The 56223-nt window shown below is 73.5% G+C and carries 53 protein-coding genes, 2 tRNA genes and 1 pseudogene (1 of these 56 only partly in view); 21 read left to right on the forward strand and 35 right to left on the reverse strand.

The genetic code is table 11. From position 1 onward, the window contains the following. The first annotated feature begins 466 nt into the window (after window positions 1-466). Window positions 467-694: a hypothetical protein gene (locus LPU61_RS27640; RefSeq protein WP_043966354.1), complete on the forward strand. Its 228-nt coding sequence runs from the start codon at window positions 467-469 to the stop codon at window positions 692-694. A 17-nt stretch (window positions 695-711) separates the two neighbouring features. Here the strand turns inward: LPU61_RS27640 and LPU61_RS27645 are convergent, their stop codons facing one another. The 6 genes from LPU61_RS27645 to LPU61_RS27670 all read right to left on the reverse strand — a co-directional run bounded on the left by LPU61_RS27645 (window position 712) and on the right by LPU61_RS27670 (window position 6163). After that, window positions 712-1509 carry a carbon-nitrogen hydrolase family protein gene (locus LPU61_RS27645; RefSeq protein ID WP_043966352.1) on the reverse strand — a complete coding sequence of 266 codons (798 nt, stop codon included), beginning with the start codon at window positions 1507-1509 and terminating at the stop codon, window positions 712-714. 88 nt (window positions 1510-1597) lie between these two features. Continuing rightward, window positions 1598-2893 (reverse strand): ATP-dependent Clp protease ATP-binding subunit ClpX, encoded by a 1296-nt coding sequence (gene clpX, locus LPU61_RS27650; RefSeq protein WP_043966350.1) that lies wholly within the window; start codon window positions 2891-2893, stop codon window positions 1598-1600. 208 nt (window positions 2894-3101) lie between these two features. Further along, the gene (locus tag LPU61_RS27655) at window positions 3102-3764 is read right to left on the reverse strand and encodes an ATP-dependent Clp protease proteolytic subunit (RefSeq protein ID WP_043966349.1); all 663 of its coding nucleotides are present in this window, start codon (window positions 3762-3764) and stop codon (window positions 3102-3104) included. Window positions 3765-3778: 14 nt separating this feature from the next. Further along, on the reverse strand, window positions 3779-4420 hold the full coding sequence (locus LPU61_RS27660; protein ID WP_043966346.1) for an ATP-dependent Clp protease proteolytic subunit: 642 nt from the start codon (window positions 4418-4420) through the stop codon (window positions 3779-3781). Between the two features lie 171 nt (window positions 4421-4591). After that, window positions 4592-5944, reverse strand: a complete 1353-nt coding sequence (gene tig, locus LPU61_RS27665) for a trigger factor (RefSeq protein WP_043966344.1) — start codon at window positions 5942-5944, stop codon at window positions 4592-4594. 145 nt (window positions 5945-6089) lie between these two features. Next, window positions 6090-6163, reverse strand: a tRNA-Pro gene (locus LPU61_RS27670). A 255-nt stretch (window positions 6164-6418) separates the two neighbouring features. On the opposite strand from LPU61_RS27670, the gene LPU61_RS27675 reads away from it, so the two are divergent. Next, window positions 6419-6492, forward strand: a tRNA-Gly gene (locus LPU61_RS27675). A gap of 48 nt (window positions 6493-6540) precedes the next feature. On the opposite strand, the gene LPU61_RS27680 is transcribed toward LPU61_RS27675, so the two are convergent. Then, the gene (locus tag LPU61_RS27680; protein WP_229406637.1) at window positions 6541-7197 is read right to left on the reverse strand and encodes an AAA family ATPase; all 657 of its coding nucleotides are present in this window, start codon (window positions 7195-7197) and stop codon (window positions 6541-6543) included. Between the two features lie 47 nt (window positions 7198-7244). Then, on the reverse strand, window positions 7245-8681 hold the full coding sequence (locus LPU61_RS27685; RefSeq protein ID WP_229406638.1) for an RICIN domain-containing protein: 1437 nt from the start codon (window positions 8679-8681) through the stop codon (window positions 7245-7247). A 179-nt stretch (window positions 8682-8860) separates the two neighbouring features. On the opposite strand from LPU61_RS27685, the gene LPU61_RS27690 reads away from it, so the two are divergent. Beyond that, entirely contained in the window at window positions 8861-9298 is a 438-nt protein-coding gene (locus tag LPU61_RS27690; protein ID WP_229406639.1) for a hypothetical protein, read from the forward strand. Window positions 9299-9352: 54 nt separating this feature from the next. Here LPU61_RS27690 and LPU61_RS27695 read toward each other — a convergent pair whose 3' ends face one another. After that, window positions 9353-10102, reverse strand: a complete 750-nt coding sequence (locus LPU61_RS27695) for a cellulose binding domain-containing protein (protein WP_229406640.1) — start codon at window positions 10100-10102, stop codon at window positions 9353-9355. Window positions 10103-10347: 245 nt separating this feature from the next. Next, entirely contained in the window at window positions 10348-10818 is a 471-nt protein-coding gene (locus tag LPU61_RS27700) for a MarR family winged helix-turn-helix transcriptional regulator (RefSeq protein WP_229406641.1), read from the reverse strand. Window positions 10819-10928: 110 nt separating this feature from the next. Here LPU61_RS27700 and LPU61_RS27705 point away from each other — a divergent pair, with 110 nt between their 5' ends. The 3 genes from LPU61_RS27705 to LPU61_RS27715 all read left to right on the forward strand — a co-directional run bounded on the left by LPU61_RS27705 (window position 10929) and on the right by LPU61_RS27715 (window position 15072). After that, window positions 10929-11492, forward strand: coding sequence for a YceI family protein (locus tag LPU61_RS27705; RefSeq protein WP_043966316.1), 564 nt, complete (start codon window positions 10929-10931; stop codon window positions 11490-11492). A gap of 41 nt (window positions 11493-11533) precedes the next feature. Beyond that, window positions 11534-12298 (forward strand): pirin-like bicupin family protein, encoded by a 765-nt coding sequence (locus tag LPU61_RS27710; protein ID WP_043966315.1) that lies wholly within the window; start codon window positions 11534-11536, stop codon window positions 12296-12298. A gap of 89 nt (window positions 12299-12387) precedes the next feature. After that, window positions 12388-15072, forward strand: a complete 2685-nt coding sequence (locus LPU61_RS27715) for an Hsp70 family protein (protein ID WP_229406642.1) — start codon at window positions 12388-12390, stop codon at window positions 15070-15072. A gap of 101 nt (window positions 15073-15173) precedes the next feature. On the opposite strand, the gene LPU61_RS27720 is transcribed toward LPU61_RS27715, so the two are convergent. Both LPU61_RS27720 and LPU61_RS27725 read right to left on the reverse strand, forming a co-directional pair. After that, window positions 15174-17054, reverse strand: coding sequence for a propionyl-CoA synthetase (locus tag LPU61_RS27720; protein WP_229406643.1), 1881 nt, complete (start codon window positions 17052-17054; stop codon window positions 15174-15176). Window positions 17055-17319: 265 nt separating this feature from the next. Beyond that, on the reverse strand, window positions 17320-17883 hold the full coding sequence (locus LPU61_RS27725; RefSeq protein ID WP_229406644.1) for a hypothetical protein: 564 nt from the start codon (window positions 17881-17883) through the stop codon (window positions 17320-17322). Window positions 17884-17992: 109 nt separating this feature from the next. Between LPU61_RS27725 and LPU61_RS27730 the strand changes: the two genes are divergently transcribed. Together LPU61_RS27730 and LPU61_RS27735 are read left to right on the forward strand one after the other, a co-directional pair. Then, complete coding sequence (locus LPU61_RS27730; protein WP_229406645.1) at window positions 17993-19225, forward strand: GNAT family N-acetyltransferase; 1233 nt, start codon at window positions 17993-17995, stop codon at window positions 19223-19225. A 101-nt stretch (window positions 19226-19326) separates the two neighbouring features. After that, window positions 19327-19653 carry a hypothetical protein gene (locus tag LPU61_RS27735; RefSeq protein ID WP_043966308.1) on the forward strand — a complete coding sequence of 109 codons (327 nt, stop codon included), beginning with the start codon at window positions 19327-19329 and terminating at the stop codon, window positions 19651-19653. Between the two features lie 33 nt (window positions 19654-19686). Here the strand turns inward: LPU61_RS27735 and LPU61_RS27740 are convergent, their stop codons facing one another. From LPU61_RS27740 to LPU61_RS27750, 3 genes are all read right to left on the reverse strand, one after another. Beyond that, entirely contained in the window at window positions 19687-20154 is a 468-nt protein-coding gene (locus tag LPU61_RS27740) for a ribose-5-phosphate isomerase (protein ID WP_043966306.1), read from the reverse strand. Window positions 20155-20245: 91 nt separating this feature from the next. Next, window positions 20246-21445, reverse strand: a complete 1200-nt coding sequence (locus tag LPU61_RS27745) for a DUF1015 family protein (protein ID WP_043966305.1) — start codon at window positions 21443-21445, stop codon at window positions 20246-20248. Window positions 21446-21609: 164 nt separating this feature from the next. Continuing rightward, complete coding sequence (locus tag LPU61_RS27750) at window positions 21610-22209, reverse strand: DSBA oxidoreductase (protein WP_043966657.1); 600 nt, start codon at window positions 22207-22209, stop codon at window positions 21610-21612. A gap of 246 nt (window positions 22210-22455) precedes the next feature. On the opposite strand from LPU61_RS27750, the gene pepN reads away from it, so the two are divergent. After that, window positions 22456-25011 carry an aminopeptidase N gene (gene pepN / locus LPU61_RS27755; protein WP_043966302.1) on the forward strand — a complete coding sequence of 852 codons (2556 nt, stop codon included), beginning with the start codon at window positions 22456-22458 and terminating at the stop codon, window positions 25009-25011. A gap of 242 nt (window positions 25012-25253) precedes the next feature. On the opposite strand, the gene LPU61_RS27760 is transcribed toward pepN, so the two are convergent. The 12 genes from LPU61_RS27760 to LPU61_RS27815 form a co-directional block, all read right to left on the reverse strand. Further along, window positions 25254-25661, reverse strand: coding sequence for a DUF5130 family protein (locus LPU61_RS27760; protein WP_043966300.1), 408 nt, complete (start codon window positions 25659-25661; stop codon window positions 25254-25256). Further along, window positions 25648-25932 carry a hypothetical protein gene (locus tag LPU61_RS27765; protein ID WP_043966299.1) on the reverse strand — a complete coding sequence of 95 codons (285 nt, stop codon included), beginning with the start codon at window positions 25930-25932 and terminating at the stop codon, window positions 25648-25650. Before LPU61_RS27765 ends, LPU61_RS27760 begins: the two co-directional genes overlap by 14 nt. A gap of 73 nt (window positions 25933-26005) precedes the next feature. Next, a complete protein-coding gene (locus LPU61_RS27770) occupies window positions 26006-27469 on the reverse strand; it encodes an amidase (protein ID WP_229406646.1) in 1464 nt (487 codons plus the stop codon). A gap of 49 nt (window positions 27470-27518) precedes the next feature. Next, a complete protein-coding gene (locus tag LPU61_RS27775) occupies window positions 27519-28637 on the reverse strand; it encodes an amidohydrolase family protein (RefSeq protein ID WP_229406647.1) in 1119 nt (372 codons plus the stop codon). Beyond that, on the reverse strand, window positions 28637-29161 hold the full coding sequence (locus LPU61_RS27780) for a 3-hydroxyanthranilate 3,4-dioxygenase (protein WP_043966295.1): 525 nt from the start codon (window positions 29159-29161) through the stop codon (window positions 28637-28639). The genes LPU61_RS27775 and LPU61_RS27780 overlap by 1 nt, the downstream gene beginning before the upstream one ends. 36 nt (window positions 29162-29197) lie before the next feature. Beyond that, on the reverse strand, window positions 29198-29626 hold the full coding sequence (locus LPU61_RS27785; RefSeq protein ID WP_043966293.1) for a RidA family protein: 429 nt from the start codon (window positions 29624-29626) through the stop codon (window positions 29198-29200). Continuing rightward, on the reverse strand, window positions 29623-30396 hold the full coding sequence (locus LPU61_RS27790) for a 2-keto-4-pentenoate hydratase (protein WP_229406648.1): 774 nt from the start codon (window positions 30394-30396) through the stop codon (window positions 29623-29625). The genes LPU61_RS27785 and LPU61_RS27790 overlap by 4 nt, the downstream gene beginning before the upstream one ends. Then, complete coding sequence (locus LPU61_RS27795; protein ID WP_229406649.1) at window positions 30393-31187, reverse strand: 2-keto-4-pentenoate hydratase; 795 nt, start codon at window positions 31185-31187, stop codon at window positions 30393-30395. Before LPU61_RS27795 ends, LPU61_RS27790 begins: the two co-directional genes overlap by 4 nt. Further along, window positions 31184-32665 carry a 2-hydroxymuconic semialdehyde dehydrogenase gene (locus tag LPU61_RS27800; protein ID WP_043966653.1) on the reverse strand — a complete coding sequence of 494 codons (1482 nt, stop codon included), beginning with the start codon at window positions 32663-32665 and terminating at the stop codon, window positions 31184-31186. The genes LPU61_RS27795 and LPU61_RS27800 overlap by 4 nt, the downstream gene beginning before the upstream one ends. 23 nt (window positions 32666-32688) lie before the next feature. Then, window positions 32689-34026 carry an NAD(P)/FAD-dependent oxidoreductase gene (locus LPU61_RS27805; protein ID WP_229406650.1) on the reverse strand — a complete coding sequence of 446 codons (1338 nt, stop codon included), beginning with the start codon at window positions 34024-34026 and terminating at the stop codon, window positions 32689-32691. After that, window positions 34023-35303 carry a kynureninase gene (gene kynU / locus LPU61_RS27810; RefSeq protein WP_043966651.1) on the reverse strand — a complete coding sequence of 427 codons (1281 nt, stop codon included), beginning with the start codon at window positions 35301-35303 and terminating at the stop codon, window positions 34023-34025. Before kynU ends, LPU61_RS27805 begins: the two co-directional genes overlap by 4 nt. Window positions 35304-35317: 14 nt before the next feature. Beyond that, window positions 35318-36280 carry a tryptophan 2,3-dioxygenase gene (locus tag LPU61_RS27815; RefSeq protein WP_043966286.1) on the reverse strand — a complete coding sequence of 321 codons (963 nt, stop codon included), beginning with the start codon at window positions 36278-36280 and terminating at the stop codon, window positions 35318-35320. A 145-nt stretch (window positions 36281-36425) separates the two neighbouring features. Between LPU61_RS27815 and LPU61_RS27820 the strand changes: the two genes are divergently transcribed. From LPU61_RS27820 to LPU61_RS27830, 3 genes are all read left to right on the forward strand, one after another. Next, window positions 36426-36860 (forward strand): Lrp/AsnC family transcriptional regulator, encoded by a 435-nt coding sequence (locus tag LPU61_RS27820; protein ID WP_043966285.1) that lies wholly within the window; start codon window positions 36426-36428, stop codon window positions 36858-36860. A 274-nt stretch (window positions 36861-37134) separates the two neighbouring features. Further along, window positions 37135-37635 carry a hypothetical protein gene (locus LPU61_RS27825; RefSeq protein ID WP_043966649.1) on the forward strand — a complete coding sequence of 167 codons (501 nt, stop codon included), beginning with the start codon at window positions 37135-37137 and terminating at the stop codon, window positions 37633-37635. Window positions 37636-37647: 12 nt separating this feature from the next. Next, window positions 37648-38535 carry a class F sortase gene (locus tag LPU61_RS27830; protein ID WP_043966283.1) on the forward strand — a complete coding sequence of 296 codons (888 nt, stop codon included), beginning with the start codon at window positions 37648-37650 and terminating at the stop codon, window positions 38533-38535. 30 nt (window positions 38536-38565) lie between these two features. Here the strand turns inward: LPU61_RS27830 and LPU61_RS27835 are convergent, their stop codons facing one another. After that, window positions 38566-39108, reverse strand: a complete 543-nt coding sequence (locus tag LPU61_RS27835) for an HNH endonuclease (RefSeq protein ID WP_043966647.1) — start codon at window positions 39106-39108, stop codon at window positions 38566-38568. Window positions 39109-39389: 281 nt separating this feature from the next. Between LPU61_RS27835 and LPU61_RS27840 the strand changes: the two are divergent. The 5 genes and pseudogenes from LPU61_RS27840 (at window position 39390) to LPU61_RS27860 (ending at window position 44168) form a co-directional block, all read left to right on the forward strand. After that, window positions 39390-39632: pseudogene (locus LPU61_RS27840) on the forward strand (hypothetical protein). 299 nt (window positions 39633-39931) lie between these two features. After that, the gene (locus tag LPU61_RS27845; RefSeq protein ID WP_229406651.1) at window positions 39932-40696 is read left to right on the forward strand and encodes an aminoglycoside adenylyltransferase domain-containing protein; all 765 of its coding nucleotides are present in this window, start codon (window positions 39932-39934) and stop codon (window positions 40694-40696) included. Between the two features lie 164 nt (window positions 40697-40860). Next, window positions 40861-41928 (forward strand): mechanosensitive ion channel family protein, encoded by a 1068-nt coding sequence (locus LPU61_RS27850; protein ID WP_144420346.1) that lies wholly within the window; start codon window positions 40861-40863, stop codon window positions 41926-41928. A gap of 300 nt (window positions 41929-42228) precedes the next feature. Beyond that, a complete protein-coding gene (locus tag LPU61_RS27855) occupies window positions 42229-43620 on the forward strand; it encodes an MFS transporter (RefSeq protein ID WP_043966278.1) in 1392 nt (463 codons plus the stop codon). A 137-nt stretch (window positions 43621-43757) separates the two neighbouring features. Then, window positions 43758-44168: a globin gene (locus tag LPU61_RS27860; protein ID WP_043966276.1), complete on the forward strand. Its 411-nt coding sequence runs from the start codon at window positions 43758-43760 to the stop codon at window positions 44166-44168. A 49-nt stretch (window positions 44169-44217) separates the two neighbouring features. On the opposite strand, the gene LPU61_RS27865 is transcribed toward LPU61_RS27860, so the two are convergent. From LPU61_RS27865 to ettA, 4 genes are all read right to left on the reverse strand, one after another. Beyond that, window positions 44218-44802 (reverse strand): YbjN domain-containing protein, encoded by a 585-nt coding sequence (locus LPU61_RS27865; RefSeq protein WP_043966274.1) that lies wholly within the window; start codon window positions 44800-44802, stop codon window positions 44218-44220. A 131-nt stretch (window positions 44803-44933) separates the two neighbouring features. Next, window positions 44934-45647: a hypothetical protein gene (locus LPU61_RS27870; RefSeq protein ID WP_229406700.1), complete on the reverse strand. Its 714-nt coding sequence runs from the start codon at window positions 45645-45647 to the stop codon at window positions 44934-44936. Window positions 45648-45718: 71 nt separating this feature from the next. After that, window positions 45719-46174, reverse strand: a complete 456-nt coding sequence (locus LPU61_RS27875; RefSeq protein ID WP_043966271.1) for a thioesterase family protein — start codon at window positions 46172-46174, stop codon at window positions 45719-45721. Window positions 46175-46176: 2 nt separating this feature from the next. Then, window positions 46177-47853: an energy-dependent translational throttle protein EttA gene (gene ettA / locus LPU61_RS27880; RefSeq protein WP_043966269.1), complete on the reverse strand. Its 1677-nt coding sequence runs from the start codon at window positions 47851-47853 to the stop codon at window positions 46177-46179. 214 nt (window positions 47854-48067) lie between these two features. Between ettA and LPU61_RS27885 the strand changes: the two genes are divergently transcribed. The 4 genes from LPU61_RS27885 to otsB all read left to right on the forward strand — a co-directional run bounded on the left by LPU61_RS27885 (window position 48068) and on the right by otsB (window position 52874). Further along, entirely contained in the window at window positions 48068-48346 is a 279-nt protein-coding gene (locus LPU61_RS27885; RefSeq protein ID WP_043966268.1) for a hypothetical protein, read from the forward strand. Beyond that, window positions 48343-48729 carry a hypothetical protein gene (locus tag LPU61_RS27890; RefSeq protein WP_052503876.1) on the forward strand — a complete coding sequence of 129 codons (387 nt, stop codon included), beginning with the start codon at window positions 48343-48345 and terminating at the stop codon, window positions 48727-48729. The genes LPU61_RS27885 and LPU61_RS27890 overlap by 4 nt, the downstream gene beginning before the upstream one ends. 141 nt (window positions 48730-48870) lie before the next feature. After that, a complete protein-coding gene (locus tag LPU61_RS27895) occupies window positions 48871-50271 on the forward strand; it encodes a trehalose-6-phosphate synthase (RefSeq protein ID WP_229406652.1) in 1401 nt (466 codons plus the stop codon). After that, a complete protein-coding gene (otsB, locus tag LPU61_RS27900) occupies window positions 50268-52874 on the forward strand; it encodes a trehalose-phosphatase (protein WP_043966264.1) in 2607 nt (868 codons plus the stop codon). Before LPU61_RS27895 ends, otsB begins: the two co-directional genes overlap by 4 nt. A 120-nt stretch (window positions 52875-52994) precedes the next feature. On the opposite strand, the gene cobA is transcribed toward otsB, so the two are convergent. The 3 genes in view from cobA to cobC are tightly spaced (each overlapping or abutting the next) and all read right to left on the reverse strand, a layout consistent with a single transcriptional unit that may run on beyond the window. Then, on the reverse strand, window positions 52995-54239 hold the full coding sequence (gene cobA, locus LPU61_RS27905) for a uroporphyrinogen-III C-methyltransferase (protein ID WP_229406653.1): 1245 nt from the start codon (window positions 54237-54239) through the stop codon (window positions 52995-52997). Next, window positions 54236-55342, reverse strand: a complete 1107-nt coding sequence (cobT, locus tag LPU61_RS27910; protein ID WP_043966643.1) for a nicotinate-nucleotide--dimethylbenzimidazole phosphoribosyltransferase — start codon at window positions 55340-55342, stop codon at window positions 54236-54238. The genes cobA and cobT overlap by 4 nt, the downstream gene beginning before the upstream one ends. Further along, on the reverse strand, window positions 55342-56223 hold the 3' portion of the coding sequence (cobC, locus tag LPU61_RS27915; RefSeq protein ID WP_043966259.1) for an Rv2231c family pyridoxal phosphate-dependent protein CobC. 282 nt of this gene lie beyond the right edge of the window; 882 of the gene's 1164 nt are visible here — the last part of the coding sequence; its start codon lies beyond the right edge, outside the window; it ends in the stop codon at window positions 55342-55344. The genes cobT and cobC overlap by 1 nt, the downstream gene beginning before the upstream one ends.

Below are 56223 nucleotides of genomic sequence, written 5' to 3' on the forward strand. Positions count from 1 at the left end.
TAGCCCTACACTGTAGGGCCGCCTTCCGGGGCAACCTCTCTAACTTACCCGATCTCATCTTCGCCGTCAACCCTGTTCCCAAGGTTTACGCTCGGATTCGCTCGGACCCACGGCGACGCACGCCGAATAACGGCGGTCGTTTCTGTCGTGGAGAGCCGCAGACCGGCCGATCGCCGCTTCGCGGCCACCCGCCCGGCTCCTGCCGGCCTCAGCACTCTACCCGGTCGGCTTCGCGATCGCAACCCCGTCTCACCGGAGTTGCTCCGCACCGCCCGGACCAGCCTCGCTCGGCGTCTCCGCCGCGAGCCTGTGCCCGCTCTCAGCCGGTTTGTCCGGCCTCCCGCGTGCAGAGAGAAAGTTACGCGTACGGCCCCGGGAAGGCAAATCAACGCCTGTAACTGTCCTGACGGAAAGGGGCCCGCCACCGCACACCGAAATCGCGCCCGCGCATGTCAGAGTGTCTGGCATGGATGACGCCCTCCCCCGCCCGGCGACGCCCCTCGCCGAAGAAGCCCTGCTCGGACTGCTGCTGCCGTTCTGGCAGCTGGTCATCGGCGCCGTGGTGGTGGCCGTCATCCTGCTCTCCGTGGGCCGGCTGGCGCGGCGTGGACGCTCGCGGATGTCCGCCGCGCTGCTCATCACGGCCACCGCCATCGCCGGGCTCACCGTGCTGGGGGTACTCCTGCAGAGCTGACCTGCGGCCCGGACGTTTCAGAGCCGCCGGTTCGCCAGGCTGGGCAGCTCGGTGCGAATGGTCCGGAGGCGGTCCAGGTCCAAGTCGACGACGGTGAGACCGGGACCGTCCGGCACCTGGCCGAGGACCGTCCCCCACGGGTCGACGACCATGCTCCGGCCGAAGCAGGTGCGCCCCGGCTCGTGGTCGCCGGTCTGACCGGCGGCGGCGACGAAGCACTGGTTCTCGATGGCCCGCGCCCGCAACAGGACCTCCCAGTGGTCGCGCCCGGTGTGCACCATGAACGCGGCCGGCACCACCAGCAGCGTGGCACCCCCATCCGTGGCCAGGTGCCGGTACAGCTCCGGGAACCGGAGGTCGTAGCAGATCGACAAGCCGACCCGGACGCCCTCGACGTCGACCACCACCGGCTTGTCCCCCGGCGCCACCGTCGCCGACTCCAGGTATGACACCCGGCCGGGGATCTCCACGTCGTACAGGTGGATCTTGCGGTAGGTCCCGGCGAGCGTGCCCGTGCGGTCGAAGAGCAGGGAGGTGTTCCAGGTGTGGTCCCGGTCCGGGCCCGCCTCGTGGAACGACCCGGCGTGCACCCAGATGCCGAGCCGCCGGGCGACGTCGGCGAAGAACCGACCCACCGTGCCGTCCACCGGCTCGGGCGCCGGCATCCCGGCTGCGGTGCCGAGGTAGTCGACATACTCCGGGAGGACCGCCAGGTCCGCGCCGGCCGCTGCGGCCCGGACCAACAGGGCCTCCGCGGCCGCGAGATTGGCGGCCCGGTCGTCGCGGGAGTTCAGCTGGCAGACGGCGACGCGCATGACCCTCAGCGTACGGCTGGCGGGGCCCCCGCGACAGCCTCCACCGCCGGCGGAGGGGTCGTGGACCCTCCCCGCCGGACGGGGAGGGTCAGGCGGACTTCTCCTCGCGGTCCCGGCGGGCCCGGCGGCCGGTGAACTCGCGCGGCACGATCGTGGGGTTGACGTTCTCCAGGACCACCTCGCGGGTGATCAGCACCCGGGCGGCGTCGGGGTTGCTCGGCACCTCGTACATCACGGAGAGCAGGACCTCCTCCATGATGGCGCGCAGGCCACGGGCGCCCGTGCCGCGCAGCATCGCCTGGTCGGCGATGGCCTCCAGGGCCGGCGGCTCGAACTCCAGCTCCACGCCGTCGAGCTCAAAGAGGCGCTGGTATTGCTTCACGAGGGCATTACGCGGCTCGGTGAGGATCCGCACGAGGGCGGACCGGTCGAGGCTGCGGACATTGGTGATCACCGGAAGCCGGCCGATGAACTCGGGGATCAGGCCGAACTTCAGCATGTCCTCGGGCATGACCTGGCTGAAGATGTCGTCGGTCGACCGCTCGGAGACCGAGCGGAGCCGCGCGCCGAAGCCCGTCCCGCCGTGGCCCGTGCGGGCCTCGATGATCTGGTCGAGGCCGGCGAAGGCGCCACCGCAGATGAACAGCACGTTGGTGGTGTCGATCTGGATGAACTCCTGGTGCGGGTGCTTGCGCCCGCCCTGCGGCGGCACGTTGGCCACCGTGCCTTCGAGCATCTTCAGCAGCGCCTGCTGGACGCCCTCGCCGGAGACGTCCCGCGTAATCGACGGGTTCTCCGACTTGCGGGCGATCTTGTCGACCTCGTCGATGTAGATGATGCCGGTCTCGGCGCGCTTGATGTCGTAGTCCGCGGCCTGGATCAGCTTGAGGAGGATGTTCTCCACGTCCTCGCCCACGTAACCCGCCTCGGTGAGGGCGGTGGCGTCCGCGATCGCGAAGGGGACGTTCAGCATCCGGGCGAGGGTCTGCGCGAGGTGGGTCTTGCCGCACCCGGTCGGCCCGAGCAGCAGGATGTTGGACTTGGCCAGCTCGACGGCGTCGCTGCCGGAACCCGGCGCGCCGGCCGCCTCGGCCTGGATCCGCTTGTAGTGGTTGTAGACGGCGACCGCGAGCGCCTTCTTGGCCTGGTCCTGGCCGACCACGTAGTTGTCGAGGAACTGGCAGATCTCCATCGGCTTGGGAAGCTCTTCCCACTTCACCTCGCCGGACTCGGCCAGCTCCTCCTCGATGATCTCGTTGCAGAGATCGATGCACTCGTCGCAGATGTAGACCCCGGGGCCCGCGATGAGCTTTTTCACCTGCTTCTGCGACTTGCCGCAGAAGGAGCATTTGAGTAGGTCGCCGCCGTCACCGATCCGTGCCACCTACGTTCTCCCTGCACTCATCGGCCGGTGCACCGGCCATGACCTGCGGACGCTGCGCTCCGTCCGTCTCCGTTCGCTCGCCGGACCGTCCCGACGCAGCGGTACGGGCCCGACGTTACCCGCTGGCGGGGGTTTCTCCGACCCCCAAATCGGGCGTGTCAGAGGTCGGCCGGCAAAGCGCCCGGCCGACCTCTGACCCATGCTCGTCTCAGCTGGCCGCGTTGGCGGCGAGCAGCCCCTTCTTGCGGCTGGTGAGGATCGTGTCCACCAGCCCGTACTCCTTGGACTCCTCGGCCGTCATGATCTTGTCACGGTCGATGTCCTTGCGGACCTTCTCCACCGGCTGGTTGCAGTGCCGGGCGAGCATCTCCTCCAGCTGCGTCCGCATCCGCAGGATCTCCCGGGCCTGGATCTCGATGTCCGAGCCCTGCCCGTAGCCGCCCTCCGTGGCCGGCTGGTGGATGATGATCCGCGAGTTCGGCAGCGCCATGCGCTTGCCCGGGGTGCCGGCGGAGAGCAGCACCGCGGCGGCACTGGCCGCCTGGCCCAGGCAGACCGTGGAGATGTCCGGCCGGACGTACTGCATCGTGTCGTAGATCGCCGTCATCGCGGTGAACGAGCCACCCGGCGAGTTGATGTACATGATGATGTCGCGGTCGGGGTCGGTGCCCTCGAGCGTCAGCAGCTGCGCCATCACGTCGTTGGCGGACGCGTCGTCCACCTGGACACCGAGGAAGATGATCCGGTCCTCGAAGAGCTTGTTGTACGGGTTGGACTCCTTCACCCCGTACGACGTGCGCTCGACGAACGACGGCAGGACGTAGCGGTTGTGCACGGCCGCGAACTGGGGCGGCAGGCTCAGGTCGGTCATCGTCAGCTCCTCGGTCAGCTCAGGGTCCCGGCGCCCGCCGGAACCTGCACGGCTCCGGTGATCACCTTGTCGATGAAGCCGTAGTCCGTCGCCTCCTGGGCGGTGAACCAGCGGTCACGGTCCGAGTCCGCCTCGATCTGGGCGAAAGTCTGGCCGGTGTGGAAGGCCACCCGCTCCTGGAACATCCGCTTCGTGTAGAGCATCTGCTCCGCCTGGATGGCGATGTCCGACGCGGTGCCGCCCATGCCGCCGGACGGCTGGTGCATCATGATCCGGGCGTGGGGCAGGGCGTAGCGCTTGCCCTTGGTGCCCGCGCAGAGCAGCAGCTGCCCCATCGAGGCGGCCATGCCCATCGCGACCGTGGAGACGTCGTTGTCGATGTACTGCATCGTGTCGTAGATCGCCATGCCGGAGTAGACCGAGCCACCGGGCGAGTTGATCCAGAGGTAGATGTCCCGGTCCGGGTCCTCCGCCGCGAGCAGCAGCAGCTGCGCGCAGATGCGGTTGGCCACCTGGTCGTTCACCTCGCTGCCCAGGAAGATGATGCGCTCCCTGAGCAACCGGTTGTAGACCGAGTCGTCGAGGTTGCCAATGTTCTCGCCACCGCGGGCATCGATCGCCCGGAGCGGCTTCGCTGGGATGTGCATGTCGGTCATGGCAGCCCTTCGCTCTCCGTACCGTCCTACCCGACACTAACCGCTTGCCCGGGCGGCAGAGTCCCGGTCGGGGCGCTTTTCGCTCTCAGCGCAGCCCCTTCGGGACGCACCCGGAAAAGGGCTTGGGCCGCCGCCCACCGCAACCGGTGGACGACGGCCGCACCCGAGGTGTCAGTGCTCGTGGTCGTGGTCGTGCGCCTCTTCGCCCTCGGCGCGGATGGCGTCGAGGCTCACCTCGTTGCCCGCGGTGTCCTTGATCTTGATGCGCTCCATCACCGAGGCCAGCGCCTTGCCGCGCCGCACGTCGCCGAAGACGGCCGCCGCCGAGCCCGAGCGGACCAGCTGGTCGTAGTACTGCTGCGGGGGCATCCCGGCGCGCTGCGCGCGGTGGACGATCTCGTGGCCGAACTCGTCGTCGGAGACCTGGACCTCCTCGGCGTCGGCCAGGGTGTCCAGCAGCAGCTGGATCTTGACGCCGTCGGTCGCCGCCTCGTTGAGCTCGGCGTCGATCTGCTCCTCGGTCTTCTCCTCGGCCGCGAGGTATTCCTCCAGGGAGGCGCCGATCCGCTCCAGCTGGTCGATCATGGCCTGCTTGCGGCCCTCGACCTCCTCGCGCACGACGCCCTCCGGCGCCGGCACCCCGGCGGCCTCGACGAGCTGCTCCAGGGCCTTGTCGCGGGCGGCGTAGATCTGCTCGACCCGCTTGCCCCGGGTGACCCGCTCGCGCACGTCGGCGCGCAGCTCCTCGATGGTGTCGAACTCGCTCGCCATCTGGGCGAAGTCGTCGTCCAGCTCCGGCAGCTCCTTCTCCTTGACCGTGCGCACGGTCACCGCCACCTCGGCGTCCCGGCCGGCGAAGTCGCCGCCGACGAGCTGGGTGGTGAAGGTGGTGCTCTCGCCGGCGGCGAGGCCGACGAGGGCCTCGTCCAGCCCCGGCAGGAGCTGCTTGCTGCCGACCTCGTGGGAGATGTTGGTCGCCGAGCCGCCCGGGACGTCCTCGCCGTCGACCGTGGCGTTCAGGTCGATCTGCACGTAGTCGCCCTCGGCGGCGGCCCGCTCGACGGTCTTCAGGGTGGCGAACCGCTCGCGCAGGTTCTTCACCTGCTCCTCGATCTCGCTGTCGTCGATCTTGAGCTCGTCGACGGTGACCTCGATCGAGTCGAGCTCCGGCAGGGTGATCTCGGGCCGGACGTCCACCTCGGCGGTGAAGTTGAGGGAGTCGCCGTCGTTGAACTCGGTGATCTCGACCTCGGGGCGACCGAGGGTCTTCAGGTCGTGCTCGCGGACCGCGGCGAGGATGTTCTGCGGGATGGCCTCCTGCACCGCCTCGTTGAGGACGGTGCCCCGGCCCACCCGCTGGTCGATCACGGCGGCCGGCACCTTGCCCCGCCGGAAGCCGGGCACCTGCACCTGCGAACCGATCTCCCGGTACGCCTTCTTGAGGCTCGGCTCGAGCTCGACGAACGGCACCTCGATGGCGAGCCGCACGCGCGTCGGGCTCAGAGTCTCGACGGTGCTCTTCACAGGCGTACTCCTTGACGGATCTCAGTTGAGTCTGGGCGTGATTCAGCCCATCGAGTGTAGGCGAGCCGACGCGGCCCCTCGGCAGCGCCCGGGGCACCAGGTGGGAACCGGCGGCTCCCAGGGGTGCCCCGGCCGCGGACGACAGTCGGGGTGGCGGGATTTGAACCCACGGCCCCTCGCTCCCAAAGCGAGTGCGCTACCAAGCTGCGCCACACCCCGTGGCGACGAGAAGTGTATGCCGTCGAGGCGCGGCAGGGGTGCCGGGGCCGGACGCGCCGCGTCCGCGCGTTGCGCGGGTCGGCGCCGGGCAGGACGCGGGCCGGCGCCACCATGTCGGCGACATGGCGGTATCCCAGGGGTGCGGATACCGCCACCTCCCCGGCATGACGTGGATCATGGGCACGCGCGGACAGGATGCGCGCCGAACCGGGGCACCGGGTAGGCTGTCGGCGCACCCCGTGCACCGGGGCGCACGCGGGCGTAGCTCAATGGCAGAGCTTCAGTCTTCCAAACTGACGGTGCGGGTTCGATTCCCGTCGCCCGCTCCACACCCTCCGGCCCCGATTCAGGAGTGGTTCTCCCTGAACCCGGGCCGGTCACTGTTCCCTCGTTACGGGCTCCGGGTCCCGGTTCGTTGCCGGCCCGGTCGGCGGACCGCTGCCCGTTCGCGGTGGCCCGAGCAGGGCGACGACCGCTGCTACGACCCTCTCGATGGCCGGAGCCGCGTCGTCCGACGTGTCGACTTCGACGACGGCGTCGACGCCCTCCGGCGGCGCGAAGATCGACCGCCTCATTTCGCCCCGCTGGAACAGGGAGAGAAGTTGCTGGTCGATTGCCCCGCCCCCGGCCGCCCGAGCAACTAGCCGCCGGCCGATGACCGCCTCCCGGGCGACGACGTGCACGGCCAGCACGCGGCTGCCACCCGCGAGCAGCGCGCGCAGCAGGTCGTGGGACAGCACCGAGGACTCGACGACGAGGCTCACCCCGGAGGCGGCAAGCAGCCGGGCCGCGCCGACCATCACGGCTTCGGCCCGGAGGCTGACGGGACCACCGGCGACGTGGAAGTCCCCGGCGAGCCGTACCCGACCGTCCTCGGCGACGGAGGCGGAGGACAGGCCGAGACCGGTCTTGATCTCGTCGCGGGTCAGGAACGGGATACCGAGGTGACCGGCCGTCGCGGAGGCGACGGTCGTCTTCCCGGCGCCCGGGCACCCGCATACCGCGATCACCACCGGCCGTTCCCGCACTGGCATCCGCCGATGCTGACAGACCACGGCGTTCCCGGCTGCCGGGGTCGTCGTCAGGACTCCGTACGCGACCACTGCTGGTTGGTGCCGCCGTTGCAGGCGTACTGCTGGATGTCCACGCTGTCGCCGGTGCCGGCGTTGACCACGTCGAGGCACTTGCCGCTGTGCCGGGCCCGGAGCTGGAAGTAGTCGCCGGTCGCTGCCCACTGCCACTGCTGGTTGGTGCCGCTGCCACAGGTGTACTGGATGATGTTGGCGCCGTCGGCGGTGGACGCGTTGGCGACGTCGAGGCACTTGCCGCTGTTGGCGTTGACGATGCGGAAGTAGCCGCCGCCGGCGTCCTGGAACTCCCACCTCTGGTTGCCGCCGCCGTTCCAGGTGTACTGCTTGACCTCGGCGTTGTTGGCCGTGGAGTAGCCCACCACGTCCATCACCTTGCCGCTGTGCCGGGCGGTGACGCGGTAAAAGGCGGGCGAGTTGCCGGTGACCGTCCCGGTGGCCGTGTCGATGGTGACGGACGGGTACCACGTCAGGCTCATGCTGGTGCTGGACGGGAAGGTGATCGGCAGCCAGACGTACTGCGAGTCGCCGACGGGGCCGCCCCAGGCGCCCGCCCAGCGGTCGCCCAGGTACAGGTAGCTGGTGGTGGAGGCGCCCTGGATGGGCAGCACGTAGGCCGGCTGGGAGCTGAACGTGTTGCTGTTGCCCACGTCGGTCCAGCCGCTCCACGGCCCGGAGATGCTCGGCGCGGTGGCGTACTTCGCCTGGTTGGGGCTCCAGCCCGTCGCTCCGGAGGTCAGCAGGAAGTACGTGCTGCCCCGCTTGAACATGGCGGGCGCCTCACGGTGGGCGCCGTCCCAGAAGTTGCCCACGAGGGTGGACACGTTGAGGTAGTCCGAGGTGAGCCGGTAGATGTTCAGGTCGTAGTTGTCGTCGGCGGCCGAGATCATGTACGCCGTACCGTTGTCGTTGTAGAGCGTGATGTCGCGGGACATGTGCTGTCCGAGCGGCCGGAAGCTGCCGTGGTAGGTGTAGTTGCCGTCCACGGTGGCCGACGAGGCGACGGCGGCCCGCGCCTCGTTGTAGTCGGAGCCGTTCTCCTTGTGCATCCACATCACGTACCGGCCGGTGCTGGCGTTGTAGATGACCTTCGGTCGCTCGATGTTGGCGCGCTGCAGTTCGGTGGCCGACGACTGGGTCAGCACGTTGTTGCGGAACTCCCAGGTGCGCAGGTCGGTGGAGCGGTAGACGGAGACCGCCCGGAAGGTGTTGTCGGGGTTGCGGTTCTCGCCGAACCAGTAGTAGTAGTCGCCGACCTTGAGGACACCGCCGCCGTGGGCGTGCACCACCGCGCCGCCGGTGTCGGTGAACTGGGTGCCGTTGGTGACGGTCACCGGGGCCGCCTGGGCGGCCGTGCCCGGCCCGACCAGCGTCGCCAGCGTCACGATGAGCGCCAACCCCAGCGACAGGAGGCGTCCGCTTCTTCTCATCCGATCGTCCTTCCACCCTCAGGACGGCCGCGCCGACCTCGACATCCGCCGCAGGGCCCCGGCGGCGCGACGCCGCCGGGGCTGAGCTGCACCTGCATTAACCCATCGATGGTCACCCATGCGCAACAGCCGCGTAACCGGACTGTGGGATGCGCGCCGCCGGGGCTAGCCTCGTCCACATGCGAAAGCGGCTGCGCGTCGTCCTCGGACTGGTCACGGCCGCCGCGCTCGCCGCGCCGGTCACCATCGCCGCCGTCCACGTCGCCCATCGCCGCGACGAGGACGGCTATCTGGCGTACCTCAAGGAGTACGGGGATCCGCACAGCGACGCCCCGGTGCCGGTGCTGCCGCCCGCCGCCGACCTGCTCGCCGAGGGCGACGCGGCCTGCGACTGGATGCGGGAGCAGCCGTACGCGCTGTGGCGGACCGAGCCGCAGTACCACTTCGTCGCCGTCTACGAGCGCTACCTGCAGCGTGTCGCGGGCCGCCCACCGCGTTGGGGCACCGGCCTTCCCGACATCAACATGGTGGTGGCGGGCGCCTGGGCGCACCTCTGCCCGGCCGACTGGGAGCTACGGCAACCCCGGCGGCGCCCCTTCGCCCCCAAGCCGGACTGAAGCACTGACCGGGCTGAAGCACTGACCGGGCTGAAGCACTGACCGGGCTGACGGTTACCGGCCGCAGGTCAGCGTGGGGACGCCGGCCGCGCCGCTGGACCACACCATCATCCCGAACGTCGTCGAGGCGCCGGGCGCCAGCGTGCCGTTGTACGACGCGTTGCGGACGACGACGTCGGCGCCGCTGGTCTCCGCCACCCCGTTCCAGGCCGCCGAGATGCGCTCGTCGCCGGGCCACCGCCAGGACACCCGCCAGCCCTGGACCGGTTCGCCGCCGCTGGCGCGCACGGTGACCGTGGCGGTGAAGCCGCCGATCCACCGGTTGTCGACGGTGGCGGTCGCGGTGCACACCGACTGGTCGGTGGTGCGGGCGGGCCCGCCGATGACGTACGGGTCCTTCTTGCCGTCGGGCTCGCTGAACCGGAACCAGTAGTCGGTGCCGGGGGTCAGCCCGCCGATGGTCACCGTCCCGTTGCGCTCGGGCCCGGTGAGGGCCTGGGCTGCGGGGTTGCGCCACTGCTCGGCGTCGGAGCGGCTGGTGAAGAGGAGGACCTGCATCGGCGGGTCGTAGCCGCAGGGCGGGCTGAGCAGCATCGTGTAGGTGATGGTCAGGCTCGTCGCGGTGGTCGCCGTCACCTGACCCCAGATCGGCAGGGCCGGCGGGCACGCCACGGTCGGGGTGGGGATCGGCGGCGCCGGGGTCTGCATCGGGGCGGGGGGCGCGGCGGCGGCGCCGGCCGCGCCGGCCCAGGTGGCCAGGGCAAGGGTCGCGGCGGCGAGCACCACGCCGGGCATGCGGAACATCCGTACCTCCTCGGATCGCGGGGACGCGCCGACCGTCTGGCGGGCACCGGTCGGCGGCGGTCGCCGGGAGGGCGGCCCGGCGCCGGATGGCCCTGCCACCCCGCGCGCCTTCCCAGGCTGGTTCGGGGCTTCGCGCCGGCTCCCGGGCGCGCGACCCAGCGACAGCCTTCCATTCGATGAACGTCGATGCAATTAGCCGTTCCGGTCGGGCGCGGGCAGCCGTCAGGACAGCCGCCGACGCGCGGTCAGGCCGGCCGGCGTTCGGCGTCCAGGCCATCGACGACGCGGGTGGCGATGCGCTCCAGGGCGCGTACCTCGTCGGGGTCGAGCTGGTCGAAGACGAGCCGCCGGACGGTGTCGACGTGCGCGGGCGCGGCGGCTTCGATGGCCGCGCGGCCGGCGGCGGTGAGCACCACGAACGCGCCCCGGGCGTCCTGGGGGCACTCCTCGCGGTCGACCAGGCCCCGGCGCTGCATGCGGCCCAGGTGGTGCGACAGGCGGCTCTGCTCCCACTGGAGGTCGCGTTGCAGCGCGAACGGGCGCAGCCGCCCGTCGGGGGCCTCGGCGAGCTGGACCAGCACGCCGTAGTCGGCGAAGGAGAGCCCGGAGTCGGCCTGCAACTGCCGGCCCAGCCGCGCGGCCAGCTCGGCCTGCATGCGCAGGTACGCCCGCCAGGCGCGCTGCTGGTCGTCGTCGAGCCATCGGGTGCCGGTCATGACCCCAGCGTACCAGTGATGCATGACACGTCATGGACGGAATGAATGATGCGTCATGTAGGTTGAGGCCAACGTACATGACACATCATGAGACCCCGGAGGAGATCGAGATGAGCACCGCAACCGGCGCCGACCTGGCCCAGCTGACCGGCACCTACACCATCGACCCGAGCCACACCCGCATCGGCTTCGTCGCCCGGCACGCGATGGTGACCAAGGTGCGCGGCGCGTTCAACGAGTTCGAGGGCTCCGTCGCCTTCGACGCGGCCGACCCCGCCCGCACCGACGTGCGGGTGACCATCCAGGCCACGAGCATCGACACCCGCAACGCCCAGCGCGACGCGCACCTGCGCAGCAACGACTTCCTGGACATGGAGACCCACCCGGAGATCACCTTCGTCTCCACGGCGTTCCGGCAGACCGGCGAGGACACCTTCGACCTGACCGGCGACCTGACCGTCAAGGGCGTCACCAACCCCGTCACGATCCCCTTCACCTACGAGGGCGCGGCCAGCGACCCGTTCGGCAACCTGCGCCTCGGCTTCGAGGGCGCGGTGACGATCAACCGCAAGGACTACGGGGTGACCTGGAACGCGGCGCTGGAGACCGGCGGCGTGCTCGTCAGCGAGAAGATCACCCTGGAGTTCGAGGTCTCGGCGATCAAGAACGCCTGACCCCGCTCCCCCTCCCACCAGCGGCCTTGAGAGGACATCCCATGAGCGCCACGCTGACCCCCCGGGTGGACATCCGCCGGGCCGACGACCGGTACAAGACCGACATCGCCTGGCTCGACTCCAAGCACTCGTTCTCGTTCGGCAACCACTGGTCCCCCGACAACACCCACCACGGGCTGCTGCTGGTGAACAACGACGACGTCGTCCGGGCGGGCACCGGCTTCGAGACGCACCCGCACCGGGACATGGAGATCGTCACCTGGGTCCTCGCGGGCTCGCTGGTGCACCAGGACTCCACCGGCCACTCCGGCGTGATCTATCCGGGGCTGGCCCAGCGGATGAGCGCCGGCACCGGCATCCTGCACTCGGAGAAGAACGACTCGTGGCGGCTCGGCGGCGAGCGGCACACCGAGCCGGTGCACTTCGTGCAGATGTGGGTGGTGCCCGACGAGCCCGGCGTCACCCCCGGCTACGAGCAGCTGGAGATCGGCGACGAGCTGCTCACCGGCGGGCTCGTCCCGGTCGCGTCGGGGATGGACCGGCACGCCGATGCCGCGGCGATCCGGATCAGGAACCGGTACGCCGCCCTCTACGCGGCCCGGCTCCAGCCCGGCCAGAGCGTGCAGCTGCCCGAGGCGCCGTACCTGCACCTGTTCGTGCCCCGGGGCGCGGTGACCCTCGAAGGCTCGGGCGCGCTCGGCACCGCCGACGCGGTCCGCTTCACCGCCACCGGCGGGCAGCGGGTCACGGCCACCGAGCCGGCCGAGATCCTGGTCTGGGAGATGCACGCCACCGTCGCCGGCTGAGCCGGCACAGCGGCGGCCACGGGACCGGTGTCCGGCCTGCGTACGATGCGGGGCCGGACATCGGCTCGTCCCGGCGGAGGTAACGGCAGATGGCAGGCCAGCACGACGGGTTCGCCCTCGGCGTCGACCTCGGCACGTCCAACACCGTGGCCGTGCTGCGCTGGCCGGACGGGCGGACCCGGCCGCTGCTGGTCGACGGGCAGCCGGTCGTCCCCTCCGGCGTGTACGCCGACACCGACGGCCGGCTGCACGTCGGCCGGGACGCCCGGCGGCTGGCGCAGGCCGACCCGGGGCGCTACGAGCCGAACCCGAAGCGCCGCATCGACGCCCCGACCGTCGCGCTGGGCGACCGCGAGTACGCCCCCGCCGACCTGCTCGCCGCGATCCTGCACGCGGTGGGGCAGGCGGCCGTCGCCGCGGTCGGCTTCCTGCCTCCGGCGGTGCTCACCTGCCCGGCGTCCTGGGACGAGGCCCGCCGGCAGGTCCTCGCCGACGCGCTGCTGCGGGCGGGCTGGCCGCAGGCCGCCGAGCACACCCTGTCCGGCCCCACCCCGCCCGGCACCCGGCTGCTGCGCGAGCCCGTCGCCGCCGCCCGCTACTACGCCCAGGTGCTGCGCCGGCCGGTGCCCGTCGGCGGCTCGATCGCCGTGTTCGACCTGGGCGGCGGCACCCTCGACGTGGCGGTGCTGCGCAACGAGGGGGCCGACCCGTGGGGCGACTCGGGCTTCACCGTGACCGCCACCGGGGGCGTGCCCGACCTGGGCGGGCTGGACCTGGACGCGGCCCTGGTGGCCCGGCTGGGCGAGCGGGTGTCCGCCACCGACCCGCAGGTGTGGCAGCGGCTCACCCGGCCGGCCGACGCGCCGCGGTGGCGCGACCGGCACCAGCTGTGGGAGGGCGTCCGCGAGGCGCGGGAGATGCTGTCCCGGGCGACGGTCGCGCCGGTGGTCGTGCCGGGCCTGCCGGCGGTCGTCGAGCTGACCCGCGAGGACGTCGAAGGCGTGGCCGCCCCGCTGCTGGCCCGGGCCGTCGCCGAGACCCGGCGGGTGATCGCCGCCGCCGGCCTCACCCCCGACCGGCTCGCCGGCCTGTTCCTGGTGGGCGGCCCGACCCGGATGCCGCTGGTGGCCCGCATGCTGCACGCCGAGCTGGGCGTCGCGCCGACCGTGCTGGAGCAGCCGGAGCTGCCGGTGGCCGAGGGGGCGCTGACGGACCTGCCGACCCCCCGCCCGGCCCCCACGTCGCCGCCCGCCCCGCCCGGCGGTGGTCCGGGGCTGCCGTCGACCGTGCCCGCCCCCGCCGGGACGCTGGCCACCGCGTGGGGCGGGCCCACGCCCGTGTCACCGCCCGCGCCCGTGTCACCCCCCATGCCTGGACCACCCGCCACGCCCGGGTCGCCGCCGGCCGTCCGCCGCCGGCGCGCGCTGTGGATCACGGTGGCGGCGGTGCTCGCCCTCGCCGGGGTGGGCGTCGGGGCCGCGCTGTGGTTCACCCGGGACCGCTACCCGGGGCTGGAATTCCAGAACCTGGCCGAGGTCAAGCGCGTCCGGGCCGGCGAGGACCGGCCGGTCGAGACCCTCACCGCCCTGCTCGACGACGTCGGCTACGCGGCGTACCCGCTGCCGGACGACCGGCTGGAGATCGTGGCGGTCGACGCGGGGACCGGCCGCACCCGGTGGCGGAAGCAGACCACGCAGACGGCGCAGCAGTGGGACGCGCTCGTCGCCGTGCCCGGGGCGGTGGCGGCCTTCAGCGACCCGATCGGCGTCGACGCGCCCCGCGAGCTGGTGGTGCGCGACGCCGCCTCCGGCGAGCAGCGGTGGAGCCGGAGCATCGGCGACGACGACCGGGTGATCTTCGGGCGGGACGTGGCGGTGCTGGTCGACACCACCGGGAACCGACTCGTCGGACTGCGGATGCGCGACGGGAACCAGGTCTGGGCCCAGGACAACCCGCGCGACTCGTCGGGCAATGCCCGCAGCGCCGTGCTGCCGGTCGAGACCGCCGAGGCGGCCGGCGGGCCGGCGTACGCCGACGGGACACCCCGCGACCCGTGGCGGGGCAAGGCCGACCGGCTCGTGCAGATCGGCGCGGACCGCTCGGCCCGGCTGATCGACCTGGTCGAGGGCACGGTGCTGCGCAGCTGGCCCGCCGTCGCCGACCTCGACGACCCGATGGTCGCGCGGGACGACCGGCTGTACGTGGTCGACGACGCCGGGGTCGGCGGGTACCGGCTGCTCGGGTACGACCTCACCCGGGTGGCCGAGCCGACGGTGCTGCACAGCGCCGCCGACGACGGGCGTCGGGTCGCGGCGCTGGTGGCCTGCGGCAAGCATCGGGCATGCCTGTTGGAGGCCCCGGCCGGCGACGCGGACCGCGCCGAGGTGGTGGCCGTCGCGGAGGGCGAGAAGGCGAGGCGCTGGGCGACGCCGGGGGCCCGGGAACTGGTGCCGGTGGGCGCGCACCTGATCGTGCGGCGGCAGTTCCCGGAGGCGACGTCCACGCTGTTCGACCCGGCGGGCCGCGCGGTGCTGCGCGACCGGAGCGGGGTGGCCGTGCGGCTGGACGCGGGCAACGTGCTGGTCTTCGCCGATCCGCTGAGCGGCAGCGAGGCCGACCGCAGCGTCGCCGGGCTGGCCGTCGGCGGCGCCGGCCCGGTCGAGCTGGGCCTGGCCGAGGACGTGCGCAGCGAGTCCTGCTCGTGGAACACGAGCGTGCTGCTGTGCGGCGCGGCGACGGACTTCGTGCTGTATCGCTTCGCCCCGACGCCCTGACCCTGCGCGCACACGGTGGTGGATCGCCGCCCGGCCCCGCCCGCCGGTGCGGAGCGGGCGGAGCCGGGCGGCCGTCGGTCGGCCGTCGGGCGGGTCGGCCGTCAGTCGGTCTTGGCCAGGTCCCGGAAGACGGTGAGCGTGGCCGGGTCGTCGATGGTGGCCGGCACCGGCTCGTCGCGCCCCTCCACCAGCCCACGCATGGTGCGGCGCAGGATCTTGCCGGAGCGGGTCTTCGGCAGCGCCGGCACGACGGTCACCCGGCGGAACGCGGCGACCGGGCCGATCCGCTCCCGCACCAGGGCCACCAGCTCGGCGGCGAGGGCGTCCGGTTCCACCTCGACGCCGGCCTTGAGCACCACGTACCCGCTGGGCACCTGGCCCTTCAGCGCGTCGGCGACGCCGATCACCGCGCACTCGGCCACCGCCGGGTGCCCGGCCAGCACCTCCTCCATCGCCCCGGTGGAGAGCCGGTGCCCGGCCACGTTGATCACGTCGTCGGTGCGGCCCATCACGTACAGGTAGCCGTCGGCGTCGAACCGGCCGCCGTCGCCGGTCAGGTAGTAGCCGTCGAAGGTGCTCAGGTACGACCGCACGTACCGCTCGTCGTCGCCCCAGAGGGTCGGCAGGCAGCCCGGCGGCAGCGGCAGCCTGATCACGATCGAGCCATCGACGCCCGCCGGCACCTGTTCACCCCGCGAGTCGACCACCCGCACGTCATAGCCGGGGACCGGCACCGAGGGCGAGCCGGCCTTGATCGGCAGCGGTTCGAGGCCGCGCGGGTTCGCCGCCACCGGCCAGCCCGTCTCGGTCTGCCACCAGTTGTCCACCACCGGCACGCCCAGCCGCGCCCCGGCCCAGGCGAAGGTGTCCGGGTCGAGCCGCTCCCCGGCCAGGAACAGCGTCCGCAGGCTGGTCAGGTCGTACCGGCGGATGCGGGTGCCGTCCGGGTCCTGGCGGCGGATCGCCCGGATCGCGGTGGGAGCGGTGAACAGGGCGGCCACCCGGTGCTGCGAGACGACCCGCCAGAACGCCCCCGCGTCCGGCGTGCCGACGGGCTTGCCCTCGTAGAGCACCGTGGTCGCGCCGGTGAGCAGCGGGCCGTACACGATGTAGGAGTGGCCGACCACCCAGCCGACGTCGGAGGCGGCCCAGAAGACGTCGCCCGGCCCGATGTCGAAGACGTTCGCCATCGACCAGCGCAGCGCCACCGCGTGCCCGCCGTTGTCGCGCACGACGCCCTTGGGTCGGCCGGTGGTGCCGGAGGTGTACAGCACGTAGAGCGGGTCGGTGGCGGCGACCGGGACGCAGTCGGCGGGCTCGGCCCCGTCGAGGGCGTCTTCCCAGCTGACGTCGCGGCCGGGGGTCAGCGGCGCGGGATGCTGGGGGCGCTGCACGATCACGCACCGCTGCGGGGCGTGCTCGGCCTCGGCGAGGGCCGCGTCGAGGATCGGGTGGTAGGGCACGATCCGGTCCACCTCGATGCCGCACGAGGTGGCCACGACCACCTTCGGCCGGGCGTCGTCGATGCGGACGGCCAGCTCGTGCGCGGCGAAGCCGCCGAACACCACGGAGTGCACCGCGCCGATCCGGGCGCAGGCCAGCATCGCGACCACCGCCTCCGGGACCATCGCCAGGTAGAGCAGCACCCGGTCGCCCCGGCCGACCCCGAGCCGGCGCAGGGCCCCGGCGAACCGCGCGGTCGCGTCGCGCAGCTCGGCGTACGTGTAGGTGCGGGTGACGCCGGTGACCGGGCTGTCGTGGATCAGCGCCGGCTGGTCGCCGCGTCCCGCCGCCACGTGCCGGTCCAGGGCGTTGTGGCAGGTGTTCAGCTCCCCGTCGGGGAACCAGCGGTACAGCGGGGCCCGGGTGTCGTCGAGGATCCGCTGCGGGGGCCGGTGCCAGTCGATCTCCGCCGCCGCGTCCCGCCAGAATCCCGTCGGGTCGGCGATGCTCCGCTCGTACGCTGCTCGATACGCGCCCATCCGGCCATGATCGCCGGGGGCGGCGGGTGGGGACGACGGCCGGTCGGCTCCGGTGCGCCGGACGTACCCCCCGGGTCGCCGAACGGCGCTGCGGCCGCTCGCCGAACCCGGGCCGGACGGTCGGCCGGTCCCGCCGGGGCGGATGAAGGCCCGCCGGGTGGGTATGCGGCGTCGGCCTGGTGAGGAACGGCCCGCGTCGCGCGGGCCGCGACGGCGACGCCCGGGCGGCCCGGCCCACGGCCGACCGCCCGGGCGCACCGGGGACTCAGTTGCCGGTGACCCAGTTCCAGGCGGAGACCACCCACTCGGTCTGCTGGAGGTAGGCGACCCCCAGGCCGACCAGGAAGACGGCAGTCACCAGGTGGGCGCCGCGCGCGCTGCGCCGGACCCGCCCGAGCTGCCGCTCCAGGACGACCCGGCCGAGCAGCCGGGACAGCCCGAACAGGCCGGCGGCGACCAGCAGGCTCAGCAGGAAGGTGAGCACCGGAGCCCCCAGGTTGCCCCGCCCGGAGATGGCCCAGATGCCCCAGCAGACGAAGGCGAAGAGGGCACCGGCGGCGCTCCACTCGCCGCCGACCCGGAGCTGGTTGAGGTGCCAGCTCAGCGGCCGGCGGGGCGCCGAGACGTTGGACCACCGCCCGTCGTGCCCGGCGTGCCCGGCGTGGCCGCCGTGCTCGACGGTGGGGAACTGCTCGGTGCGCGGCGGGCGCCGCTGGCCGACGGACGCCACGCCCCGGCGGAAGGCGTCGGGCTGCGGCGGCACCCCGACACCCGGCTGCGGCGGCACCTCGACCGTGCGCTCCGCCCACGGCTGTGTCTGGTCTGCCATCTCGTGTCCTCCCCCTGACCGATGCCGGCGTCGCCGGCCCGCCATCTCCGAGGGTAACCAGCCGGCAAATCCGCTCGCCCGCGCGTGCGCCGTGGGATAGACACGGGCGATGACCGATACTGCGCTGCCGATCACCGTCGGCCGGGCCGGCGGCTTCGACGAGTTGGCCCGCCTGTTCGAGATCGCGTTCCACACCACCCTCCCCGCCGAGACGCGCGAGGCCGAGCGAAGCATCTGGGAGCCGCAGCGCAGCCTGCTGGTCTTCGACGGCGCGGACCTCGTCGCGTCCGCCGGGGCGTACACCCGGGAACTGACCGTGCCGGGGGCGGTCGTCCCCGCCGCCCACGTGACCATGGTCGCGGTGCTGCCCACCCACCGCCGCCGCGGCCTGCTCACCCGGCTCATGCGCCGGCAGCTGCGCGAGGTCCGCGACGCCGGCCGGGAGCCGGTGGCCGTGCTGTGGGCCAGCGAGGGCCGGATCTACCCCCGCTTCGGCTACGGCCTCGCCGCCCAGCAGCTCGCCGTCGAGTGCACCACCACCGAGCTGCGGCTGCCCGCCCCGACCGCCGCCGAGGGCAGGCTGCGCCTGGACCGCCCGGCCGCGCGGCAGGCCGAGCTGGCCCGGGTGTACGACCGGCAGCGCGCCGACCGCCCCGGCTGGTCCGACCGGGACGACCGGTGGTGGCGGTACGTGCTCGGCGACCCGGCCGACCAGCGCGACGGCGCGACGGAGCGGCGGGTGCTGCTGCACGAGGCCCCGGACGGCGAGGTCGACGGCTACGCGCTGTGGCGTTCCCGGCTCGGCCAGGACACGGGTGGCGTGTGCGGGGTGACCGTCGTCGACGAGGTGGTGGCCGAGAACGCGACGGCCCGCCTGGCGCTGTGGCGGCTGCTGCTCTCGCTCGACCTGACCCGCCGGCTGTCCTACCGGGGGCCGGTGGACGATCCGCTGCTGCGCCTGGTCAACGAGCCGCGCCGGCTGGAGGCCCGGGTGAAGGACGCGCTGTGGGTGCGGGTGGTCGACGTGCCCGCCGCCCTCGCCGCCCGCCGGTACGCCTCCGCCGTCGACGTGGTGGTCGAGGTGACCGACGAGCTGCTGCCGGAGAACACGGGGCGCTGGCGGCTGACCGGCGGCCCGGACGGCGCCCGCTGCGTGCCCGCCGACGCCCCGGCCGACCTGGCCTGCGACGTGCGGGCGCTCGGCGAGTTGTACCTGGGCGGGGTGGGGATCACCACGCTCGCCGACGCCGGACGGGTCGCCGAGCTGCGCCCCGGTGCGCTCGCCGCCGCCGACCCGGCCTTCTCCTGGCACCGGGCCCCGTCGGGGATGGGCGTCTTCTGACACCCTGGTTGCGTCGGGCCGGTCCGGTTGGCCCGGCCGGGGCGGCGCACCGGTCGACCGGGGCGGGGCGCGGGGGCGGTCCCGGGCGGTACGGTCGACGGATGGGTGACGCGGAACGACGGCGACGCCGGTCGAGGCACCACACCGACGGCGAGACCCCGGCCGCCGCCACGGCCGGCACGCAGGACGTGGCGGCCGAGCCGCCCCGCCGCCGGCCCGCCCCCGGCGGCGACGACCGGGACGGCGGCGAACGGGGCCTGCGCGGCCTGGTCGGCCCCGGCTCCTCGCAGGTGGGGCCCCGGGCGGCGATGCGGGCCCGGGACGCCGCCCGGCCGACCGAGGCGGACCTGGCCGAGGCGGAGCAGCGGGTGGTCGTCGTCCGGCGCAACTGGGTGCCCCGCGAGGACCTGCCCCGCTCCGGCCGCTGAGCGGCGCGGGGCGGGGCAGGTCCTCGCGCCGGGTCAGGGCAGCTCGGGCAGCTCGCGGGTCTGCTCGTACGCGGCGACCTGCTCGATCCGCCGGGCGTGCCGGGGGTTGCCGGAGAACGACGTGGTGAGGAACGCCTCGACGATGGCGGTCGCCTCGTCCAGGGTGTGCTGGCGGGCGCCGACGGCCACGATGTTCGCGTCGTTGTGCTCCCGGCCGAGCTGGGCCGTGTCGATGTTCCAGGCCAGCGCCGCCCGGACGCCCGCGACCTTGTTCGCGGCGATCTGCTCGCCGTTGCCCGAACCACCGATGACGACGCCGAGGCTGCCCGGGTCGGCGACCACCCGGGTGCCAGTGTGCAGGCAGAACGCCGGGTAGTCGTCGTCCGGGTCGAAGACGTGCGGCCCGACGTCGACCACCTCGTACCCCTGCTTGGCGAGGTGGCTGGCCAGGTGCACCTTCAGCTCGAAACCGGCGTGGTCGGATCCCAGATAGACGCGCATACCGCGCAGTCTGTCAGGCCGGCTCACGCGCCGACACGCGGGCGGCGGCGCGGAGCCGGTTTCGACACAGAAGCGCAGTTCAGGGTGTTGCTCAGCGGGGCAGCTCGGCCACCACGAGGCCGCCGCGGGCCTTCGGGGTGAACCAGGTGCTCTTGCGCGGCATCTTCTCCCGGGCCAGGTTCACCGCGACGAAGTCGTCGACGGTCACCGGGGCGATCAGCACGGCCAGCTCGGCCCGGCCCGCCTCGACCTCGCCGGTCAGCCAGCTCGCCGGGTAGTCGCCGCCGACGTACGTGATCCGCTTGTCGCCGGGGTCGAGGCCGAGCGCGTCGCGCAGCAGCACCCGCTCGACCAGGGCGTGGTCGAGGTTCTCCAGCCGGCCGCCGTCGACGTGCGGCAGGCGCACCGCGTACCCCTGGTCGGGGAGCCGAAGCGCGACGGTGCCGCCGGCCGTCGGGACCTCGACCGGGCCGTCGATCGGCTCGACCTCGGCCCCGGCGGCGCGGAGCCGGTCGAGCAGCTCGGCCGGGGTGACGGTCAGCTCGCTGACCAGCCGGTTGTAGGGCTGGATGGCGACCGACGCGGGGGTGGTCACCACGGCCAGGAAGCGGGGCAGGCCGCCGGTCTGGGCGGCGAGGCTGCGGTGGTTGCCGTCGGCGACCACCAGCTCGCCGCCGCCGGCCAGCGCGGTCAGCGCGTCCTGCTCCGGGCCGGGGCCGAGCAGCCACACGGCGTGCGTGCGCCCGGCCTGATCGGTGTCGGTCGCGGCGGGCGCGCCGGCCGTCTCGGTCGCCGCCGCGAGCGCGGCGTGCAGCTCGTCGCCCCGGCCGGTCTGGAGCAGGAGTACGGGCGAGAGCAGATGCCCGAGCGCCTCGGCGAGCGCGACCCGCTCCCGGACCTTGGCGATGAAGACGTCCTCGTTGCGGATGACCAGGCCCGGCTCGTCGGCGCTGGTGGAGATCTGGTCGGTGTCGACCATGGCGAACATCCCGTACGCGGTCTCCTCCCCCGGCGCGCTGATCCGGTAGAGGACCACGACCTGCTCGGCCGGGGTGTAGCTGCCGTCGGCCTTCGCCTCGGCGAGCCGGGTCACCGCGTCGGGCAGCGCGTCGAGGAACGACTTCCCCAGGCTCTCCGGCGCCCGGTGGGGCATCTCGATGCCGAGGGCACTGTGCGGGTTCGCCTCGATGATCGCGGTGATCTCCGCGTCGTCGGCGAACTCGTCGTAGTTCTGCGCGCCGGTGCCGCCAGTGGTGATCCAGGCCCGGGCGATCGGATGCACGACCGTCATGACCGCTGACGCTACCGCCGCGGGGTTACGCCGCCGGCCGCACCCCACCCGAGTCCACCAACTGAGCGGGGCCCCGCCCGGGGCGCGCGCCGGCCGGCGCGCGCCCCGGGCGGGGGTGAGAGGGGGACCCTTCTCTACCGCAGGCGTTAAGAAGGGGCCCTTCCTTACTCGAAGCTCGGGCCGACCTCGCGGGAGCGCTTCAGCTCGTAGAAGCCGGGCGTGCCGGCGACCAGCAGGACGCCGTCCCAGAGCCGGCCGGCGGCCTCCCCCTTCGGGCGCGGGGTGACCACCGGGCCGAAGAACGCCACCGGCGAGCCGTCCGGGCCCGGCGCGTGGATCACCGGGGTGCCCACGTCCTGGCCGACCGGCCGCATGCCCGCCTCGTGGCTGGCCCGCAGCGCCTCGTCGTAGTCGGTGGAGTCGGCGGCGTCGGCCAGCTCCGGGCCCAGCCCGGCGTCGGCGAGCGCGGCCACGTACAGGTCCCGGCCCAGCTCCTCCTTGCCGAGGTGGATGCGGGTGCCCAGGGCGGTGTAGAGCGCGCGGACGGCGTCGGGGCCGTGCTGCCGCTGCACGGCGACGCACACCCGCACCGGGCCCCAGCCGGCCTGCAGGAGCTGCTGGTACTGCTCGGGCACGTCCCGGCCCTCGTTGAGCACCGACAGGCTCATCACGTGGAAGCGGACGTCCACGTCGCGGACCTGTTCCACCTCCAGCAGCCAGCGGGAGGTCACCCACGCCCAGGGGCAGATGGGGTCGAACCACATGTCGACGGCGACACGGTCGGTCACGTGAGGTTCCCTTCGCGACGGGAGGGCCGAAAGCCGGCGCCTCGTCCCTCGATCCTCACCCCACGGCGCATCGACCGGTAGCGGAATGAGAGCGTGAGCTCGACCACCGCGAGGTGCCCTCGCATGGAAGACTCGGATCGGAACCGGTCGCCACGAGCGAGCGGTGGGCTGGCGCCGCGGCGGCGCACGGCGAGAGTGGGATGGAGACGAACAGTGCCGGGAGTGCGCAACCTGACCCAGGTGGAGGCCACCGAGCGGGCCCGCCTGCTTGAGGTGACCGGGTACGACATCAGTCTGGACCTGTCGACCGCCGTGCAGGCGGCCGACGGACGCACCTTCCGGTCGGTGACCGAGGTCCGGTTCCGCTGCGCCGAGCCGGGTGCGGCCACCTTCATCGAGGCCGCCGCCGAGTCGGTCCGGTCGGCCACCCTCAACGGCACGCCGCTCGACCTGTCGGGCTGGTCGGCGGAGAAGGGGCTGCCGCTGCCCGGCCTGGCCGCCGAGAACACCCTCGTGGTGGACGCCGACTTCGCGTACTCCAACAGCGGGCAGGGGCTGCACCGCACGGTCGACCCGGTCGACGGGGAGACCTACCTCTACAGCCAGTTCGAGACGGCCGACGCGCAGAAGGTGTTCGCCTGCTTCGACCAGCCCGACCTCAAGAGCGTCTACACCTGGCACGCCACCGTCCCGGAGCACTGGCGGGTGGTGTCCAACATGCCGGTGGCCCGCGAGGAGCCGGCCGGCGAGGGGCTCAAGGCGGTCCACTTCGCCCAGTCGGCGCGGATGAGCACCTACATCACCGCGCTCTGCGCCGGCCCGTACCACGAGGTGCGCGACAGCCACGACGGCATCGACCTGGGGGTCTACTGCCGGGCGTCGATGGCGCAGCACCTCGACGCCGACGACCTGTTCCTGATCACCAAGCAGGGCTTCGACTTCTTCCACGAGCAGTTCGGGGTGCGCTACCCGCTGCCCAAGTACGACCAGCTCTGGGTGCCCGACTTCAACGCCGGGGCGATGGAGAACTTCGGCTGCGTCACGCACGCCGAGTCGCACTACATCTTCCGCTCGCAGGTCACCGACTTCGAGTACGAGCAGCGGGCCAACACGATCCTGCACGAGCTGGCGCACATGTGGTTCGGTGACCTGGTCACCATGCGCTGGTGGAACGACCTGTGGCTCAACGAGTCGTTCGCCGAGTGGGCCAGCCACTGGTGCAACGCCAACGCCACCCGGTTCTCCGACGCTTGGACGACGTTCCTGTCGATCCGCAAGAACTGGGGCTACCGGCAGGACCAGCTCTCCTCCACCCACCCGGTCTACTGCGAGATGCCGGACCTGGAGGCCGTCGAGGTCAACTTCGACGGCATCACGTACGCCAAGGGCGCGAGCGTGCTCAAGCAGCTCGTCGCGTACGTCGGCGAGGAGCCGTTCCTGGCCGGGCTGCGGGCCTACTTCGGCAAGCACGCCTGGGGCAACGCCACCTTCGACGACCTGCTGTCGGAGCTGGAGGCGGCCTCCGGCCGGGAGCTGCGCAAGTTCGCCGCCCAGTGGCTGGAGACCGCGCAGGTCAACACGCTGCGCCCCGAGGTGACGATCGGCGCGGACGGCACGTACGAGCGGGTCGTGGTGCGGCAGGAGGCCCCGTCGGGGCACCCGACGCTGCGCACGCACCGCATCGGTGTGGGCCTGTACGACCTGACCGACGGCCGGCTGGTGCGCCGCGACCGCATCGAGGTCGACGTGACCGGCGAGTCGACCGAGCTGACCGACCTGGCCGGGGTGCGGGCCGCCGACGTGCTGCTGCTCAACGACGACGACCTGACGTACGCGAAGCTGCGCCTGGACGAGCGGTCGATGGCCACGGTGGTGCAGCACATCGCCGGGTTCGAGTCGTCGCTGTCGCGGGCCCTGTGCTGGATGGCGGCGTGGGACATGGTCCGCGACGCCGAGCTGTCGGCCCGCGACTACCTGGCGCTGGTGCTGGCCGGGCTGCCCGCCGAGACCGACATCAACCTGGTCACCGCCACCCTGCGGCAGTCCGTGGTGACCACCCTCAACCTGTACGCCGACCCGGCGTGGGCCCCGTCCGGCTGGGCGGAGCTGGCCCGCGCCGCGAAGGCGACGCTGGCCACCGCCGAGCCGGGCAGCGGGCTCCAGCTCGCCTGGGCGCGCGCGTACGTGCAGGCGTCCCGCTCGGCGGAGGACCTGGCCGCCGTCCGGGGCTGGCTGAACGGGGTGGACGTGCCCGCCGGGCTGGCCATCGACACCGAGCTGCGCTGGGTGATCCTGCAGTCGCTGGTGAGCAAGGGCGTCGGCGGGCCGGCCGAGATCGAGGCGGAGCTGGCCGGCGACCGCACCGCCAGCGGCGAGCGGGAGGCCGCGTACGCGCACGCGCTGGTGCCGACGCCGGAGAACAAGGCGGCGGTCTGGGCGCAGCTCACCGGCCCCGACGCGCTGCCGAACTGGCGCAACCGGGCGCTGTTGCAGGGCTTCGCCCCGGCCGTGCAGGCGGAGCTGGTCGCGCCCTACCGGGAGCGGTACTTCGAGGTGGTGGACCAGGTCTGGGCGCAGCGCGACAGCGAGCCGGCGCAGGAGTTCGTGCAGCTGGCGTACCCGACGCAGCAGGTCTCCGAGGACACGGTGGCCGCCACGGACGCGTGGCTGGCCGCCGCCGGCGACAAGCCGGCGTCGCTGCGGCGGCTGGTCGCCGAGGGCCGCGACGCCGTCGTGCGCGCGTTGAAGGCCCGCGAGCGCGACGCCCGCAGCGCCTGACCCCACGTGGTACGCGGCCCGGGGCCGGCAGTGGACGCGAGTCCGCCGCCGGCCCCGGGGCGTTTAGTGTGGCGTGAGGAGGTGGACGCGATGCACGGCCGGACCGGCACGCGCCGCCGAACGCACGGACGCCCGGCCCGCTGTCGCGGACCGGGCGTCGCCGTCTTGTGCAGTGCTGCTCGCCGTGCCGGTGGTGAGAAGGGTGCCCTTCTCGACCGGACGCGTTAAGAAGGGGCCCTTCCTTACGCCCGGCCGGCGTGGCTGGCGAGCTGGTCGAGGCCGCTGATGATGCCGCCGGCCAGGTCGCCGCCACCGAAGGCCGCCACCATGGAGAGCGCGGCGAGCTTCGCGTAGGTGTCGGGGATGCGCTTGCGGGCCTGCCGCCCGGTGACAATCTCCAGCTGGCGCTGGTTGGGCGACACCGCGATCAGGACCGACCGGTCGGGGTCGGCGAGCTGGCGGTGCAGCCGCTGGGCGTGCGCCCGGATCGGCTCGTCGAGCCCGCCGACGTAGACCGAGAAGACCAGCCCGGTCCCCTGGTCGGCCAGGCGGAGCGCCTCGTCGATGCGCAGCAGCTGGCGGGTCGAGAACGGCCCGTCCAGCACCTCGGGCGGGGTGCCCGCCTCGGCCTGCTTCTCACCAACGGTCACTTGCGCCTCCGGTTCCACCGGCCGGCGCCTCGACGCCGGCCCGGTCAAGCTTGTGGCTGGTCAGCGCCGGCGCCTGCGCGCCCGCCGCCAGCGCGGTGCCGGCCGAGTCGGCCAGCTGCTCCGGACGGCCCAGGAACCAGACCGGAGTGAAGTCGAAGGGTCGACCCGGCCGGTAGCGCTTGGCGCCGCCACCGGAGGACCGGCCACCGGCGAACGCCAGCGCGGTGATCACCAGCACCACGGCCGCCGGGATGCCGACGAAGATCAGCAACGTCTCGGTAACAGACAATCCCAACGCCCCCAGGCGGAAAGAGAGACCAGGAACTTCCGGGTCGGTTGGACGATCATGACATCGGCTCGCCGACTCCGCTCGTATTCACGTTAGCGGAGCCCACGGCCCGCCAGACTGCGGGGTGGCGATCCCACCCGCCACTGGCGTGCTCAAGCTGCGCGGCGACGCCGATCAGGGTCGCGTCGGCACCGTACCGGCCGGTGAGCAGAACCCCGACGGGCAGCCCCTCGGCGGTGCGCCCCAGCGGTAGCGACACGGACGGTTCCCCCGTGACGTTGAACACGGCGCAGTACGGCGAGAACCGCCGTTGCAGGTCGAAGTCGCGCTCGGGGTCGCCGGCGGCGGTGAACCAGCCCACCGGCGCCTGCGGCGCGGACAGCGTCGGGCAGAGCAACAGGTCGCAGCCGGCGGTGCGGCGGGCGGCCCGGCGCACCTGCGCCTGCAGCTCGCCGAGGGTGCTGGTCAGGGTGCCGGCGGAGATCTCCGCGCCCCGCGACCGCAGGAGGCGGGTCAGCGGCAGCAGGCGGCTCTCCCGCTCGGGCGGGACGGGGGTGAGCGCCAGGACGTACCACACGATCTCGAACAGCGGCCACACCTCCGGGCCGAACGGCGCGGGGACGTCGACCACCTCGTGCCCGGCCTCGGCGAGCAGCGCGGCGGCGGCGTCGACGGCGGCCACGCAGTCGGGGTGGACGGGCTCGTCGGCGAGCATCGGGGCGGTGAACCGGCCGACCCGCAGCCGGCCGGGCGCGGCGCCGCGGGCCGCGCCGAGGTAGCCGCCGTCGGGCGCGGGGGGCGGCAGGTAGGGCTCGCCGGGCACCGGCACCGCCATGACGTCGAGCAGCGCGGCGACGTCGGCGACGGTGCGCCCCAGCGGCCCGTTGATCGGCAGGCCGAACGCGCCGAAGCCGAGCGGCCCGCCGGGGACCGCGCCCCGGCTCGGCTTGTGGCCGACGAGGCCGCACAGCGAGGCGGGGATGCGCAGCGAGCCGCCGCCGTCGGAGCCCTGGGCGACGGGGACCAGCCCGGCCGCGACCGCCGCCGCGGCCCCGCCGGAGGAGCCGCCGGCCGTGTACGCCAGGTCCCACGGGTTGCGGGCCGGCGGCGCGACCAGGCCCTCGGAGTAGAGCGAGCAGCCCAGCTCGCTGGTGGTGGTCTTGCCGAGGCTGACCAGCCCGGCGGCGCGGATCAGCCGCACCACGTCGGCGTCGAGCGGGGGCACCAGGTCGGCGAAGGCCGCCGAGCCGAACGTGGTGCGCACCCCGGCGGTGAGCGTCAGGTCCTTGATCGCGGTGGGCACGCCGTGCAGCGGGCCGCGCCCCTGCGCAGGGGTGGCATCGGCCGCCCGCGCCGCCTGGCGGGCCGCCTCGCCGGTGACGGTGACGAACGCGCCGACGGTGTCGCCGAGCGCGTCGACCCGGGACAGGTGGTGCTCGACCAGGTCCACGCTGGAGCACTCGCCGCGCGCGATCGCGGCGCCCTGCTCCAGGGCGGTCAGGTCGTGCAGCTCGGCCACCCCGCCATCCTGCCCGACCCCGCCCCGCCCCGCCGTCCGACACGACCGGTCAGAACCGCGGCGTCTTGTCGTCCTCCAGCAGGCCCGTCCAGTCGCGGTCTATCGACAGCAGCTCCCGGATGGCGAACCGCCGGTCGAGGCCGAGGAAGCGCAGGGCGTTGGTGGAGAGGAGCTTGGCGCGCTGCCCGGCGGTGAGGAAGTCGGCCTCGCGGACCACCCGCCCCGCCGGCCGCTCCCCCAGCGGGTACGGGTAGTCGCTGCCGACCAGCACCCGGTCCTCGCCCATGGTGTCGACGAGCAGCCGCAGCGCCGCCGGGGCGAACACCACCGAGTCGACGCAGAACCGGTCGACGTACGCGCTGGGCGGGGCGGCCGACGCGCCCCGGACCAGGTCGCCCCGGCGGTGCCAGGCGTTGTCGGCGCGGCCCAGCCAGAACGGAAAGCTGCCGCCGCCGTGGGCGAAGCAGATCCGCAGCGTCTCCGGCACCCGGTCGAACACCCCGCCGAGGATCATCGCCAGCACCGACAGGTGCGTCTCGGCGGGCATCCCGGTCAGCCAGCGGGCCATCCACCGGTCGAGCCGGGGGCCGTCCGGCATGTCCCACGGGTGCACGAAGACCGGCGCGCCGACGTGCGCGCAGTGCTGGAGGAAGGTGACCACGCCCGCGTCGTCGAGGTCGCGGTCGCCGACGTGGTTGCCGATCTCCACCCCGACGTGCCCGGCCGCGAGGCAGCGGTCCAGCTCGGCGCAGGCCGCGTCCGGGTCCTGCAACGGCACCTGGCAGAACGGCACGAGCCGGTCGCCGCCGCCGGCCGTGACCTCCAGGGTCAGGTCGTTGAAGATCCGGGCGACCTTCGCCGCCTGGCCGGCGGGCCGGTCGTAGCCGAAGAAGACCGGCGTCGGGGACACCACCTGCACGTCGACCCCGTCGGCGGCCATGTCGGCCAGCCGGGTCGGCGCGTCCCAGCACTCCGCGCCGACCGGCCGGAACTCCGTCTCCCCCACCATGATCATGGCTGCCCGCTCGGAGTCGACCCGCAGCCACGGCCAGCCGGACCCGCCGCACGCCGCGCCGAGGTCCGGCCACCCCTTCGGTACGACGTGGGTGTGCACGTCCACGACGGGCCGCCCCGCGACGGCGGGGCCGGGTGCGGCGGGCCCGGTCATCAGCCCTTGCCCGGGTGCAGGGCACCGCACTCGCCGCAGGTGCGGGCGGCCTCGTCGGCGTAGAACGCGCCGAACACCGGGGGCAGGTCGGCGGCGATGTCGCGGACCTGCAACTCCACCTCGTGCACCTTCGCCCCGCACTGCGGGCAGTACCACTGGAACTTCTCCAGCGTGCCCTCCTCGCGGACCCGCTCGACGACCACGCCGATCGAGCCGGGCTCGGGGCGTTGCGGCGAGTGCGGGGTGTCGCGCGGCAGCATCCACATCTGCCCCTCACGCACGTGCACCGTACGCGGCCCCTCGGGCGTCATCAGGTTGACGTGCATGTTGCCCTTGACCTGGTAGAAGAACTCCTCGTACGGGTCGACGTGAAAGTCGGTGCGCTGGTTGGGCCCGCCCACGACCATCACGATGAAGTCGTCGCCGCCGGGGAACATCTCCTTGTTGCCCACGGGCGGCTTCAGCAGGTGCTGGTTCTCGGCGATCCAGCCGGGGAAGCTGAACGGCTCGGCGATCTCACTCACGACTGACCTCCCGAACTCACGACTGACCTTCCGACGTCACGACTGACCTTCCGCCGGAAGAAGTGCCACGGCCTGCATCTCGATCAGCAGGTGCGGGTGCGGAAGCTGGTGCACGGCCACCGTGGTCCGGGTCGGCCCGTCCGCGTCGAAGAACTCCGCCCACACCTCGTTGTAGCCACCGAAGTCGTTCATGTTGACCAGGTACGAGGTGACCTGCACCAGGTCGGCCAGGTCCGCGCCGACCGAGCGCAGCAGGTCCCGGACGTTGCCGATCACGGCCCGGGTCTGCTCCCGGATGTCCAGGTCGGTGGTGCCGAACTCGTCCACGGCGACACCGGCGAACGTGTTGTCGGGCCGCCGCGACGACGTACCGGAGACGAAGACGAAGCCGCCCGCGACCTTCACGTGCGGAAACGCCCCGCGCGGTACGGCCTTCCCGGCAACCACCCGCGCCCGCCCACTCACGACGCCGCCCGCAGCGACGCGACGCCGAGCTTCTCCACGACGGCCCGCACGTGCGCGCCCGGCCGCAGCGGCACGGCGGCGGTGGCGGCCCCGGCCAGGAACACCCAGCCGGAGCGCAGCCGCACCCCGTGCCGGCCGGCGAGGCGCAGCCCCTCGTCCAGGGCCCGACGCGGGTCGCCGAGGATCGCCGCGGTCGAGCCGACCTGCGCGATGCGCCCGTCGACCTCCAGCAGCACGCCGAGGTTGTCCAGCCCGTCGGGCACCGGCGACCACGGCCCGATCGCGAACGCGCCGGCCGAGGTGTTGTCGGCGATCACGTCCGGCAGGGAGAAGGTGAAGTTCGCGTACCGGGAGTCGATCAGCTCGATCGCCGGGGCCACGGCGCGCACCGCGTCGGCGAACGACCCGACGGGCTCGCCCGGCTCGGGCACCCGGTCCAGCAGGAACGCCACCTCCGGCTCGACCCGGGGGTGGATGAAGTCGGCCACGTCGACCGTGCCGCCGTCGGGCACCCGCATCACGTCGGTGAGCCGCCCCCAGATCACCTCGTCGACGCCGACCTGGGCCATCTTCGCGCGGCTGGTCAGCCCCATCTTCAGCCCGAAGAGGCGCTCGCCCCGGTCGAGCCGGCGCTGCACGAGGGCGGTCTGCACCGCGTACGCGCCGTCGACGTCGAGGCCGGTCTCGGCGGCGAGCTGGCCGATGGCGGTGGCCGTGTCGGCCGCCTCGCCCAGCCTCGCGGCGATGCCGGCGGTGTCCACCCCGATCATGACTTCTCCTCGCTGAAGCAGGTCCGCACCGAGCCGAGCCCGGAGATCCGCGCCTCGTAGGCCGCGCCGGGCGTCACCGGCACCATCGGCCCGAGCGCCCCGGAGAGCACCACGTCGCCGGCGCGCAGCGGGTCGCCGGCGCGGGCGAGGGTGCCGGCGAGCCAGCCGAGGGCGTGCAGCGGGTTGCCGAGGCACGCCGCGCCCGCACCGACCGAGACGGGCTCCCCCGCGTGCTCCAGGACCATCCCGCACAGCCGCAGGTCCACGTCGGCGAGCCGGCGCGGCGCGGTGCCGAGCACGAACAGCCCGCTGGAGGCGTTGTCGGCGACGGTGTCGACGATGGAGATGTCCCAGCCGGCGACCCGCGAGTCGACGATCTCGATGGCCGGCAGCACGTGGTCGACGGCCCGCAGCAGGTCGACGGTGGTGGGCCGCCCGACGGTGAGGTCCGCGCCGAGCACGAAGGCGATCTCCGCCTCCACGCGGGGCTGGAGCAGCCGCCCGATCGGCACCTCGTCGCCGTCGGCGACGGCCATCGCGTCGGTCAGCACGCCGAAGTCGGGCTCGTACACGCCGAAGCTGTCCTGCACGGCCCGGGAGGTCAGGCCGATCTTCGCGCCGACCCGGCGCTCGCCCCGGCCGTGCCAGGCCCGCGCCTGGCGCTGCTGCACGAGGTACGCCGACGCGACGTCCCCCTCGGCCAGCAGCCGGCCGCGCAGGGGCGGGCAGGGCTTGCCGCTCGCCCGGGCCTCGGTCAGCTCCCGGGCGGCGGCTTCGATGTCGACGGTCATGTGAGGTCCACGCAGACGTTGGTGAGTTCGGAGTAGAAGTCGAGGGAGTGCACGCCGCCCTCGCGGCCGATGCCGGACGCCTTCACCCCGCCGAACGGGGTGCGCAGGTCCCGCAGGAACCAGGTGTTGACCCAGACGATGCCGGCGTCGAGGCGGGCCCCGGCCCGGTGCGCCCGGCCCACGTCCCGGGTCCACACGGTCGCGGCGAGGCCGTACTCGGTGCCGTTGGCCAGCGCGTACGCCTCCTCCTCGGTGTCGAACGGGGCGACGTGCACCACCGGGCCGAAGATCTCCTCGCGGTTGGTGCGGGCGTCGGGGCCGAGGCCGGTGAGCACGGTGGGCCGCACGTACGCGCCGCCGTCGCGGGCGTCGCCGAAGGCGGGCGTGCCGCCGCCGGCCCGGAACTCGGCCCCCTCGGCGCGGGCCAGGTCGTGGTAGCCGAGCACCTTGTCCCGGTGCTGGTGGGAGATCAGCGGCATGTTGACGGTGGCCTCGTCGGCGGGCCACCCGTACGCGAGCGCGTCGGCCGCCTTCGCTAGCCGCCCGACGAACTCGTCGAACACGGGCCGCTGCACGTAGATCCGCTCGGTGCACAGGCACACCTGGCCGCCGTTAGTGAAGCTGGACCGCACCGACCCGGCGACGGCGGCGTCGAGGTCGGCGTCGGCGAAGACCAGGCCGGCGTTCTTGCCGCCCAGCTCGAACGAGACGGCCTTCACCCCGTCGGCGGCGGCCCGCATGATCGCCCCGCCGGTGGCGGACTCGCCGGTGAACGTGATCGCGTCGACGTCCGCGTGGCGGGTGAGGAACTCGCCGGCCGAGTCGGGGCCGAAGCCGTGCACCAGGTTGAACACCCCGTCGGGCACCCCGGCGGCGGCCAGCACCTCGGCGAGCAGGGTCGCCGAGGCGGGGGTCTCCTCGCTGGGCTTGACCACCACGGCGTTTCCGCAGGCCAGGGCGGGGGCGACCTTCCAGGTGAGCAGCAGCAGCGGCAGGTTCCACGGGACGATCACGGCGACGACGCCGACGGGCTTGCGCACGGCGTAGTTCAACGCCCTCCCGCCGGTCGGGGTGACGGTGGTGAACGACTCCGTCGGGGCGGTCGCCACGATCTCCGCGAACGCCCGGAAGTTGGCCGCGGCCCGGGGCACGTCCAGCGTGCGGGCCTGGCTGATGGACTTGCCGGTGTCGGCGACCTCGGCGGTGACCAGGTCGGCGAAGCGGCGTTCCAGCTCGTCGGCGACCCGGCGCAGCACCTCGGCGCGGTCCCGCTCCCCCATCCGGCCCCACGGCCCGTGCAGCGCCGCCCGGGCGGCGGCCACCGCGTCGTCGACGGTGGACCGGTCGGCCTCGACCACCTCGAAGACCGGCTCGCCGGTGACGGGGCTGCGCTTGGTGAACCGGCGGCCCGCGTCGACGAACTCCCCGCCGACGAAGTGCCGCAGCAGCGGCGGCCCGCCGGCCGCCCGCCCGTCCATCAGGCCCGGATCCCAGGTCACGCTCACCGCCGCCGCCCCCGCGTCCAGGCCACGCCGACCGCGCCGGCGAGCAGCGCCGCCGTGCCGGCGGCCACCGCCCCGAGCACCGCCTGCTGGCGGCGCACCCGCCGCCGCACCCGCGCGTACGGGGTGGTGGAGAAGGACACCAGCTCGTACTGGGAGACGTACCGCCCGGGCAGGGCCCGCTCCAGCGCGTGGTCGAGGCGGCGGCGGGCCTGGAAGACCGGGGAGGCCACCTTGTCGCGCATCTCCACGAAGTTGGCCAGCGCCATCCGGGCGATCGCCTCGGCGTCGCCCTGCCGCCGCGCCTGGAACAGCGGCAGCGCGGCCGCCCAGTCGTCGGCGCACTCGTCGAGGCAGTGGTCCAGCGCCACCACGTCCTCGAACGCGCAGTTCGCGCCCTGGCCGTAGAACGGGACGATGGCGTGCGCGGCGTCGCCGAGCAGCCCGACCCGCCCGCCCGCCTGCCACGGGGTGCAGCGGACGGTGCCGAGCACCCCGACCGGGTTGTGCTGGTAGTCGTCGACCAGGTTGGGGGCCAGCGGCAGCAGGTCCGGGTAGTGGGTGGCGAAGTGCCGTTCGATCGCCGCCGGGCTGGTCAGCGAGGCGAAGCTCGCCGTGCCGTGGGTGGGCCAGAACAGCGTGCAGGTGAACGAGCGGTCGGGGTTGGGCAGGGCGATCATCATCGACGTGCCGCGCGGCCAGATGTGCAGGGCAGCCGGGTCGAGGGCGAACTCCCCGCCGACCGGCGGGACGGTCAGCTCCTTGTAGCCGTAGTCGAGGAAGTCGAGGCTCTCCTGGAGCACCCCGTACGCGAGGAGTTGCCCGCGCACGGCGGAGCCGGCCCCGTCGGCGCCGAGGACGACCGGCGCGGCGGCCGTGGTCTTGCCCTGCGGGGTCTCGAAGGTCATCTCGCCGGTGGCCGGGTCGAGGCCGACGAGCCGGCGGTCGAACGCGACCCGCACCCCGGGCAGCGCGGTGGCGGCGGTGAGCAGGGCGTTGTTGAGCGCGCCCCGGCTGATCGAGTTGATCGCCCGGTCCCCGGTGGCGCTGTAGGACTGGAACGCCGGCTCACCGACCACGGGGTGGATCATGCGCCCGCGCATCGGCAGCGCGTCGGCCAGCACCTGCTCGGCCAGCCCGATGCGGCGCAGCGCGTCGAGCCCGCGCTCGGACAGCGCCAGGTTGATCGAGCGGCCCCGCTCGACGCGACCGGTGCGCGGGTCCGGCCGCCGCTCGTAGAGGGCCACCCGGTAGCCGCGCCGGGCCAGGAAGCAGGCCAGCAGGCAGCCGGCCAGCCCGGCCCCGACGACGGCGATCTCCTCGTGTTCGGGGTTCATGGGGTCACCTCCGCGACCGTCGCGGCCAGCGCGTCGGCGACCCGCCAGCAGTCGTGGTACGTCGAGTAGAGCGGCACCGGGGCGAACCGGACGACGTCCGGCTCCCGGGCGTCGGCGACCACCCCGTGCTCGTGGCGCAGCCGCTTGGTCAGCTCACCGGCGCTGCCCGCGCCGATGCGCACGGAGAGCTGGCAGCCCCGGCGGGCCGGGTCGCGGGGCGTGACCACGGTCAGCGGCCGGTCGGCGGTGACCTCGTCGAGCAGCCGCTCCAGGTAGCCGGTGAGCCGCAGGCTGCGCTCCCGCAGCGCCGGCATGCCGATCGAGTCGAACAGCTCCAGCGAGGTGCGCACCGGGCCCATGGCGAGGATCGGCGGGTTGGACACCTGCCACGCCTCCACGGTGGCCGGGGGGCGGGAGGTGGGGGTCATCTCGAACCGGGTGGCCGCGTCGGTGCTCCACCAGCCCTCGAAGCGGGGCAGGTCGGCCCGGCCGAGGTGCCGCTCGTGGACGAAGACGCCGGCCAGCGCGCCCGGACCGGAGTTGAGGTACTTGTAGGAGCACCAGGCGGCGAAGTCGACGCCCCAGTCGTGCAGCGCGAGCGGGACGTTGCCGGCGGCGTGCGCCAGGTCCCAGCCGACGACCGCACCGGCGGCCCGGCCGGCCGCGGTGATCGCCGGGATGTCCAGCAGTTCGCCCGTGAGGTAGTTGACCCCGCCGAGCAGCACCAGCGCGATCGTGTCGCCCTCGGCGGCGAGCAGGTCGGTCACGTCGGCGGTGCGCAGGGCGTCCTCGCCGGGGCGCGGGCGCAGCCGCAGCACGGTGGCGTCGGGGTCGAGGCCGTGGAAGCGGGCCTGGCTGCGCACCGCGTAGCTGTCCGACGGGAAGGCGGAGTCCTCGATGAGGATGCGGGTGCGCCGCCCCGCCGGCCGGTAGAAGCTGACCATCAGCAGGTGCAGGTCGACGGTGAGGGAGTTCATCACCACGGCCTCGGTGGGCCGCGCGCCGACCAGTCGCGCGACGGGCCCGGTCAACAGCTCGTGGTACGGCAGCCAGGGCCGCTGCCCCTCCAGGTGCCCCTCGACGCCGAGGCGGCCCCACGCGTCCAGGTCGGCCAGCAGCTCGGCGCGGGTGGCCCGGGGTTGCAGGCCGAGCGAGTTGCCGGCCAGGTACGCGGCCTCCGGGTAGCGCCCGCCGTCGGCCGGCGGCACGTGGAACAGGTGCCGGTGCCCGGGGTCGGCCTTGTCGAGGCGGTGCGCCTCGCTCTCCGCGACGGTCATCGTGTCCTCCCCGCTCACATCGCCGTCCGGGCCGACCACAGCTCGGGGAAGACCACCCGGGCCATGCTGCGCTGCAACCAGGCCAGGCCGGCGGAGCCGCCGCTGCCGACCTTCGCGCCCATGGTGCGCTGCACCGCCTTGACGTGGTTCCACCGCCAGTCGCCGAACTGCTCGGCCACCTCGGCCAGCGCCTCGCCGAGCAGCCGCAGCTCGTCGCCCGGCCCGCCCGCGCCGGCTTCCTCGCCGGTTGTTTCCCCGTCGCCGGCCTCCTCGTCGGCGGCTTCCTCGTCGTCGTAGATCGCCACCCAGGCGGCCTCCACCGCCGGGTGCGGCCGGTGCTCCTCGGCGACGTCGCGCCCCAGCACCTCGGCCGGCACGGCGAAGCCGCGCCGGGCCAGCAGGGCCACCACGTCGTCCCACAGGCTCGGGGCGGCAAGCGTGGCGCGCAGCTCGGCGTGCACCTCGGCCTGCCGGCGGAACGGCCGGATCAGGGCCGCGTCGCGCAGGCCGAGCGTGAACTCCAGGTGCCGGTACATCGCCGACTGGAAGCCGGAGCCCTCGCCGAGCAGGTTGCGGAACCGGTTGAAGTCGGCCGGGGTCATCCAGCGCAGCCCCTTCCAGGCCGCGTTGAGCCCCTCCAGGTGCAGCGCCGCGCGGCGCAGCGGGGCCAGGGCGGCGCGCACCCGGTCGGCGCGCAGGCAGCGCTGGGCCTCGCGCAGCTCGTGGCGGGTCAGCCCGAAGTACAGCTCCATGATCTGGCTGACCATCAGGAAGGACATCTCGCCCGGGTCGTCGCTCAGCGGCTGCTGCAACCGGTGCAGGGTGCTGGCGTGCACGTACGCGTCGTAGGGCACCCGGTCGGCGAAGTCCAGGGTCGGTTCGCCGCCGTTGCGGGCCGCCCGGGCCGCCCGCTGCCGCGGGGTCGCCGGACGGACCACCGTGGCCGGTGCGGGCACCCGCAGGTCCGTCTGCTCCACCTGTCGTCTCCTCCATGAGCCGGGTAGCGTCATGGTGCCCCGGTCGACGGGCCGAACGGAATGCCGATTCGACGGCGCTGCCGCCCTTCGACCTGCGATGGCAAAGGCGAAACCCCCATCCACCTTTCGGAGAGGAAGGTCAGGCGTGGACGACATGGACTGGGCGCTGCTGCGGGAACTCCAGGCCGACGCCCGGCTCTCGTACAGCGAGCTGTCCCGCCGGGTGCACCTGTCGCCGCCGGCCGTGGCCGAGCGGGTCCGCCGGCTGGAGGAGTCGGGGGTGATCACCGGCTACCACGCCCACGTCGACCTGGCCCGCGCCGGCCGCACGGTGGTCGCCCTGATCCGGATGTCCTGCTACGGGTCGCGGTGCATCCTCAACGACCCGGACGTGCCGGGTTGGCCGGAGATCATGGAGATCCACCGGATCACCGGCGACGCGTGCAGCGTGCTGCGGGTCGCGGCCGGCTCGATCGGGGACTTCGAGCGGGTGATCGACCGGCTCGCCCCGTACGGCCAGCCGTCCAGCACGATGGTCCTCTCCACCCCCCTGGCCTGGCACCCCGTCACCCGCCTGTAAGGAAGGGCGCCTTGTTGACGCCTTCCGCATAGGAAGGGCCCCCTCCTCACACCTGCCGAACACCTGCCGAGCCGGCGCGCGGACCGGTGCCGGCGGGTTTGCCCCGACGTCAGGGGGAATGCAGCGCGAACTTGTCCCGGGGAGGATTCCGGTGCCTCGGCACCGGGAGGGGGGAACAATGCGGGGGCTCACCGCGTCACACCGTGCCCGTCCGGCCATGTGCGCCGCACCGGCCGCCAGGACCCGTCCGGCCACGCGGCCCGCACACGTCGGGCTGACCGTACGGGCCGTGCTGACCGTCCTCGGCGTGCTCGGGGCGTTCGTCCTGTTCGCCGGCGCGCCGGCCCGGGCCGGGGAGAACACCTTCATCGAGGTCACCCCGAACAGCGCCCAGGCCGGCACCCGGGTCGACATCCGGGCGAGCTGCGACAACGACAACAACCGCCAGGCCGACGTGCAGTCCGACGCGTTCGGGCGGGTCGTGCTCCGGCCGAACAACGGCTTCCTGACCGGGGCGGTCACCATCCCCGGCAACAAGCAGGCCGGCGACTACTCCGTCGAGCTGCGCTGCGCCAACGGCGGCACCGCGACGACCACCCTCACCGTGCTGAACATGACGCAGCCGAGCAAGGGCCCGAACACCGGTGCCGGCGGCACGGCCGGCGAGGGCCGGGGCACGGGCTCGCTGCTGCTGGTCGGCGGCCTGGTGGCGGCGGCCGTCGCGGCCGGGTTCGGTGCGTTCGGCTCCCGCCGGCAGACCGGGACGCGGTCCTGACCGGGAGCCGTCATGGCCCGACGTACCCGCGCCGACGCCACGACCCGACTCGAGCGCGCCCGGCGGGACCGCGCCCGGCGGACGCGGCGCAGGCCGGTCCGGGCGGCGGCCCGGCTGGTGGCCCGGGGCTGCGGCCGGTTCGCCCGGGTGGCCCGGCAGGCGATCTCCGCCAGCGTCACCACCGTGGGGCCGCCCGGCCGCGCCGTGACACCCGGCCGCGCCGCGCACGTCGGCGCGGCGGGCCGATCCGGTACGGCCGCTCGACGGTGGCAACGGGTGGTCCGCCAGGGTCCGGGGTTCCCGGTGCTGTTCGTCGCCACCCTGATGGTGCTGATCGTGGCGATGCTCGGCGTCGAACAGGTGACGGGGCACAGCCTCCTGCCGGACCGCTTCATCGCCGGGCTGCGGCCGCCGCCGAAGAAGTTCCCGGTGCTGCCGGCCAGCCGGCCGGTGGGCATCGCGAGCGCGCCGATCGGCCTCGACGCCCCGGTGCACGACGTGGGCATCGCCGCGGACGGCAGCATCGGGGTGCCCGACGCCGACCGCGCCCAGGAGGCCGGCTGGTACGACCAGGGCCCGACCCCCGGCCAGTACGGCCCGGCCGTGATCGTCGGCCACGTCGACACCCGCACCGGGCCGGCGGTCTTCCACGAGCTGAAGGAGCTGCGCTCCGGCGACCGGGTCGAGGTGCGCCGGGCCGACCACTCCGTGGCGATCTTCGAGGTCGACGAGGTGCGGCGCTACGCCAAGGCCCGGCTGCCGGTGGATGAGGTCTACGGCGACTTCAGCCGGCCTGGCCTGCGCCTGATCACCTGCGGCGGCGCGTGGGTCGGCGGCGAGACGGGGTACGCCGACAACGTGGTGGTGTACGCGTCCCTGGTGAAGGCGCGCACCACCTGACGCACACCGCGCCGGCGGAGGACATGCGGCTCAGGCCGCCGCCTCGGTCTCGGCCTCGCGCAGGTCGAGCCAGTCCGCCCAGCGCGGATCGGGGGCCCGGTGCCCGAGCACCCGCCAGGCCGTCCCCTTGGGCACGGCGGGCGGGGCGTGCAGCCGCCAGCCCAGCTCGGCGGGGGTCTTGTCGCCCTTGGTGTGGTTGCACCGGGCGCAGGCGGCCACCACGTTCTCCCAGGCGTGCCGGCCGCCCCGGCTGCGCGGGAAGACGTGGTCGATGGTCTCGGCGGGGCCCCGGCAGTAGGCGCACCGCCAGCCGTCCCGGGCGAAGATCGCCCGCCGGGAGAGCCCGACGTGGGCGCGGTAGGGCACCCGCACGAACCGGGTGAGCCGGACCACGGAGGGCACCGGGAGCGCGTTGCGGGCGCTGTGCAGGATCCCCTCGCCGTCGGCGACGCAGACGGCCTTGGCGGAGAGCACGAGGATGGCGGCGCGACGCACCGACACGACACACAGCGGCTCGTAGGTGGCGTTGAGAACCAGCGCGCCGGAGCCCACCGTGGGTCGTATGTCAGGCATCGAGCTCACCCTCCCGGTCCAGCTGCTCCCACCGCTGGCACGCCGGGCGTGCCCCGCGCAGGGCGGAACGACGCCGGCGTCGGCGGGATCACCGACGTCCGTTGCGCCAATCGTCCCTGATAAGGCCCCGGATTGCACGTACTAATGTCGGACACCAACCGGGCATCACCCGGAAACGGACAGATCCGGCCCTGAGCAGGGCGGGAGCCCTCAACGGCTCTCGACGTTCCACGCCCCTTTTCGCGCTCAGTTGGGCCCGGTCCGTGCCCAATGATCATGCACTGGCATTGAAGCCGATTGCTGGATTTGATCAAGTCGATCCAAGATCACTAAAGCCCACCCACCCGGGTTGACTGTGGCTCACGGCCTACGTGCTCGACGGCCAGGGCCACGCCGTCGCCAAGCGGGAGATCCACCTACGGCTGGCGGGGCTAAGGCTCGTGCGACGGACACCGCCCCCACGCTTGGGGCTTGCCGGCGCTTCCCTGCGCGTCAATCTCGGGTGCCAAGCTCCAGCGACCTGAGGGTTGCCCGGTCGATCACCTGGCCGGCGACTGTGGTCGGCGCTGGAAAGCCGTGAGCGCTTCGGGCACTGCAGTGCGCCTGGTCGCCGCACTTCTCCTGCTACGCCGTGCCAGCCGGGGCACGCGTGCGGCCTGCGGCCGGTCGGGCCCCGGCTGGCACGGTGGTGGGCCGCAGGCCCGCCCTTGATCAGGTAAGAAGTCTGAACACACTACGCTTCAGCCATTCGTCCAGTCTTGGGGCCTACGTGACAGATCGTCACCGGGACCTGCGTGACGTGATCTCCTGATAGGAATGCCAAGTGGCACACGGTGATGAGGTCGCGGTCTTGGCCGCAGCGAAGCAACTTGCTCGGTCGTCCTCCGACATTATCGGTCCTCGGCTTCGGTCGGCGATTCTGTACGGTTCCCTAGCTACTGGCCAGTTCGTCTCCGGCCACAGCGACATCGATCTGCTCCTCATCACCGACGGCACACTGGCGGATACCGAGGTCGACGCGCTGGAGGCGCTGGTTCGTCAGATCGACCTCGCCGAGGCGAGCGGTATCGATCTGCACGTCGTAACCGCCGACGTGGCCCGCACACCCACGCAAGCCCCGATCATGGAGTTGCACGTCGGGCGGTACGAACGGTCGTCGATCGGAGTCGAGATCGAGCGGCGCACCCAATCCCCTGACCTGCCAACCGAGTTGGCCATGGCGCGTGCGGACGGGTACGCGCTGATCGGCATGGAGCCAAGCAACGTCATCGAGCCAGTTCCGCCCCCATGGATCCGCGAGCGCGGCAGGCATTGGCTCACGACCTGGCAGTCACGCATCGACGACGCGGAGGAAGCCGCGTTCATGGTGCTCACCGCTTGCCGGATCTGGCGCTTCGGCGTCGAAGGTGTGCACTGCGCCAAGACGCAGGCCGCAGAGTGGGCACTCGACCGAAACCCGTCACTGACCGCAGTTCGGCAAGCGCTACGACAGTACGGGGCCGAGCCCGCAGCGCCGCTTGACGAGGACGCCATTGCCCAGGTCCTGGATATCGCTCTGCGCGAGACGACCAACCTCCCGAACAACTGAGAGCTCAGGGTCTAGCCAGAATGTCACCCACGTCCTGAGACTAATCTGGCAGGTCCCGAGATCCGACATGCGTTTCAGCCAGAGCGGCGTCAGCTCAGGCGCGGCTGCCCCGGGCTGCGCGCCCCGCTGCCGGAGCGTCGCAGGCGGTGGGGTACGAAAGCAGGGTGAGCGCCCCCAGCCTGTTCCTCGCCGCACTCCCCGCCGTCGTGGCCCCCGGAGCGTCCCCGGGCCCGTCGCCGAGCGCGGACTGCCAGGGCAGCACCTCCTGCGAGTGGTTGTACGAGACGAGCGGCTCGGCCTGGTTCGCGGAGGGCAGCTACTGGATCCTGCTCAAGCCGCTGCGGGTGCTGCTGATCCTCGCGCTGGCCTTCCTCGCCCGGTGGGCGCTGCACCGGATGATCAAGCGGCTGGTCCGGACCACCGCCGACGGGGTGCCCACGCTGCTGCGCCCGCTGCGCGAGCGGGTGCCGACCGCCGCCCACGAGCCCGGCGAGTTCATCCCCGAGCGGCGGCGGCAGCGGGCCGAGGCCATCGGCTCGGTGCTGCGCAGCATGGTCACGGCGTTCGTCTTCGGCATCGCGCTGCTGATGATCCTGCGGGAGTTCAGCTTCGACCTGGCGCCGCTGCTGGCCAGCGCGGGCATCGCCGGCGTGGCGCTCGGCTTCGGCGCGCAGAGCCTGGTCAAGGACCTGATCGCCGGGCTGTTCATGCTGGTCGAGGACCAGTACGGCGTGGGCGACACGGTCGACCTGGGCGAGGCGACGGGCGTGGTGGAGTCGGTCGGCCTGCGGGTCACCACGGTCCGCGACGGCCGGGGCGTGCTCTGGTACATCCGCAACGGCGAGATCGTCCGGGTGGGCAACAAGAGCCAGGGGTGGGCGCTGGTCGTGGTCGACCTGCCGATCGGCTTCGCCGGCACCGAGGAGGCGACGGCGGTGCTGCGTACGGCCGCCGCGTCGGTGGCCCTTGACCCGGACCTGGCCCCGGAGATCGTGGAGCAGCCCGACGTGCTGGGCGTCGAGCAGATGACGGTGGACGGCGCGGTGATCCGTACGGTCGTGAAGACCACCGCGGACGGGCAGTTCGCGGTGGGCCGGGAACTGCGCCGGCGGCTCGCCGAGGCGCTGGAGAACTCGGGCATCACCGCCAAGATCGCCGCCGCCCGCCTCTATCCGGGCGTCCCCCTGCGGGCCGCGGACGACACGGCGACCGGCCAGGGCGGGGCCACCTGACCCGGCTCCGCCGCCACCGCCGCAGCCGGCCCCACCCCCCTCCAGGCACCGAGAACCATCGATGACCTGCGGTTTTGTTGACCGAGAATACAGGGGTCGCGGACCGCGCGGCCCCTCGGGTATCGTCCGTTCGTTCAGTCGGAGATGCGACGATCAATCCGTTCGCCCTAGCTAGTTGTCAGACGATCGGGCAGAATCCGGTACGCACGCCACCTGCCGGAGCGTGATCACGTCTCGCTGATCCGTAGATCTGACGACGGTTCCCGGTCAGGCCATCACGAGTGGCCCACCGTGGGAACGATGGAGGCCACGGTGTCCGACGAGCGACCCTCCCAGGAAGGGCCGGCCACCTTCCGCGAGGTGTTCGCCCAACGGGAGTACAGGGCGGTCTTCACCGCCAGCGCGCTCTCCTGGATCGGCGACTTCATCGCCAAGGCCGCGGTCACGGTGCTGGTCTACCGCGAGACGCAGTCCGTGGGCTATTCCGCCGCCGCGTTCGCGGTCAGCTTCCTGCCCTGGCTGATCGGCGGCCCGCTGCTGGCCACGCTGGCCGAGCGCTACCGCTACCGCTCGGTGATGGTGGCGTGCGACCTGATCCGCATGGCCCTGATGGTGCTGGTCGCCCTCCCGGGCAACGAGCCGTGGCTGATCCTCTGCCTGCTCTTCGCGACCACCCTGGCCAACCCGCCCAGCCAGGCCGCCCGGTCCGCGCTGATGCCGCTCATCCTGACCGGCGACCGGCTGGTGGTCGGGCTCTCGCTCAACAGCAGCACCGGCCAGGCCGCCCAGGTGCTCGGCTACCTCATCGGCGCGGCCCTCGCCGCGTTCGACCCGACCCTCGCCCTGCTGGTCAACGCGGCCACGTTCGCCCTCTCGGCGGCCCTGGTCCGCTTCGGCGTCCAGGACCGGCCGCCGGCGATGACCAGTGCCCACCGCAGCCACCTGCTGCGGGAGACGGGCGACGGCTTCCGGATCGTCTTCGGCACCCCGGTGCTGCGGGCGATCGCCCTGCTGGTCTTCAGCGCCATGCTCTTCTCCATCGTGCCGGAGGGGCTGGCCGCCGCCTGGGCCCGCGAGGGCGTCGACGACGGCATGGACAGCGGCGTCGCCCAGGCCGTGATCATGGCCGCCAACCCGGTCGGTTTCATCCTGGGCGGGCTGCTGGTCAGCCGGGCGGTCGCCCCGGCCCGCCGGCTCGTGCTGATCCGGCCGCTGGCGGTGCTCGCCCCGCTCGTCCTGGTGCCGTCGCTGCTCGACCCGCCGCCGCTGGTGGTGGCGCTGCTCGCCGGCCTGTGCGGCTTCGCGGTCGCCGGGCTGCTCCCGGTCGCCAACGGCCTCTTCGTCCGCGCGCTGCCCAACGGCTACCGGGCCCGGGCGTTCGGCGTGATGGCCACCGGGGTCCAGGTGATCCAGGGCCTCGCGGTGCTGGCCACCGGCCTGCTCGCCGAGCGCTTCCCGATCCCGGTGGTGGTCGGGGGGTGGAGCGCGGCCGGCGTGGTGCTGATGCTGCTCACCGCCGCGGCGTGGCCGACGCGGGCGGCGATCGACACGGCGGTCGAGGCCGCCGGCAACGCGGGCTCGCCGGCCCCGGCCGGGGGCGGCGAGCCTCGACCCCGGCCGGCCGCCGCGGGCGGCGGACACGAGGGTGGCACGCCGGGCGAGCGCGGCCGGGCCAGCCAGGCGGTGAGCTGACCCACCCGGGGGCCGCCGTCGCGGGCCGCCCGACTCCCCTCGCCGGCCGGACCGCCACCGCCCCGCTGTGACGAGGTCGGCAGCGCACGGGCCGGTTGGCCCCCGCCGGCTCCAGCCACACCTGGCAGGATGGAGCGGTGAATCCCACCGGTGAGTCCGAGCGTGCCGTGACCCTCTTCGAAGCGGTCGGCGGCGAACCCACCTTCCGCAAGCTGGTGGACGAGTTCTATGCCGGCGTCGCCACCGATCCGCTGCTGCGGCCGATGTATCCGGAGGCGGATCTAGGCCCGGCCGCGGACCGGCTGACGCTGTTCCTCATGCAGTACTGGGGCGGCCCCAACACCTACTCCGCCCAGCGGGGGCACCCCCGGCTGCGGATGCGGCACGCCCCGTTCCGCATCGGTGCCGCCGAGCGCGACGCCTGGCTGCACCACATGCGACGGGCCGTGGACCGGCTGGATCTGCCGCCGGAGATCGCCACCGCGCTCTGGGACTACCTGGAGCGGGCCGCCTACTTCATGGTCAACGTCATGGAGGACCCGGCCTGACGCGGTCCCGCCCGGGTCGCCGGCGGCGGCCCGGGCGGGATCGTACGGGTCAGAGCAGGGCGCCCTCGTCGTGCAGCCAGTCCACGAAGGTGGTGGCCACCGCGGCCCCGCAGTCGAGCATCTCCACCAGCAGCGCGTCGTGCGCCCCGGCGCCGAGCGGCACCTGGAGCTCCGCGTAGATCGGCAACTGCCCCCGCTCGGTGGGGTCGCCGATGTAGGCCTTGCAGAACCGTCGGGTGTGGTTCCACTCGTTGACCACCCGGTAGGCCCGGTCGGCCCAGTCGGGTGGGACCGTGGCGTGCGGGCGGGCCCGCATCACCAGGATTTCGTCCTCGGGACCCTCCAGGGTGACCAGCACCGCGTGCCGCTCCCACATGGCCAGCAGGTTGCCGTCGCCGTCGGCCAGGTAGCGCACGTCCAGCAGGTCGAGCGCGTCGCAGACCCGGCGAAGGGTGACCGGCGCGATGGTGGCCGACATGTCGGCGATCATCGGCCGATCGACGGACGGGCAGTCGTCGCCCGGTTGACGTGGGGCCGGTGGTCCGACCCGGACGGTGCTGTCCACTGTGATCCCGCTTCGAGTTTCCGGTTCGCCGCCAACGGCGGGACCGGGGCGCCATGACCACCACGGCATCGCTCGCGCACCTCACTCCCCAGCGGATCCAGCCGCCTACGGTGCGTTGGATCCGAGGATGGACGGTACCCGGACAGCCGGGTTGTGGCATCCCCCCAACGACAGCCCCAGGCCAGAAGAATGACCGCCGGTCATACTTTCGGATGAGCCCCGAGCGGCGTAACGACAAGATCCGCGACCTTCTGCGACCACACGGCTCCGTATGGTCCCACCAGGCCGACCCATCGGCCGGCCATCCTTACCTGAACGTCACCGCCGCCGGCCCCCGCACCGGGGCTCGCGGCGGCCCCGGCGGCGTTGCCGGGGCGGCCCAGGAAGCCCATCCGCACCAGCCCCTGGACCAGCCGCTGGGCGACCTCGACCGGGGGGCCGGGCGGGTCGTCCGGGGTGACCACCACCGCGACGTGGTCGAGCAGGGCGTCGCGCAGCGCCCGCTGCCCCACCGCCCGGCCGGCCACCCCGTGCGCGGCGGCGTCCCGCAGCGTGCCGGCCGCCGCCTCCGCGATCCGCCACAGTTCCCCGGCGGGCAGCAGCTCCACCGACCGGCTCGCCGGCGGCGGCAGCGGCCAACGCCACTGCGCGTCCCGCCGCGCGGGCAGGTCGCCCGCGCCGGACGACAGCGCGGCCAGCAGCTCCCGGGCGGCCACCGTGACGTCACCGCACCCCGGCCCGGCCACGGTCCGGACGGCCAGCACGCCCCACGGCAGCCGGGCCCAGAGGGCCGTCCGGCCGCCCGCCGCGCCCGGCCCGCCCACCGGCGTGGCCGAACGCAGCCGGACCGGCGCGGCCGGGTCGAGCCGGACCAGCCGGGCCAGGAACGCGCCCGCGTCGGCCACCCCGGTCAGCCCGTGCCCGCCGGCCGGAGCGGGGTCCGTGCCGGCCGGGCCGGGGCGCTGCGGGCGCGCCGGGGCGTCGCTCACGCCGGCCTCCCGGCCGCGCCGCCGGGGGCGTACGACAGCAGGAAGGCCCGCTCCTCGTCGGTGATCCGCCGGGGCCGCTGGGCGGCCAGGTCGAACGGGACCAGCACCGAGCGGGCGGTGCTGGCGAGGGTGTCGCCGTCGTACAGCTCGTAGGCGACGGTGAACCGGGACGCCCGGATCTCCTCCACCCACAGCTCGATCCGGACGGTGGGGGCGGCCTCCGCCGTGGCCCGGCCGAGCGCGTAGTCGACCGGGCGCAGGTAGTCGACCTCGTGCCGGCGGATGACGACCCCGTCGGCGAACGAGCCGACGCCCCACGCCTTGCCGCCGGCGAACATCAACGCCACCCGCGCCTCCTCGTAGAGGGTGAGGAAGCGCGAGTTGTTGATGTGGCCGTACGCGTCCAGGTCGGACCAGCGCAGCGTGCAGTGGTAGACGAAGCGGTCCGCCATGCTCAGTCGCGGGTGAGCTTGCGGTAGGTCACCCGGTGCGGGCGGGCCGCCTCGGCGCCGAGCCGGTCGACCTTGTTCTTCTCGTACGCCTCGAAGTTGCCCTCGAACCAGAACCACTTCGCCGGGTTCTCGTCGTCGCCCTCCCAGGCCAGGATGTGCGTGGCGACCCGGTCGAGGAACATCCGGTCGTGGGAGATGACCACGGCGCAGCCGGGGAACTCCAGCAGCGCGTTCTCCAGGCTGGAGAGGGTCTCGACGTCGAGGTCGTTGGTCGGCTCGTCGAGCAGGATGACGTTGCCACCGATCTTGAGCGTCAGCGCCAGGTTGAGCCGGTTGCGCTCGCCGCCGGAGAGCACCTTGGTCGGCTTCTGCTGGTCGGGGCCCTTGAACCCGAACGCCGCGATGTACGCCCGCGACGGCATCTCGACCTTGCCCACCATGAGGTGGTCGAGCCCGTCGGAGACGACCTCCCAGACCGTCTTGTCGCCGGCCAGGCCCTGCCGGTTCTGGTCGACGTAGGACAGCGAGACCGTGGGGCCGACCTTGACCTCGCCGCCGGTGGGCTGCTCCAGCCCGACGATGGTCTTGAACAGGGTGGTCTTGCCGACACCGTTGGGGCCGATGATGCCGACGATGCCGTTGCGCGGCAGCGAGAACGACAGGTTGTCGATGAGGATCCGGTCGCCGAAGCCCTTGGTCAGGTTGTGCGCCTCGATGACGGTGCTGCCCAGCCGCGGGCCCGGCGGGATCTGGATCTCCTCGAAGTCCAGCTTCCGGGTCTTCTCCGCCTCGGCGGCCATCTCGTCGTAGCGGTCGAGGCGGGCCTTGGACTTGGTCTGCCGCGCCTTGGCGTTGGAGCGGACCCACTCCAGTTCCTCGGAGAGGCGCTTCTTCATCTTGGCGTCGCGGCGGCCCTCGACGGAGAGCCGGGCGGCCTTCTTCTCCAGGTAGGTGGAGTAGTTGCCCTCGTAGCCGATGGCCCGGCCCCGGTCCAGCTCCAGGATCCAGCCGGCCACGTTGTCGAGGAAGTAGCGGTCGTGGGTGATGGCCAGGACGGTGCCGGCGTACTTCGCGAGGTGCTGCTCCAGCCACTGCACGCTCTCGGCGTCCAGGTGGTTGGTGGGCTCGTCGAGCAGCAGCAGGTCGGGCGCCTCCAGCAGCAGCTTGCACAGCGCCACGCGGCGGCGCTCGCCGCCGGAGAGCTGGGTCACGTCGGCGTCCGGCGGCGGGCAGCGCAGCGCGTCCATGGCCAGTTCGAGCTTGGAGTCGATGTCCCAGGCGTCGGCGGCGTCCAGCTCCTCCTGGAGCTTGCCCATCTCCTCCATCAGCTCGTCGGAGTAGTCCGTCGCCATCTGCTCGGCGATCTTGTTGAACCGCTCCAGCTTCGACTTGATCTCGGCGACCGCCTCCTCGACGTTGCCGAGGACGGTCTTCGCGTCGTTGAGCGGCGGCTCCTGGGCGAGCAGGCCGACGGTGTAGCCGGGCATGAGCCGGGCCTCGCCGTTGCTCGGCCGGTCGAGCCCTGCCATGATCTTGAGGAGGCTGGACTTACCGGCACCGTTCGGGCCGACCACACCGATCTTGGCCCCCGGCAGGAAGTTCAGCGTCACGTTGTCCAGCACGACCTTGTCGCCGTGCGCCTTGCGCGCCTTTTCCAGGACGTAGATGAACTGGGCCACGGTGCGGGCTACCTCCGTTGATTGCTGGTCTCGACGCGTCGGGATGCGGGCGCGGGCTCGGGGGCCCCTCGCCGCCGCCGGCCGGGGGCCGGCCACGACGCACGCCATCGTCAATCCTGACAGGTACGCCGGGCTGCGCCCACATCACCCCGCCCGGCGACCACCCCGGCGCGCCTCCTTGCCCCGCCCGGTATAACCGGATAGCTTTCGCGGTATGACCAAGAAGATCGCCATCAGCGTTCCCGACGACGTGGCGGAGCGGCTGGCCGAGGAGCCGAACGTCTCGGCGTTCATCACCGAGAGCGTCCGGCAGCGGATGGCCGGGGAACGCACCCGTCGGGCCCTGCGGCAGGTCGGCTTCCGGTTGACCGAGGCGGGTCTCACCGAAGCCGGGCAGCGGCTCGACGAGGCGCAGGCGAAGATCACGCCCGAACTGCGGGCCAAGGCGGCGGCGCTGCTGGGCGAGGCGTCGCGCGGACGGCTGGCCTCGTGAGCGAGGCCGGCCTGGTGCTCGACACCTCCTGCCTGCTCGCCTATTCCGAAGGGACCGAGGCGGTCGGCGAGCAGATCGCCAAGGTCGCGGACAAGCTCCAGGTCGTGGTCGTCCCCGCCCTCTGCCTGGCCGCCGCGTACCGGCAGGTGACCAGCGACGGCTGGCCGCTCCTGGACATCCTCGGCGACCTCGAACAGGTGGTCGTCACTCCCGTCGAGCACGACATGTGCGCGATCCTCGGCGGCTGGTCGCGAACCCTGGGGAGCATGGACCTGGCGCAGGCGGCGATGGAGGCCGCCCGGGCGACGACGCCGATCATGACGGACCGGCGCGAGGTGCTGGGCGAGGTGCTGCCGAAGGAGTGGCCGATCATCGATCTGTGAGCCGGGCGGCCGACGTGATCACCTTCACGGTTCGGCCAGCGTGGGACGGGTAGGTAACTCCGGCACGGGGCCCCAGACGCCGCAGCTACGCTCAGTACGCTCAATCGCGGTGGACCCGTCAGCACCCGGAGGTGGCCGAACGTGACCGTCCGTAGTTCCTTTGTCGTAGTGGCGAACCGACTACCGGTCGACGAGGTGAACACCCCCGAGGGGCGGCAGTGGCGACGCAGCCCCGGTGGCCTCGTGACCGCCCTGCACCCCGTCCTCGCCGAGCACCAGGGGACGTGGGTCGGCTGGGCCGGCGGCACCGGCCCCGCCCCCGAGCCGTTCGACCTGGAGGGCATCCGGCTGCACCCGGTGCCGCTGAGCGCCGACGAGCTGGAGCGCTACTACGAGGGCCAGTCGAACGCGACAATCTGGCCGCTCTATCACGACGCGGTGGAGACACCGGCGTACAAGCGGCGCTGGCGCGAGGCGTACCGGCTGGTCAACGCGCGGTTCGCGGAGGCCGCGGCGGAGGTCGCGGCCGAGGGGGCGACGGTCTGGGTGCAGGACTACCAGCTCCAGCTCGTGCCCGCGATGCTCCGCGAGCTGCGCCCCGACCTGCGGATCGGGTTCTTCCTGCACATCCCGTTCCCACCGATCGAGCTGTTCATGCAGATGCCGTTCCGCACCGAGATCCTGCGCGGGCTGCTCGGCGCGGACCTGATCGGTTTCCAGCAGCGGCTCGCGGCGCAGAACTTCGTCCGGCTGGCCCGGCACCTGCTCGGGTTGCGCTACGAGGGGCAGATGATCCAGGTCGACGGCCGGCAGGTGAAGGCGGGCGCGTTCCCCATCTCGATCGACACCAGGGAGATGGAGCGGCTGGCCGAGGACCCGGCGATCCAGTCCCGGGCCAAGCAGATCCGCGAGGAGCTGGGCAACCCCCGGACGATCATCCTGGGCGTCGACCGGCTCGACTACACGAAGGGCATCGAGCTCCGGCTCAAGGCTTTCCGCGAACTTCTTGCTGACGGAAAGTTGACAGTTCCGGACGCGGTTATGGTGCAGGTGGCGACGCCGAGCCGCGAACGGGTGGAGCACTACCAGGCCCTACGGGTCAAGGTCGAGCGCGAGGTTGGCCGGATTAATGGCGAATTCGGCAGGGTCGGCGTGCCGGCGGTGCATTATCTGCATCAGTCGTACAGTCGCAGTGAGTTGGCGGCGATGTACGTGGCCGCCGATGTGATGATGGTGACCCCGCTGCGAGACGGAATGAATCTGGTGGCCAAGGAGTACGTGGCATCGCGCGCCGACCAGGGCGGCGCGCTCGTGCTCAGTGAGTTCGCCGGCGCCGCGACAGAGCTGCGCCAGGCGTTTCTGTGTAACCCGCACGACCCGGACGCGGTCAAGGACGCGTTGCTCAAGGCCGTGCACGTGGAGAAGCCCGAGGCCCGCCGCCGCATGCGGGTCATGCAGCGCCACCTGCGTACCCACGACGTGGGGCACTGGGCGAAGTCGTTCCTCACCGAGCTCGGTGTGCCTGATACGGAGGTTGCGTGAACACGTCCGTCCACGACGGGGCGGCCCCGGCCGCGGGAGTGCTGGATCCGGAGCTGCGGGCGGCCATCGGGCGGATAGCCCGGGTCCCGCAGCTCCTGGTCGCCTGTGACTACGACGGCACCCTCGCGCCGATCGTGGAGGACCCGAGCAAGGCCGTGCCACTGCCCGAGTCGGTCGCCGCCGTCCGGGCGCTCGCCGCGCTGCCGCAGACCACCGTCGCCGTGGTCTCCGGCCGGGCGCTGCGCGACCTGGCCGCGCTCTCCCGGCTGCCCAGCGAGGTCCACCTCGTCGGCAGCCACGGCTCCGAGTTCGACATCGGCTTCGTCGAGCGGCTCTCCCCCGAGCTGATCGCCGTGCGCACCCGGCTGCGCGACGCGCTGCGCGAGATCGCCAACGCCCACCCGGGCGTCCGGCTGGAGCGCAAGCCCGCCAGCGTCGCCGTGCACACCCGTGGGGTGGACCCGCAGGTCGCCGCCGCCGCCGTCGACGCGGTCCGCTCCGGCCCCGCCACCTGGGACGGCGTCACCGTCACCCAGGGCAAGGAGGTCATCGAGCTGTCCGTGGTGGCGACCCACAAGGGCACCGCCGTCGACCAGCTCCGCACCCAGCTCTCGGCCAGCGCCGTGCTGTTCATCGGCGACGACGTCACCGACGAGAACGCGTTCGGCAACCTGCACGGCCCCGACATGGGCATCAAGATCGGCCTCGGCGAGACGAAGGCCGACTACCGGGTCGGCGAGCCCATCGAGGCCGCCCGCGCGCTGGGCCTGCTGCTGGAGACCCGACGGCACTGGCTGTTCGGGGAGCGCGCCGTCCCGATCGAGCGGCACTCGATGCTCGCCAACGGGCGTACGGTCGCGTTGCTCACCCCCGAGGCCAAGGTCACCTGGCTCTGCCACCCCAAGCCCGACTCGGCGGCGATCTTCGCCGACCTGGTCGGCGGCAGCCCGGCGGGGCACTTCAGCGTCGCCCCCGAGCGCGGCGGCATCCCGCTGGGCCAGCGCTACCGCTCCGGCACGATGACGGTGGAGACCCGCTGGTCGGGCCTCACCGTCACCGACTGGCTGGACAAGCCGGCCCGGGAGACCACCCCCGACGGCCCGGCGGTCGTCACCGGCGACTCCGCCCTGGTGCGGGTGCTCACCGGCTCCGGCAAGGTCCGGGTGGAGTTCGCCCCCCGGCCCGAGTTCGGCCAGGTCGCCACGCAGCTCCAGCCGGTCGGCGACGGGCTGCTGGTGCTCGGCTCCAACGAGCCGATCGCGCTCTACTCCCCCGGGGTCGAGTGGCAGGTCGACAACGACGGCGGGTACGAGACGGCGAAGGCCGTCGTCGACCTGTCCGCCGCCGGCGGGCAGGTGGTGCTGGAGCTGCGCTTCGGCACGCACAGCCTGGAGCACCACCGGCTGACGGTCCACGAGCGGCAGGCCGCCGCCGAGCAGCCGTGGAAGGACTGGGTGGCCTCGCTGCGGCTGCCCACCACCGCCCGGGACCTGGTCGCCCGCAGCGCGCTGACCCTGCGCGGCCTCTGCCACGAGGCCACCGGCTCGATCCTCGCGGCGGCGACCACCTCGCTGCCCGAGGAGCTGGGCGGCGTGCGCAACTGGGACTACCGCTACTGCTGGCTGCGCGACGCGGCGATGACCGCGCGGGCGCTGGTCGACCTCGGCTCCACCGAGGAGGCCGAGGGGCTGCTGCGCTGGGTGGACGGCTGCATCGAACGCACCGGCGGGCACCCCGAGCGGCTGCACCCGCTCTACACCGTCGACGGGTACGAGCTGGGCGCCGAGGCGGTCATCGACACCCTGCCCGGCTACGCCGGCTCCCGGCCGGTGCGGGTCGGCAACCTCGCCAACCACCAGCTCCAGCTCGACGTGTTCGGCCCGATCGCCGACCTCATCGCCGCCGTCGCCGACGCCCGGGGCTCCGTCCGCGAGGACGAGTGGCGGGTGCTGGAGAACATGGTCGAGGCGGTCCGCCGCCGCTGGCACGAGCCCGACCACGGCATCTGGGAGGCCCGCCTCCCCCCGCGGCACCACATCTTCTCGAAGGTGATGTGCTGGATGACCGTCGACCGGGCGCTGCACGTGGTGCGGCAGCACGGCGGCGAGGACCGGCCCGAGTGGGTGGAGCTGCGCGACCGGATCGGCGCGAACGTGCTGGAGTACGGCTGGCACGCCGACGTGGAGGCCTACAGCGTCGCGTACGGCGACGAGGACATGGACGCCTCCTCGCTGTGGATCGGCCTGTCGGGCCTGCTCCCCGGCGACGACCCGCGCTTCCTGTCCACCGTGCTGCGCATCGAGGCCGACCTGCGCAGCGGCCCGGTCGTCTACCGCTACCACTGGGACGACGGCCTGCCCGGGCGCGAGGGCGGCTTCCACATCTGCACGGCGTGGCTGATCGAGGCGTACCTGCGCACCGGCCGCCGCACCGACGCGGAGGAGCTGTTCGCCCAGATGGTCGACACGGCGGGCCCGACGGGGCTGCTCCCCGAGCAGTACGACCCGCTGGCCGAGCGCGGGCTGGGCAACCACCCGCAGGCGTACAGCCACCTCGGCCTGATCCGCTGCGCCCTGCTGCTGGACAACATGCTCAAGCAGTGACCGAGGTGTAAGGAAGGGCCCCCTGTCAACGCGTTCCGCATAGCAGGGGGCCCTTCTTAACGCCCGATCTCGTGGGGCCGGCACGGGTGGGGCAGCGCCGGGCGGGCGGCGGGCGGGGTCTCAGCCGTCGAGCGCGCCGACCACGTCGCCGACCACCACGACCGCCGGGGGGCGCAGGCCCGCCGCGACCACGTCGGCGGCCACCGCCCCGAGCGTCGAGCGCAGGCTGCGCTGGTCGCCGGTCGTGCCCTCCTGCACCACCGCGACCGGCGTGTCCGCGGGCCGCCCGTGCCCGATCAGCGTCCCGGTGATCGCGGCGAGGTTCTTCAGCCCCATCAGGATCACCAGCGTGCCGCGCAGCCCCGCGAGGGCGTCCCAGCGCACCAGCGAGGCCGGCGAGTCGGGCGCGACGTGCCCGGAGACCACGGTGAACTCGTGCGCCACCGCGCGGTGGGTGACGGGGACGCCCGCCGCCGCCGGGGCGGCGATCGAGCTGGTCACCCCGGGGACCACGGTCACCGGCACCCCGGCCGCCGCGCAGGCCAGCAGCTCCTCGCCGCCCCGACCGAAGACGTACGGGTCGCCGCCCTTGAGCCGCACCACGAACGCCCCGGCCAGGGCCCGGTCGACGAGGATCCGGTTGATCTCCTCCTGGGCCCGCGACGGCCCGTACGGGATCTTGGAGGCGTCCACCAGCTCGACGCCCGTGCGCAGCTCGTCGAGCAGCAGCCCCGGCACGAGGCGGTCGGCGACCACCACGTCGGCCTCGGTGAGCAGCCGCCACCCCTTCACGGTGATCAGCTCCGGGTCGCCCGGCCCGGCCCCGACGAGCGCCACCCGCCCGCGCCCGGCGGCAGCGTTGTCAACAGGGGGCCCTTCCGCTACCGAATCCGTTGACAGGGGGCCTTTCCTTGCGCCGAGGAGGTCGCGGACGGCGTCGCGGACCGTCATGGCGCGGCGGGGGTCGCCGCCGCCGAGGACGGCGACCGTCACCGGGCCGTGCCGGGTGACGGCCGGCGTCCACGCGGTGGCGGCGGCCCGGTCGTCGGCCCGGACGCAGAAGATCCGCCGCTCGGCGGCGGCGGCGCTGACCGCCGCGGCGGCCACCGGGTCGTCGACGGCCGCCTGCACCAGCCAGGCCCCGTCCAGGTCGTCGGGGGCGAAGCGGCGCGGCTCCCAGTGCAGCCGGCCGGCGTCGACGTGGGCGCGCAGCGCGGGGGTCAGCTCCGGCGAGACCAGCAGGACGTCCGCGCCGGCGTCGAGCAGCGCCGGCACCCGCCGGGTGGCCACCGCTCCCCCGCCCACCACGACCACCCGCCGGCCCGCCAGGCGCAGACCCAGGGGGTACGGGTTCGGGGCGCTCACTTCTCGGCCACCCCCGCCGAGTCGAACGTGGCCACCTCGTGCAGCACCCGGACCGCGCCGGTGACCACGGGCAGGGCCAGCAGCGCGCCGGTGCCCTCGCCGAGGCGCAGCCCGAGGTCGATGAGCGGGTCGAGCCCGAGGTGGCGCAGCCCCGCCGTGGCCCCCGGCTCGGCGGAGCGGTGCCCGGCGACCAGCGCGCCGACCGCGTCCGGGGCGAACGCGACGGCGGCGAGCGCGGCGCTGACCGCGATCACCCCGTCGAGCAGCACCGGCACCCGGCGGGCGGCGGCGCCGAGGATCAGCCCGGCCAGGGCGGCGTGCTCCAGGCCGCCGACGGCGGCGAGGACGCCCAGCGGGTCCGCCGGGTCGGGGGCGTGCCGGGCCAGCGCCGCCCGCACCACCCCGATCTTGCGGGCGTACGTGGGGTCGTCCACGCCGGTGCCCCGGCCGGTCGCCTCGGCGGGGTCGACGCCGGTGAACGCGGCGACCAGGGCGGCGGCCGGGGTGGTGTTGCCGATGCCCATGTCGCCGGTGAGCAGGATGCCCGCCCCGGCGTCGATCAGCTCGCGGGCGATGCGGATGCCGGTCTCCACGGCGGCGAGCGCCTCGTCGCGGGTGAGGGCGGCGGTGACGGCGAGGTCGCGGGTGCCGGGGCGTACGTTCGCCGCCACGAGGCGGGGCGTCCTCGTGGAGCGCCCCGCGGGGTCGCCGGGCGGACCGTCCGCCTGGGCGGGGACGGCTGGCGGCAGCGGGGTGGCGACGCCGACGTCGACGACGGTGACCGAGGCGCCGGCCTGCCGGGCGAACGCGTTGACCACCGCGCCGCCGGCCAGGAAGTTGCCGATCATCTGCGCGGTGACCTCCTGCGGCCAGGGGGTCACCCCCTGGGCGTGCACGCCGTGGTCGCCCGCGAAGATCGCCACGGCGGCCGGCTCGGGCAGCGGCGGCGGGCAGGAGCGGGCCAGGCCGGCGAGCCGCACCGAGAGCTCCTCCAGGACGCCGAGCGAGCCGGCCGGCTTGGTGAGCCGGCCGTGCAGCTCACCGGCGGCGACCATCGCCGGCTCGTCGAGCGGCCGGATCGCCGCGATGGTGGTGTGCAGCATCATGCCTCCAGGATCTCCGCCAGCACCTGGGCGAAGGTGTCGGTGGTGGCCCGGTCGCGCACGGCCACCCGCAGCCAGTCTGCGCCGAGGCCGGGGAACGTGTCGCCCCGGCGTACCGCCCAGCCGCGCTCGCGCAGGCGTTGCCGCACCCCGGCCGCGCCGGGCAGGTGGACCAGCACGAACGCGCTGGCCGGGCGGCCCGCGACGCGTACGCCGGGCAGGGCCGACAGGCGGGTCACCAGGTGGTCGCGGTCGGCGGCCAGCTCGGCGGCGATGGCGCGCTCGGCCGCGACGGCGGCCGGGGACGCGCAGGCGGTGGCGGCGGCGAGCGCCGGGGTGGAGACCGCCCACAGCGGCTGGGCGGCGGCGAGGCGGGCCAGCAGCGGGGCCTCGCCGAGCAGGTAGCCGATCCGCAGCCCGGCAAGTCCCCAGGTCTTGGTGAGGCTGCGCACGACGACGAGGCCGGGCAGGTCCCGCCGGGCGGCGAGGGACTCGGGCTCGCCGTCGACGCCGGGCGCGGCGGTGGTGTCGGCGAACGCCTCGTCGACGACGAGGACGCGGCCGGGGCGGGCCAACGCGGCGAGGTCGGCGGCCGGGTGCAGCACGGAGGTGGGGTTGGTGGGGTTGCCGACCATGACGAGGTCGGCGTCGGCGGGCACCCGCGCCGGGTCGAGGCGGAAGCCGTCGGCGGGGTCGAGCAGCACCCGCTCGACGGGGTGCCCGGCGGCCCGCAGCGCGGCCTCCGGCTCGGTGAACTGGGGGTGCACGACGACCGGCCGGCGTGCGCCGGTCAGGGCGCGGGCGAGCAGCACGAAGCCCTCGGCGGCCCCGGCGGTGAGCAGCACCTCCTCCGGGGGGCGGCCGTGCCGGGCCGCGACGGC

Source organism: Micromonospora sp. NBRC 110038, from assembly GCF_020884815.1.
GTDB classification, from domain to species: Bacteria; Actinomycetota; Actinomycetes; order Mycobacteriales; family Micromonosporaceae; genus Micromonospora; species Micromonospora haikouensis.

Coding starts and splice junctions, on each gene's coding strand:
- LPU61_RS27640 (WP_043966354.1), top strand. CDS start 467: ATGGATGACGCCCTCCCCCGCCCGGCGACGCCCCTCGCCGAAGAAGCC.
- LPU61_RS27645 (WP_043966352.1), bottom strand. CDS start 1,509: ATGCGCGTCGCCGTCTGCCAGCTGAACTCCCGCGACGACCGGGCCGCC.
- LPU61_RS27655 (WP_043966349.1), bottom strand. CDS start 3,764: ATGACCGACCTGAGCCTGCCGCCCCAGTTCGCGGCCGTGCACAACCGC.
- LPU61_RS27660 (WP_043966346.1), bottom strand. CDS start 4,420: ATGACCGACATGCACATCCCAGCGAAGCCGCTCCGGGCGATCGATGCC.
- LPU61_RS27680 (WP_229406637.1), bottom strand. CDS start 7,197: ATGCCAGTGCGGGAACGGCCGGTGGTGATCGCGGTATGCGGGTGCCCG.
- LPU61_RS27685 (WP_229406638.1), bottom strand. CDS start 8,681: ATGAGAAGAAGCGGACGCCTCCTGTCGCTGGGGTTGGCGCTCATCGTG.
- LPU61_RS27690 (WP_229406639.1), top strand. CDS start 8,861: ATGCGAAAGCGGCTGCGCGTCGTCCTCGGACTGGTCACGGCCGCCGCG.
- LPU61_RS27695 (WP_229406640.1), bottom strand. CDS start 10,102: ATGTTCCGCATGCCCGGCGTGGTGCTCGCCGCCGCGACCCTTGCCCTG.
- LPU61_RS27700 (WP_229406641.1), bottom strand. CDS start 10,818: ATGACCGGCACCCGATGGCTCGACGACGACCAGCAGCGCGCCTGGCGG.
- LPU61_RS27705 (WP_043966316.1), top strand. CDS start 10,929: ATGAGCACCGCAACCGGCGCCGACCTGGCCCAGCTGACCGGCACCTAC.
- LPU61_RS27710 (WP_043966315.1), top strand. CDS start 11,534: ATGAGCGCCACGCTGACCCCCCGGGTGGACATCCGCCGGGCCGACGAC.
- LPU61_RS27715 (WP_229406642.1), top strand. CDS start 12,388: ATGGCAGGCCAGCACGACGGGTTCGCCCTCGGCGTCGACCTCGGCACG.
- LPU61_RS27720 (WP_229406643.1), bottom strand. CDS start 17,054: ATGGGCGCGTATCGAGCAGCGTACGAGCGGAGCATCGCCGACCCGACG.
- LPU61_RS27725 (WP_229406644.1), bottom strand. CDS start 17,883: ATGGCAGACCAGACACAGCCGTGGGCGGAGCGCACGGTCGAGGTGCCG.
- LPU61_RS27730 (WP_229406645.1), top strand. CDS start 17,993: ATGACCGATACTGCGCTGCCGATCACCGTCGGCCGGGCCGGCGGCTTC.
- LPU61_RS27735 (WP_043966308.1), top strand. CDS start 19,327: ATGGGTGACGCGGAACGACGGCGACGCCGGTCGAGGCACCACACCGAC.
- LPU61_RS27740 (WP_043966306.1), bottom strand. CDS start 20,154: ATGCGCGTCTATCTGGGATCCGACCACGCCGGTTTCGAGCTGAAGGTG.
- LPU61_RS27745 (WP_043966305.1), bottom strand. CDS start 21,445: ATGACGGTCGTGCATCCGATCGCCCGGGCCTGGATCACCACTGGCGGC.
- LPU61_RS27750 (WP_043966657.1), bottom strand. CDS start 22,209: ATGTGGTTCGACCCCATCTGCCCCTGGGCGTGGGTGACCTCCCGCTGG.
- LPU61_RS27775 (WP_229406647.1), bottom strand. CDS start 28,637: ATGACCGGGCCCGCCGCACCCGGCCCCGCCGTCGCGGGGCGGCCCGTC.
- LPU61_RS27790 (WP_229406648.1), bottom strand. CDS start 30,396: ATGATCGGGGTGGACACCGCCGGCATCGCCGCGAGGCTGGGCGAGGCG.
- LPU61_RS27795 (WP_229406649.1), bottom strand. CDS start 31,187: ATGACCGTCGACATCGAAGCCGCCGCCCGGGAGCTGACCGAGGCCCGG.
- LPU61_RS27800 (WP_043966653.1), bottom strand. CDS start 32,665: ATGGACGGGCGGGCGGCCGGCGGGCCGCCGCTGCTGCGGCACTTCGTC.
- LPU61_RS27805 (WP_229406650.1), bottom strand. CDS start 34,026: ATGAACCCCGAACACGAGGAGATCGCCGTCGTCGGGGCCGGGCTGGCC.
- kynU (WP_043966651.1), bottom strand. CDS start 35,303: ATGACCGTCGCGGAGAGCGAGGCGCACCGCCTCGACAAGGCCGACCCC.
- LPU61_RS27830 (WP_043966283.1), top strand. CDS start 37,648: ATGGCCCGACGTACCCGCGCCGACGCCACGACCCGACTCGAGCGCGCC.
- LPU61_RS27835 (WP_043966647.1), bottom strand. CDS start 39,108: ATGCCTGACATACGACCCACGGTGGGCTCCGGCGCGCTGGTTCTCAAC.
- LPU61_RS27855 (WP_043966278.1), top strand. CDS start 42,229: ATGGAGGCCACGGTGTCCGACGAGCGACCCTCCCAGGAAGGGCCGGCC.
- LPU61_RS27865 (WP_043966274.1), bottom strand. CDS start 44,802: ATGCCGTGGTGGTCATGGCGCCCCGGTCCCGCCGTTGGCGGCGAACCG.
- LPU61_RS27875 (WP_043966271.1), bottom strand. CDS start 46,174: ATGGCGGACCGCTTCGTCTACCACTGCACGCTGCGCTGGTCCGACCTG.
- LPU61_RS27885 (WP_043966268.1), top strand. CDS start 48,068: ATGACCAAGAAGATCGCCATCAGCGTTCCCGACGACGTGGCGGAGCGG.
- cobT (WP_043966643.1), bottom strand. CDS start 55,342: ATGCTGCACACCACCATCGCGGCGATCCGGCCGCTCGACGAGCCGGCG.